Here is a 56,953-nt window from a genome sequence, read left to right as displayed (position 1 = left end):
GATGGTCGCGAGATACCCGGATCATCATCGAGCTTTCGCTAGCGGTGGGCTTGCTGATCGTGATCCTGCTGATCAAGCACGTCGAGTTTGTGCTGCTTTCGATCGCCTCACTGAGAGCATCCCGTTGGTTTGCTCGTTACGACGCCGGAAAACGTGCAGTGTCTGTCGACCACAACGATCAGGACGGTCCGTCGGGGCCAGTCGACAGAGCTACGGCGCTGCGGAACCTCCTGCGTGACCGTCACGGCCGGCGTTGGCGCTATCGCGAACGATGGGTGCTCGTCGCCGGCGACCTGCCGCTGGTGAAGCGCTTGGCACCGGGACTTGCCGACACGGGGTACGTAATCAACGGCAATACGATTCTGCTGTACGCCGGGCAAACCCGCGACACGCTCGAGACGGAATGGCTCGATCAGATCCGCCGCCTGCGCCGGTACCAGCCGATTGATGCGATCGTTGCGGTGACACGTAACCGCAGTTCGGCGGACGTACCGTTTGACGTCGATGGCGTTAGCCGGCAACTGGCGCTTCACGCGCGTGCCCTGCGCTGGGCGGCGCCCGCATATCTGCTCGACGCCACCGATTTCGGCAGCATGACGTCGAGCCCGGATGAAGCAATCGGCTTTACCTGGTCGAACGCGAGCCTGAACGCAGACGATATCGATTCGTCGTTGCAGGATCTCACCTACGACCTGGCAGGCACGGGGGTTGTACGCCTCACCAGAGACGCACGCGATCGCTATCCCCTCGAGCTGTCGCAGCATATTGGCAATCTGCGCGCTGCGTTGACGGGTCTCGTGCTGAAAGCTAACCAATCCCGTATCTGGAAACAAGGGGTTTACGGCCTACTGTTCGCGCCATTGTTCAAGGAGCGCGAACCGGGGCTGCCGTTATCAAGCGATACGAACGACGACGACTCGCCAACCGGTCCCCAACACCGAACGATCTGGCAAACCGTCGCCGATCACAGCCGCAAGGTTCATGGTCGCCGCGTCGGCTTTTCGTTGTCGACCACGGCGGCGTGGATGGCGACTGCCGTAACCGGCTGCTGGCTCGCCGGCACGATGCTGTCCGGCTTCGTCAACCGCGCGACGGTAGGAAGTGCGGCAGATACGGTCGTGAATCTCAACGAAGCCCGGGACCCGACACAGTCCCTGCAGACGCTTACCCATCTTGAACGACAGATCGACACACTTGAAATCCACCAGCGCAACCGGGCACCGCTGAGTGCCCGCTTCGGCCTGAATCGCGACCAAGCATTGCTCGATGCCCTCTGGCCGCACTATGCCGATGCGGCGAACCGCATTCTCGTCGGCCCGATTCGCGAGCAGCTCGAGGCCCGACTGCATCAACTGGCGTCGCTATCCGACGCAGAAATCGCCAGCGGCGGCGATGCGCAAGTACAGGCCGCATACGACACGCTCAAGACCTATCTGATGCTCGCGAAGCCGGAGCGCGCGGTGGCTGCATTCCTGACGCCTCAACTCGTCGCGACGTCCATGCCGGCGCGCCCCGTCAACGCTTCGTTGTCGCCAGGCGGGTGGGAGGACTTGCGGCAACAAGCGATCACATTCTTCACGAATCATCTGGGACACGGTACGAAAGCGACGGCGGCTGCGTGGGCAATCGCACCGGACAATACCTTGATCGCAGCAACCCGCCAGACGGTGATCGGTGTGCGGGGCATTCAGAATTCGAGGGACGCGGTCTACCAGCAGATCCTCGACGAAGCGACGCCGAAGTACCCGCCGGTGTCGCTCGTCACGCTGCTGGGTGACGCGGCATCCCAGGCTGGTGCAGGTAGCGCGACAAGCCGCGGCTTGTTCAACACGACCATGACCATATCGGGCGTATTCACGCGCGCGGCATGGGACGAACGGATCGCCAAGGCCATCGACGATGCCGGCGAGCAACACGACGTGTCGAGCGACTGGGTGCTTTCCGATACCAAGGCCGCCGGCCAGTCCTCGTCGACTCTGAAGGACGAGCTGCGCCAACGCTATTTCGACGACTATGCGCGTGCCTGGGCGCAGTTCCTCAACAGCGTGCGCTGGCAACCGGCGCCGACGCTTTCCGCCACGGCCGATCAACTGACCTTGCTGGGCGATCCGCAACGTTCTCCGCTCGTCGCGCTGATGAATGCGATCGTCTATCAGGCGGGCACGGGCGCCACCGCGCAGTCGCTGTCCGACACGCTGGTCAGCAAGGCGCAGCAGCTCGTCGGTGCGGACGAAAAGGATCCGTCGAAGCAGGTCAAGCCGCAGCTCGCGCCGCTGGCGGGCGCGTTCGGCCCGATCCTGCGTCTGACCGGCAGCGATCTCGTCTCCGGTGCACCGGTCAACGGTAAAACCTCCGCCGCGCAAATGGCCGCGACAGGCGACCTGAGCCTCGCCCGATATCTGGAGCGCATCACGGCCATGCGCCTGAAGACGTCGCAGATTGTCTCCAGCGCCGATCCGGATGCGGTTGCGCGGCTGGCCGCCCAGTCGGTGTTGCAGGGCAAGACATCCGACATCGCCGATAGCCGCGACTATGCGAGCCGGGTCGCCGCGAGCCTCGGCGAGCAATGGTCCGGCTTCGGCGCACTGTTCCGCGCGCCGTTCGACCAGGCATGGCAGGTCGTCGTGCAGCCGGCCGCGTCGAGCCTGAACGAGATCTGGCGCGCGGCGATCGTGGCCGACTGGAACAAGTCGTTCGGCGGCCGCTACCCGTTCGCGGATTCGGACAACGACGCGTCGCTGCCCGAAATGGCGCGCTTCATGCGGCCCGATGGCGGTGTGATCGCGCAATTCGTGACGACGCAGCTCGCCGGTGTCATCGAGCGGCACGGCGACCGCTGGGTGCCCGCACAGGGCACCGATTCCGGTGCGCTGACGATCGATCCCGGCTTCCTGAACGGATTGAACAAACTCACGCGTATTTCCACGGTGCTGTTCCCGTCCGGCGATGCGCGCGTGCGCTACGAGTTGCAGGCGGTGCCGACGCCGGGCGTCACCGACATGCGATTCGTGTTGTCCGGCCGTGAATTGCACTACTTCAACCAGAAGCAGGAATGGACGCCGTTCGAATGGCCCGGCCAGTCGCTCGAAAACCTGTCGCATATCGAATGGCAGACCGAGCAGGGCGGCTTGCGGACGGCGCTCGATTCGCAGGGGCGATTCGGACTGATTCGCCTGTTCGAGCGCGCGAAGGTCACGCAACAGGACAACGCACGCTACCTGCTGACCTGGACCCCGGACACCAGCCAGGGCATCCCGCTGAAGGTGCAACTGCGCAGCGACGCGGGCGCGGGCCCGCTCGACGTTCTCCAGTTGCGCAACTTCGTGCTGCCTGCACGGATTTTCATGACCGGGGCGGCGAGCGCCGGGCCGAAGGTGTCGACGGCCAGTCCGCCGCCGTTGCCGGCCGCGGCGATTGACGCGGCCAGGCACGCCGCCGTGCCAGTGCCGCCAGGGCTGCCGGGCGCGATGACGTGGCCGGATGAAGCGATGCCGGTGGAGGCCGAAAAGGTATCCCGTCAGACGACCGCGATAGCGGAGGCGCGACCGAGCGCAACCGGCGAGAAACCACCAAAGAGCGATCCGCGGATGGCGCTGTCTTTGCTGGCGACGGCTTCGGCATCTTCCGACGCCTCCATCAAACCGTTCGGACACGCCCTCCGTTTGCTGGGTGACGCATTTGCATTCCGGGACCTGCCATGACGCTTGCCAATTTCGTCAAGACACTCGTCGGCGGTCCTCGCGTCGATTCGCTGCAGGCGTCCCGACGGGCTACCTGGGCCGCATGGCTGGTCCCGATACCCGGGGAGCAAGCATGCGGCCGCGATCCCGGTTACGAGGATGCGTTCTTCGAACTGAAGGACGAGGCAAACAAGCTGTCGGGAATCGACGACGCGCGGATCGTCCGCACCTGCGAGCAGTTGCTCAAGGAAACCGGGAAGGATCTGCGTCTGGTCGGCTACTACGCGTTTGCGAGATTGCGGCAGGACGGTCCGGCTGGCTTTAGCGACGGACTCGAGCTGGCTGCTGCGCTCGTCGACCGGTTCGGCGAGGCCGTGCTGCCCGCGCGGGCCGAGGCGAAGCGGGCGGCGCTGGAAATGCTGGCGACTTCGCGCATGATCGAGACGCTGGACAGCCGCGGCGACTTCGCGCCGGCCGATCTCGAACGTGCGCTTGCTGCACTCGACGTGCTCGTCGAACGAACGGGAAACTGGCCGGAAGCCGCGCGCCCGAATCTGCAGCCGCTGGTTGCCCGTTTCGAGCGCAAGGAGGAACCGGCTCGCGGCGCGAATCCGGGCGCGATCCCGCCGCAAAGGACTGCGCCGGTTCCTGCGTCGAACGGGGCGATCGCGTCGACGCGCGACCTGCTCGATCAGGCACGTTCGATGGCGGCGTGGTTGCGGGAGCGGGAAAACGGCTACTTGCCGTCGGTGCGCGTCGTGCGCAGCGTTCGCTGGGACACGTTGCATGACGTGCCGCCGTCGGATGCCGCGTTGCATACGCGTCTGGCGCCGCCGCGCGCCGAATTGCGCCAGCAGATGAAGCGTCTCGTGCTGCAGAAGCATTGGCACGAATTGCTCGAGCGGGTCGAAGGTGCGTTCATGGAAGGCGTGAATCACCTGTGGTTCGACCTGCAGTACTTCCAGCACGTCGCGCTCGATCATGTCGGCACGCCGTACAGCGCGTGGCGCGAACTGCTGCGCGCCGACTTTGCGCTGTTTCTCGAACGACTGCCGGGCATCGAGCGGCTGGCATTCAGCGACGGCACGCCGTTTTCCGACGACACGACGCTCGAATGGATTGCCCGGCACGCGGTCGTGCGCGACCTGGAGGCAGGCGAGACGGTTACGGCGTTGCCGGTTTCCGCCGATAGCGAAAGCGATGCCGCCGGCGACTGGCCGGAGATCGAAACCCAGGCTCGCGAACTGGCCGCGCGCGATGGCATCGAGACGGCCTTCGCATGGCTCGAAACGCTTCCGGGCATGAAGACCGACCGCCATCGCTACTTGCAGCGGTTCGTGATGGCTCGTCTGGCCGATCATGCCGGCCGGCCCGATACGTCGCTCGCGCTGCTGGCCGAACTTGACGCGTCTGCCCGGTCGCTGCCGCTGATGCGCTGGGAGCCGGCGCTGACGTTCGATGTCAAGCAGCAACTGATGAAAGCACTGAAGGCGATGAGCAACCGGAAGGATGCCGACAAGCCGGCGCTCGCGCGGCGCATCGCCGAACTGCAGGCGGAGCTGACCGTGCTCGATCCCGCCCGCGCATTGACCCTGTCATAACGGATTCCCATGGACAACGACGATCCCATCCTGCGCTACTACGAAGCGGAAATGCGCTATTTGCGCGAGTCCGGCAAGGAATTCGCGAAGGCGCATCCCGACCGTGCACGCTTGCTCAATCTCGACCGCGTCGGCGATCGCGATCCATACGTCGAACGGCTGTTCGAAGGTTTCGCGTTCCTGACCGGCAGGCTCAGGCAAAAGCTCGACGACGAATTGCCCGAACTCACCGAAGGGCTCGTCAGCCTGTTGTGGCCGCACTATCTGCGGATGATCCCTTCGCTGTCGATCGTCGAGCTGACGCCATTCGCCGAGAAACTGCAGAAAACGGTAACCGTGCCGGCCGGCGTGCCGGTGCGTTCGGCGCCGATCAACGTGCCATCTCCGGGCGGCACGGAAGGCGTGGCGCCGCGGACGGTGCAATGTCTGTATCGGACGACGCAGGCCGTTGCACTGCAGCCGGTCTCGATTACGCATGCAGGGCCGGCCGTGCGTCACGACGGCCGCTCGGTGATCCGTGTCGGCTTCGCGTTGCACGGATCGGCGCTGCGCAAGGAGACGGATCTGTCGCGGCTGCGGCTGCACCTGAACGCCGATCTGCCGACCGCGTTCGCGATGCATCTCGCGTTGACGCGTCAGGTCGATTCGATTCATTGGCGCGTTCCGGAAATACGCGGTGGCGAAGCCGTACCGCTCCCCGGCGTCACGATCCAGCCGGCGGGATTTTCGACGGAAGAGCGGCTGTGGCCCAAAGCCGATGCGGCGTTTTCCGGATATCAGCTGCTGCTCGAATACTTCACGTTCCGCGAGAAATTCCTGTTCGTCGATTTGTGCGGACTGGAGGTCACGACGCTGCCCGAAAAATCGACCCGCTTCGAACTGGAGATCGTGCTGAAGGAGGCTTATCCGTCGGATCAGCGGTTCAACGCAGATAACGTGCGACTGTTCTGTTCGCCGGTGATCAACCTGTTCGAACTGGATGCCGAGCCGATCGAGATCGACCATCACGAAACGGAATATCGCGTCGTGCCGGCCGGTCATCAGGGCGAGCATGTCGAAACGTATTCGGTCGACGCGGTCGCGACGTTCGACCACGATACGGCCGAGCGATACGAATACGTGCCGTTCGCGACGTTCCGGCATCGCGGCGGCATGTTGCGTCACGAGGCGCCGGAACGCTATTTCCATACCCGTGTGCGTTCTGGTGTATCGGGGCTGCACGAAATGTGGGTGATTCTTGGCGGCCACGCGTGGGAAACGATGGACGCCCTGCCGGAGGAGAGCCTGTCGCTGCGTGTGACGGGCACGAACGGGTTGCTGCCGCGCAAGGGGTTGCGCGAGGCGAGCCTCGATGAGTTGGCGGCCAGCACGCCGAACGTCGCGGGCGTGCGCAATCTGGTGTCGCCGACGTTGCCGCTGTATCCGCCGACGGAAGATCGCTTCCAGTGGCGCGTACTGTCGCATCTCGCGCCGAACTTTCTGTCGATGATGAATGCGGAAGTGCTGCGCGGCGCGTTGGCGCTGTACGACTGGACGAACGAAGAACTGAACCGGCGGCGGCTCGCCGGCATCCTGCACGTGTCGCAGCACATGATCGAGGAGGTGTCGGGCGGCGCGGTCGAGCGCGGCGTGCTGATCGAGGTCACGCTCGATTCGCATGCGTTCTCCGGCGACGGCGACGTGATGCTGTTCGGCGAGCTGCTGCACCGGTTCTTCGGCGCGTATGCGGAGATCAATCTGTTCACGAAGCTGGCAATCGTCAGCCTGCCGTCGCGATCCCGGACGGAATGGCCGCGCAGCAAGGCGCAGCGGGCGCCGCTATGACGGGCTCGAGCAATCGGATGGCGGCCGAAGCTGCCGCATCGAAGGGGCCGCCGGTGTTGACCGGGGCGCTGTTCCAGCGGGCGCAGCAGATGACTTTCATGCAGTTCTGTCGTCTGCTGGAGGCATGTGTGCCCGAACGTCCCGGATTCGGTACGCGCGACACGCCGGAACATGAGCCGGTACGATTCCGGCCGCGTCCGCGGTTGGGGTTTCCGGCGGGCGAGGTGGCCGCTGTCGAATTCGACGACGCGCACCCCGATGCGCCGCCGACCGTACGCACGACGTTCATGGGGCTTTACGGCGTCGATGCGGCCATGCCGTCGCACATGATCGACGAGATCGTGCTGCGGGAGGAAGGGCACGAGGCGGTCGAGGCATTTCTCGATCCGTTCAATCATCGCGTGGCGACACTGCTGTATCGCGCATGGAAGAAGTATCGCTATCCGGAGCGTTTTCGGGCCGGCGGTGTCGACGATTATTCGCAGAGCCTGCTGTGTCTGGCCGGATTCGGATGGGGCGACAAGCCTTTGCGGGCGGGCTTACCGAATTCGCGGGTGCTTGGGTTGCTGGGCTTGCTGACCCAGCGCACGCGTACGTCGGAAGGGCTGGCCGGGGTGGTGGCGCTCGCGGCGCCCGGGGTCGATGTCCGTGTCGACGAGTTCTGGGCGGTGACGACGAGTACCGGGCGACCGACGCCGTTGACGTCGGCGAAGCCGGATGCGGCAGTGCGGGCGGAAGGGAAGCGCAGCGGGCTCGGCGGCGGTTACGTGCTCGGCAGGCGCCTCACGTATCGCAGCCGGGCGGTGCGCGTGACATTGCGGCCGGTCGACGAGCGGCAGGCGCAGGACCTGTTGCCCGGTGCGAGGCTGCATCGGGAGGTGATGGCATTCATCCAGCTGTATGTCGGCGTCAAGGCCGATGTGCATTTGCGGATGGAAGTGTCGTCGCGGTTCGTTCCGCACCCGACCGTCGGCGTCGAACGCGCGGGCCCGGCGCCGCGTCTGGGCTGGACGACGGTGCTGCCGTCGGTCGATGAACGCATGATCGACATTGCGCTCGGCGTGTACGACGCGTTTCCGTTACCGCAACCCAACCCGCATCTCGTGCCGCACACGATCTGATCCAGGAGGTTCCATGTTCCATCGAATGAGTGCGGCCGCCGCTGCCGCCGTATTGTTGCTGTCAGGTTGCGGTGCCTGGCAGTCCGTGTCGGACGCGTCGTCGAATGCGTATCGCGCCGTATTTTTCAAGCAGGTGAAGGTGCTCGACGTGGATCTTTCCGCGCGCGCCGCACTGAACCCGGACGACGCAGGGCGGCCGACATCGGTGGCCGTTCGCGTCTATCAGTTGAAGGACCGCAAGCTGTTCGACGGGGCGTCGTACGACGATCTGTTGAAGAGCGACCGGACGGTGCTTGCTCAAGATTTGCAGGCGGATATGTCGGCTGTCGTGAATCCCGGCGCTTCGTCGAGTTTGTCTCAGCCGATGCAACGCGAGACGGCGTATGTGGCGATCGTTGCGTTGTATCGCGTCCCCGGAGCCGCCGGAGACTGGAGACGAGTTATCGAGAAAAAGAAGCTTGATCCGGATAAGCCTTTACGCCTCGATCTGACGTCGAGCAGATTACAGATGACGGGGGACATGCCTAAGTGAAAGTCGCGCAATCTATTCTGAGTGGGAGCAAGCCCTTCGGGTTCTCTAAACAGCTAGGACTGGCAATTTGGCTTGGCGCCATCGTGTCCGTTCGCGTGGCGGCTCAAGATGTACCGTCCCCACTCATCGTGCCGCTCGCTGGAAAGGCCGAAGACTTTGTTCCAAAGGGCTGGAAGCTCGAATTTCAGACGAAGGGCGATCTGAACGGCGATGGCCGCGACGATCTGGCGCTGGTTCTGCGTGACAATGATCCCGCGAACGTGATATCTGATGACGGCATGTGCGAGAGTCCGTTCGACGCGAATCCGCGCATCCTTGTCGTCGCCTTTGCACAGCCAGATGGGCAGTACGCTCTCGCGCTGCGAAACGAAACGCTGATACCGACCCGGGAATCACCGTGTCTGGCGGATGCCCTGGAAGAGGGGAACGTGAGCATCGACCGGGGTACGTTGCAGGTCAGGCTGGGTCGCTTTGCCAGCGCTGGGAGTTGGGAAATGGGATCGACCACCTATACGTTTCGGTGGCAGGATCGGAATTTCATGCTGATCGGCTATGACAACTTCTCGGTGATGCGTAATACGGGCGCCGTGCGTACGCTCAGTGTGAACTACTCGACGGGCAAGGCCAAAATGTCGATCGGGCGTGTATCCGACGACCGCGAACGCACTCGATGGGTAAAGCTGCACGCGCCGCGTCGCTGGACGCTCGATCAAGTCGGCGATGGGTTCGAATTAGCCCAGTCGTTGCCGACAGTCGAATAGTCGTTCATGCAGGTTTGCGTAGCGTCACCGCGACGCCATGTCTCGCGACCCATGCCGCCGGTTACCCGGCAGCATGGGCCGCTGCCGGAATTACCGATCGTCTTCCCGCACCGAAGACGGATGCCGGCACAGCGCCCGCACTTCCATCTCCATATACGGAAACAGCGGCAACTGGCTGAGCACGTCATGCAGCTGCTGCACACTTTCGACGTCGAAGATGCTGACATTTGCATACTGTCCGGCGATCCGCCACAGATGCCGCCAGACCCCTTCGTTCATCAGCCGCTGGCACATCGCCTTTTCTTCCGCCTTCAGCGTGGCCGCCTTGACCGGATCCATGTCCGTCGGCAGACGAACGGTCATTTCCACATGAAACAGCATGCTGCACTCCTTGCGTTGTCGATTCGTCGAACGGGAAGGCTGCTCAGGCCTGCGCGCGGGCCCGCTCGACTTCGCTCGCCGGCACGTCCTGCTTTTCCTTGAGCAGCGAGAAATCGAAGTCGATCAGCGCGAACTGCCCGTCGACGCCATACGGCTTGCCTTCCGCGCCTTCGGCCTGCTTCACCGGCGGGATCAACCCGTCGCGCGTCGCGAAGGCGAAGTCGTCCCACAGATGCGGATCGCCATCGATATTGATCTGCGTCGTCAGCTTACGATAACCGTCCGCCGAAACGAAGAAGTGAATGTGCGCCGGGCGATGGCCGTGGCGGCCGAGCTGGTCGAGCAGCTGCTCGGTCTTGCTGCCCGGCGGCACGCTGTAGCCGACCGGCAGCACGCTGCGGAAGCTGTAGCGGCCTTCGGCATCGGTGCGGATCGAGCGGCGCAGGTTGAACGCCGGCTGCGACTGATCGAAGTACGAGTAGTTGCCGAGATGGTTCGCGTGCCACACCTCGACCAGTGCGTTCGCGATCGGCGCGCCATCCTGGCCGAGCACCTGGCCGCGCATGATCAGCGTCTGGCCCGGATCGGTGCCGTCGTCGAGACGCGCATGGCCGACCGATTCCGGCGCACCGGCGACATACAGCGGCCCTTCGATCGTGCGCGGCGTGCCGCCCTGGATGCCGGCCTTTTCCTCGGCTTCGTCCATCCGCACGTCGAGGAAGCGCTCGAGGCCGAGGCCCGCTGCGATCAGCCCGAATTCGCGGCCGGCTTCGTTCAGGTAGTTCAGCGCCGTCCAGAATTCGCTCGGCTGCACGTCGAAGTCCTCGATCGTGTAGCAGATGTCCTTCACGATCCGGTTGACGATCGCGCGCACGCGCGGGTTGCCCGGCTTCTCGGCGGCGTCGTCGAAGGTCTTCAGCAGTGCATCGATGGCTTGCTTGTTCATCTGTGTCTCCGGTTTCGGTTGTCGTGTGGGGTCAGCGGGCGTCGCGTCGCATCCGCTCGATGCGGGCCCAGTCGAAGGTGATGCCGAGGCCGGGCGTCGCCGGCAGGTGCAGCTTGAAATCCTCGTAGCGCAGCGGCTCGACGAGGATCTCCTCGGTGAGCAGCAACGGGCCGAACAGCTCGGTGCCCCATTTCAGCGAGTCGAACGTGCTGAACAGTTGCGCGGACGCCATCGTGCCGGCCGCGCCCTCGAGCATCGTGCCGCCGTACAGTTCGATGCCGGCCGCCGCCGCGATCGACGCGACGCTCGCCGCACCCTGCAGGCCGCCCGATTGCGCGATCTTCACCGCGAACACGTCGGCCGCGCGATCCTGCGCGAGCGCGAATGCATCGACGGGGCCGTGCAGCGCCTCGTCGGCCATGATCGGCACTTGCGCCAGTTGCGTGAGGCGTTTCAGCCCCGCGCGGTTGGTCGCGGCGATCGGCTGCTCGACGAGGCTCACGCCGGCTTCCGCAAGCCGTGCGCCGGCCCAGATCGCGTCGGTTTCGCTCCATGCCTGGTTCACGTCGACGCGCACGTCGCCGCGCTCGCCGAGCGCGCGCTTGATCGCGATCACGTGCGCGACGTCGTCGGCCACCGCATTCGAGCCGATCTTCAGCTTGAACGCACGGTGGCGACGCGCGTCGAGCATCGCTTCGGCTTCCGCGATGTCGCGCTGCGTGTCGCCGCTCGCGAGCGTCCATGCGACGTCGACCGCATCGGTCCGGCGGCCGCCGAACAGCTCGGACAGCGGCACGCCGAGGCGGCGCGCCTGCGCGTCGAACAGCGCGGTCTCGATCGCGCACTTCGCGAAGCGGTTGCCCTGGAACAGCTTGCGGGCGCGCGCCAGCGCAGCGCCCGGGCGGGTCGCGTCCAGGCCCTGCAGCAGCGGCGCGAAGTAGGTGTCGATGTTGACCTTGATGCTTTCGGGGCTCTCCTCGCCGTACGCGAGGCCGCCGATGGTCGTCGCCTCGCCGACGCCTTCGATACCGTCCGTGCATCGAACACGCACCAGCACGAGGGTCTGGCAATTCATCGTGGCGACCGACAATTTGTGGGGCCTGATCGTCGGCACGTCGACGAGCAGCGTCTCGATGCGTTCGATGGTGGCGGCAGTTGCTATCATGCGATTCCTCCTGTTGGTGCACATGGTAGGAATTCCCACCCGGCGTCGTCCAACACTCTTTCCGACTACTTCCATACCTTTGAGGCATGAAATGGAATTGCGTCAGCTCCGTTACTTCATCGCCGTCGCCGAGGAAATGAACATCACGCGGGCGGCCGAGCGGCTGCACATGACGCAGCCGCCGCTCAGCCGCCAGCTCCAGGCGATCGAGGACGAGATCGGATTGCCGCTGTTCGAGCGCGGCGCACGGCCGCTGAAACTGACGGATGCGGGGCGCGTGTTCTATGCGCAGGCGAAGCGCCTCGTCGACCAGGCCGACGAGCTCGGCCCGCTGACGCGGCGGCTCGCGCAATTGTCGGAGCGGATCGTGATCGGCTTCGTGCCGTCGACGTTGTACGGCGCGCTGCCGGACGTGATCCGCGCGTTTCGCGAGGCGCAGCCGGACGTCGAACTGTCGCTGATCGAAATGTTCACGCTGGAGCAGCTCGGCGCGCTGAAGGGCGGGCGGATCGACGTGGGCTTCGGCCGCCTGCGTTTCGACGACGACCAACTGGTGCGCGAGGCGTTGATCGAGGAAAAGCTGATCGCGGCGCTGCCGGTCGGGCATCCGCTTGCCGATCCGGCCCGGCCGCTCGCGCTCGCGGATATCGCGAACGAGACGCTGATCGTCTATCCGAGCACGCCGCGGCCGAGCTTCGCGGACCAGCAGCTATCCGCATTGCGCGATGGCGGGCTGGTGCCGGCGGCCGTCCATGAGGTGCGCGAATTGCAGACGGCGCTCGGGCTCGTCGCCGCGAAAGTCGGCGTGTCGCTGGTGCCGGAGAGCGTGGAGGGCGTGCGCGTGAGGGGCGTCGTCTACCGGCGCCTGCCGGAGCCGGCCGCGACGTCGCCGATCATCATGAGCCGCCGGCTGCACGGCGAAAGCGCCGCGACGGCCGCGTTCTGCGCGATTGCGCGGGAGATGTTCGCGCCGGCCGCGTAAGGGCACGCCGATTGGGCATGGCTGCAACTAACGGTCGCGTTAGGCGTATCCGGTCAAATGCACAAAAGGGCGGCACGAGGCGATGTCGTTCGGCACGGGCGGAACGGCGCGCCCTCTGGTGTCGGCCGGGCAGGGCTGCAAGCCGGAAGCCGGCAAACCGTCGGTCGCGCCCCCGGCCCTTGATCCAGCTGGCCTGCGATTCACCGAGCCGGGCCAGCGCCCGCCTACTGCTGCCCGCCGAGCGTCTCCGACGGCGATTCCCCGAATTTCTCCCGATAAGCGATCGCGAACCGCCCGAGGTGCGTGAACCCGCAATCGAGCGCGATATCGGCAATCCGCCGGTCTGACGCCGCGCCGCGCAGCAGCTCACGCGCATGGTCGAGCCGCGTCGCGCGCAGGTATTGCATCGGGCTCGTCCCGCGGAACTGCAGGAACGCGTCGCGCAGCGTCCGCTCCGGCACGTTGGCGGCGCGGACGATATCGGCGAGCTGCAGTGGCTGCGCGTAGTGCGCGTTCACGAACTCCTGCGCACGCCGCACGAAGCCGGGCGCCGGGTCGCGATGCGACGCGTGCAGCACGGACGGCGGGTGGCCTTCGATCAGCAGGTCGATCAGCAGGTGCTCGAGCTGCGACGCGACGCGCGGGTTCGCGTTCGCGCGTTCGAGCAGTTCGGGCGAACGCGCGACGAGCATCAGTTGCTGGCGCCATGCGGCGAGCGCGGCGTCGCTGATATGCAGCACGGGGTCGAGCATCGCGCGCGGGTCGCCGGTCAGCGAGCCGACGGTCGCCGCATCGATGCGCAGCACGAATTGCTCGCAATCGGCGGACAGCACCGCGTCGAAGCGCTCGCCGGGCGCGCACAGTACGCCGGTCTGGCCGTCGACGCCGAGCTGCCGCCCCATCGCACGCACCTCGGCTTGGCCGGACAGGCAGAACATCAGCAGGTAATAGCCGTCGACCGCGTCGACCTGCACGCGCATCGCGTCGCCGAACGCGATCGTGCCGATCCCGAGCCCGCCGAGCTTGACGAAATCCATGTGCGACGCCCCGTGCACGCGGCCGTTCGGCAGCAGCGCGTGCGGCTGCATCACGCGCGAGATCCGCTCGCGCGTCTCGTCGAGATCGCGGGATTCGAACAGCCGATGCGCGCGCAGCGCGAGCGGCTCGAACGATGTTGGGGACATGGGCATCAGCCTGATTGTGGACGGCGCGCTTCGATCCGACGAATGGGTCTCGATCAAATGCCGCATCGTGCGTGCCGCCATGCTAGCTCAGAAATCCGCCGAAAGTGGATATTGCACCGCCGCAATCGCACTTTCCGGATAGACGGCGAATATTAGCCTTTCAAAAATGGACCCCATCTTATTAATGCAACGGATCAACAAGGAGTCCGACATGGAGCAGACAGAATCGCCCGTCGTGTTCGCCGCGCGCGGCGACGCGTCCGACGTGAGCTTTCCGCACGACGACGGCTCGCGCGTGCCGTACAAAGTGTTCAGCTCGCAGGCCGTTTACGAACGCGAGCAGGAACGCATCTTCCGCGGGCCGACGTGGAACTTCGTCGCGCTGGAAGCGGAAATCCCGAACGCCGGCGATTTCAAGAGCACGTTCGTCGGCGACACGCCGGTGGTCGTCACGCGCGCCGAGGACGGCACGCTCGCCGCGTGGGTGAACCGTTGCGCACACCGCGGCGCGCAGGTGTGCCGCAAGTCGCGCGGCAACGCGAGCTCGCACACGTGCGTGTATCACCAGTGGAGCTTCGACAACACGGGCAACCTGCTCGGCGTGCCGTTCCGGCGCGGTCAGAAGGGGATGACCGGGATGCCGGCGGATTTCGATCCGAAGCAGCACGGGCTGCGCAAGCTGCGCGTCGACAGTTATCGCGGGTTGGTGTTCGCCACCTTCAGCGACGACGTGATGCCGCTGCCCGACTACCTCGGCGAGCAGATGCGCCCGTGGATCGACCGGATCTTCCACAAGCCGATCGAGTATCTCGGCTGCACGCGCCAGTATTCGAAGTCGAACTGGAAGCTGTACATGGAGAACGTGAAGGACCCGTATCACGCGAGCATGCTGCACCTGTTCCATACGACCTTCAACATCTTCCGCGTCGGGATGAAGGCGCGTTCGATTCCGGACGCGAACCACGGGCTGCACAGCATCATCACGGTGACGAAGACGAACGACGACACGTCGGCCGCGTACAAGCAGCAGAACATCCGTTCGTTCGACGAGGGGTTTCACCTCGAAGACGAATCGATCCTGGATCTCGTGTCGGAATACGACGAGGACTGCACGAACCATATCCAGCCGATCTTCCCGCAGCTCGTGATCCAGCAGATCCACAACACGCTGGTCGCACGCCAGGTCCTGCCGAAGGGCCCCGACAACTTCGAGCTGATCTTCCACTTCTTCGGCTATGCGGACGACACGCCCGAGCTGCGCGCGCTGCGCATCAAGCAGGCGAACCTCGTCGGGCCGGCCGGCTATATCTCGATGGAAGACACGGAGGCGACCGAGCTCGTGCAGCGCGGCACGGTGCGCGACGCGGATGCGACGTCGGTGATCGAGATGTCGCGCGGCAATCCGGACCAGCAGGACACGGTGATCACCGAAAGCCTGATCCGCAAGTTCTGGGTCGGCTACCAGAAGCTGATGGGCTATTGAAGCGGGAGCGAGAAATGACGGAAGACATGAAGACGTGGTTCGAGATTTACATGCTCCAGAACCGCTATATCGGGCACCTCGACAACGACCGGCTCGAAGCATGGCCGACGATGTTTACCGAGGACTGCACGTACGAAATCGTGCCGAAGGAAAACGCCGATCTCGGGCTGCCGGTCGGGATCGTCCACTGCACGAACCAGCGGATGCTGCGCGACCGCGTGGTGTCGCTGCGGCACGCGAACATCTACGAAGAGCACACGTACCGGCACATGACGTCGGGCCTGACGATCGTCGCCGAACGCGACGGCGAGATCGACACCGAGAGCAACTACGTGGTCGTGCAGACGCGCAGCAACGGCGAGTCGAACGTGTACCAGGCCGGCAAGTACTACGACACGGTCGTGCGCACGCCGGACGGTCTGCGCTACAAGACCAAGCGCGTGATCTACGACACGTCGCGCGTGCAGACGCTGCTCGCCACCCCGATCTGACGAAGCAAGGAACCGACATGACCGAAGCAACGCTCGCCGAGTGGCATCCGCTCGGCGCTTACGACGAATTCACCGAAGACGAACCGGCGGCGCGTGTCGCCGGCCAGAAGCCGATCGCCGTGTTCCGGATCGGCGACGAGCTGTTCGCAATGCACGACCTCTGCACGCACGGCCATGCGCGACTGTCCGAAGGCTATGTGGAGGACGGTTGCGTCGAATGCCCGCTGCACCAGGGGCTGATCGACATCCGCACCGGTGCGCCGAAATGCGCGCCGATCGCGGAGCCGGTGAAGACCTATCCGATCCGGATCGTCGACGGGCAGGTGGAAGTCAATGTCGGCTGATCCGTTCGTGATCGTCGGCGCGGGCCACGCGGCCCGGCGCACGGCCGAAGCGCTGCGCGAGCGCGACGCCGCCGCGCGCATCGTGATGATCGGCGCGGAGCGCGAGCTGCCGTACGACCGGCCCGCGCTGTCGAAGGATGCGCTGATGAGCGACGGCGGCGAGCAGCGCGCGTTCGTGCGCGACGCGGCGTGGTACGACGCGCAGCGCGTCGAGCTGCGGCTCGGCACGCGCGTCGATGCGATCGAGCGTGACGCGCGGCGCGTGCGGCTCGACGACGGCACGACGCTGCCGTACGCGCGGCTCGTGCTCGCGACGGGTTCGCGGGTGCGCACGTTCGGCGGTGCGATCGACGCAGGCGTCGAGCCGCATTACGTTCGCACGGTCGACGATGCGCGTGCGTTGCGCGCGCAACTTGCGCCGGGCCGCCATGTCGCGGTGCTCGGCGGCGGTTTCATCGGCCTCGAGGTCGCGGCCGCGGCGCGCCAGCTCGGCTGCGACGTGACGGTGATCGATCCGGCGCCCCGGTTGCTGCAGCGTGCGTTGCCGGAAGTCGTCGGTGCGTATGCGCATCAGTTGCACGACGCGCGCGGCGTGGTGTTTCAGATGGCGACGCTGCCGCGTGCGATTCGTCGTGCGCCGGCCGGCGGTGCGATCGTCGAGACCGATCGCGGCGACGTGCAGGCCGATATCGTCGTGGTCGGCATCGGTGTCGTGCCCAACGTCGAACTTGCGCAGGCGGCCGGGCTCGACGTCGACAACGGGATACGCGTCGACGCGGGCTGTCGTACGACCGATCCCGCGATCTTCGCGGCGGGCGAGGTGACGATGCACTTCAATCCGCTGCTCGGGCGTCACGTGCGGATCGAATCGTGGCAGGTCGCCGAGAACCAGCCGGCCGTCGCGGCCGCGAACCTGCTCGGCGCCGACGAAACCTATGCCGAGCTGCCGTGGTTATGGTCCGATCAGTACGACTGCAACCTGCAGATGCTCGGGCTGTTCGGCAGCGAACGCACGACCGTCGTGCGCGGCGATCCGGCGAACGGGCCGTTCTCGGTGTTCGGGCTGGGCGACGATGGCAAGATCGTCGCGGTGGCCGCGGCGAACCTGGGGCGCGACATCGGCGCGTCGCGCCGGCTGATCGCGGCGGGGGCGGTGCCCGATCCTGTGAAGCTCGCCGATCCGGCGGTGAACCTGAAGACGTTCCTGTAGCAGCCGCACGGTCGTCCGGCCCGGCATGCGGTGACGATGCCGGCCGGCGCCGTGCGCGATCCGCCGGTTCGATCCGGTGGAGTGCCGCCCGCCCGATGGGCGTCGCAATGTTTGTCGGCGGCACCGCAACCGGTGCATATTAGCGGCATCGTTCGCCCGACCGGTTGCCCATGACGCCAGACAAAGCCCTCGAACTGAAACACAGCAAGCGCCGCGCGCTGTGGCTGCTGCTGGCCGCGGTCGCGGTGTTCGTCGCGACGATCCTGCTGCCGCGCGGCCCGTGGGTCGACGGCTTCAAGGCCGTGGCCGAAGCCGCGATGGTGGGCGCGCTGGCCGACTGGTTCGCGGTCGTCGCGCTGTTCCGCCGCGTGCCGATCCCGTTCGTGTCGCGCCATACCGAGATCATTCCGAAGAACAAGGACAAGATCGCCGACAACCTCGCGGTGTTCGTGCGCGAGAAGTTCCTCGGCCCCGATGCGCTTGCCGCGCAGATTCGCCAGCACGACCCCGCGCAGAAACTCGGTGCGTGGCTCGGCGAGCCGGCGAACACCGATGCGCTCGGCGGCTATGTGACGAAGCTGATGAGTTTCGCGCTCGACATGACCGACGACGCACGGATCCAGTCGTTCGTCCATGACGCGTTTCGCGCGGTGCTCGACCGGGTCGACCTGTCGCAATCGGCCGGCGCGATCCTCGACACGCTGACGAAGGACGGCCGCCACCAGGTGCTGCTCGACGATGCGATCGAACAGGTGGTCGACGTGCTCGACAAGGAGGAGAACCGCGAGGTGATCGCGGGCTTCATCGTCGAGTGGCTGAAGACACAGTACCCGAAGGTCGAGAAGATCATGCCGACGCAGTGGTTCGGCGAGAACGGCGCGCGGATGCTCGCGAGCGCGGTGAGCCGCGTGCTGGAAGGCGTCGCGGCGGATCCCGAGCACGAGTTGCGGCAGCGCTTCGACCGGACGGTCGTGCGCTTGACCGAGCGGTTGAAGTACGATCCCGCGTTCATCGAGAAGGGCGAGGAGATCAAGCGCTATATCCGCGACGGTGCCGCGTTCAACGAATATGCGCGCGATCTGTGGGACCAGTTGCGCGCATGGCTGAAGGCCGATCTCGCGCGCCCCGATTCGGCGCTGCACCGGCAGGCCGCGATGCTCGGCGGTTGGCTCGGTGCGCGGCTGGCGGAAAGCCCGGCATTGCGTGCGTCGCTGAACGAGCACGTCGAGAAGGCCGTGCACGAGATGGCGCCGGATTTCGCGGATTTCCTGATGCGTCACATCCGCGACACGGTGCGCAACTGGGATGCGCGCGAGATGTCGCGGCAGATCGAGCTGAACATCGGCAAGGATCTGCAGTACATCCGCATCAACGGCACGCTGGTCGGCGGACTGATCGGGCTCGGGTTGTATCTGGTGTCGCTGGCGCCGCGCTGGGCGGCCGGCTGGCTGCATTGATGCGGCCGCGGCCATCGCGCAGACGGCGCGATGGCGCGCGCCCACGCATCACGCGTGCGCTTTCGAGCCGTGCAGTTGCAGGCCGAGCGCCTTGATGACCTTCAGGATCGTGCCGAAGCTCGGGTTGCCGTCGTGCGACAGCGCCTTGTACAGCCCTTCGCGCGACAGGCCCGCATCGCGCGCGACCTGCGACATGCCGCGGGCGCGTGCGATCACGCCGAGCGCGTGCGCGATGAAGGCCGGATCGTCGCCGGCTTCCTGCAGGCAGGCTTCGAAGTAGTCGGCCATGTCGTCTTCGGTTTTCAGATGGTCGGCCGAATCCCACGGCCGGGTGGGGATCTTGTCCATCGATCACTCCATGTCGAGATGCGCAAGCATCGCGTGCGCGGCGCGGATGTCGGCCTGTTGCGTCGATTTATCGCCGCCGCAGAGCAGGATGACCCAGATCGTCCCGCGCCGGACGTAGTAGACGCGGTAGCCGGGACCATGGTCGATACGCATTTCGACGACCGGCGAGCCGACGGATTTCCAGTCGCCCGGATTGCCCATCGACAGGCGGTCGATGCGTGCCTGGATGCGGCGCTTCGCGACGCGATCCGGCAGGCCGGCAAACCATGCGTCGAAGATGTCGGTGGTCCGGATGCTGAACGTAGGCGCACTGTAGGGCATGGATTGCAGTATGTCAACCATGGTTCACAGATGTATCGGGCTATTCCGTAGTCGCTACATTAGGGCCGCCCGCTTCGTTTGCGCGCCAAATGGCCGTTTGGCCGAAGTCGAAGTTTTCCGAATCCGTCTACAATCAATCCCGTCTTTGCCGCCCGTGCGCGCTCGCCGCGCACGGGCGGGTCCGTTCGTCCTCCGGTATCCGGGGGCGCCGCCGCGCATCGCGCATCGCGCGCATGACGTGGCGGGAAGTGCCGTGGTTTGTGTCCAGTAGGTAAAGCGTCCGCGTGCCGTAGGCCGGCGCGCGTTCTGAACGCCGCGCGTCCGTAGGCCGGGCAGGCGGCATCAACCGAGAGTCCCCCATGAAAGCATCGGATCTGTTCGTGAAGGCGCTGGAAGCCGAAGGCGTCGAGTACGTGTTCGGTATTCCCGGCGAGGAAAACCTCGATCTGCTCGAATCGCTGCGGCGATCGAAAATCAAGCTCGTGCTGACCCGGCACGAGCAGGCGGCCGGCTTCATGGCCGCCACCTATGGCCGCCTGACGGGCCGCACCGGCGTGTGCCTCGCGACGCTCGGGCCAGGCGCGACGAACTTCGTGACGGCCGCCGCGTATGCGCAGCTCGGCGGCATGCCGATGCTGATGATCACCGGGCAGAAGCCGATCAAGTCCAGCAAGCAGGGCCACTTCCAGATCGTCGACGTGGTCGACATGATGCAGCCGCTCACGAAGTTCACGCGGCAGATCGTGTCGATCGGCAACATCCCGTCGGCCGTGCGCGAGGCGTTTCGCCGTGCGGAGGAAGAGCGCCCGGGCGCCGCGCACCTCGAACTGCCGGAAGACATCGCGCACGAGGAGGGCGACGGCAAGCCGATCCCGCGCAGCTACAGCCGGCGGCCGGTGGCCGAGGAGAAGGCGGTCGCGCATGCGGTCGACGCGATCCAGGCCGCGCGCCATCCGCTGCTGATGATCGGCGCGGGCGGCAACCGCAAGACCACCTGCAAGATGCTGCTCGAATTCGTCGACAAGACGGGCATCCCGTTCTTCACGACGCAGATGGGCAAGGGCGTGATCGACGAGACGCACCCGCTGTGGCTCGGTAACGCGACGCTGTCCGACGGCGATTTCGTGCACCGCGCGATCGAGCATGCAGACTGCATCATCAACGTCGGCCACGACGTGATCGAGAAGCCGCCGTTCTTCATGCGTACCGACGACAAGACCGTGATCCACGTGAACTTCCTCGGTGCGCAGGTCGACCCCGTCTACTTCCCGCAGATCGAGGTGGTCGGCGACATCGCGAATGCGGTGTGGCAGATGAAGGAGGCGCTCGCGCCGCAGCCGCACTGGGATTTCGAGCGCTTCGCGATGATCAAGGCGCATTTCGACGCCCATCTGGAGAAGGGCCAGCACGATGCACGCTTCCCGATGTACCCGGTGCGAATCGTCAACGATCTTTACAACGCAATGCCGGTCGACGGCATCGTCTGTCTCGACAACGGGATGTACAAGATCTGGTTCGCGCGTTACTGGCGCGCGCACGAGCCGAATTCGCTGCTGCTCGACAACGCGCTCGCGTCGATGGGCGCGGGGCTGCCGTCGGCGATCGCGACGAAGATCGTGCATCCGCAGCGCAAGGTGATCGCCGTGTGCGGTGACGGCGGCTTCATGATGAATTCGCAGGAGCTCGAAACGGCCGTGCGGCTGAAGCTCGACCTCGTCGTGATGATCCTGCGCGACGACGCGTTCGGCATGATCCGCTGGAAGCAGGAGAACATGAACTTCCCCGATTTCGCGATGACGCTGCAGAACCCCGATTTCGTCGCGTATGCGCAAAGCTATGGCGCGCACGGGCATCGCGTCGAATCGGCCGACGATCTCGAGCCGCTGCTGCGCGAGTGTTTCTCGTCGCCGGGCGTGCACGTGATCGACGTGCCGATCGACTACTCGGATAACGAGCGCGTGCTGAACCGCGAGATCAAGCGCCTGTCGGCGCAACTCTGAATGTCCCGTTCACAGGAAGGAGCCGTTCCATGTTGAAGGAAACCTATCCGTACTATCTCGCCAACGAAGCCGTCTACGCGAACACCGATCTGGAAGTGACGGACAAGTTCAGCGGCGAGGTCGCGACGCGCGTCGCGCTGGCCGACGCGAAGGCGATCGATGCGGCGATCGGCGCGGCGGTCGCCGCCGCGAAGCCGATGCGCGAGCTGCCGGCCTACAAGCGGCAGGCGGTGCTCGACCATTGCGTCGCGCGCTTTCGCGAGCGCTTCGACGAGCTGGCCGAGGCGCTGTGCATCGAGGCCGGCAAGCCGATCAACGATTCAAAGGGCGAAGTCACGCGGCTGATCGACACGTTCCGCGTGGCGTCCGAGGAATCGGTGCGTATCGACGGCGAAATCATCAACCTCGAGATCTCCGCGCGTGCGCAGGGCTATACGGGCTACACGAAGCGCGTGCCGGTCGGCCCGTGCTCGTTCATCTCGCCGTTCAACTTCCCGCTGAACCTCGCCGCGCACAAGGTCGCGCCCGCGCTTGCGGCCGGCTGCCCGTTCGTGCTGAAGCCCGCGAGCCGCACGCCGATCGGCGCGCTGATCATCGGCGAGGTGCTCGCGGAAACCGATTTGCCGAAGGGCGCGTTCTCGGTGCTGCCCGCGCATCGCGACGGCGCCGATCTCTTCACGACCGACGAGCGTTTCAAGCTGCTGTCGTTTACGGGCTCGCCGGCCGTCGGCTGGGCGCTGAAGGAGAAGGCCGGCAAGAAGAAAGTCGTGCTGGAGCTCGGCGGCAACGCGGCCGCGATCGTCGATGCGGACCAGTGCGACCGGCTCGACTACGTGGTCGAGCGTCTTGCGTTCGGCGCGTACTACCAGTCGGGCCAGAGCTGCATCGGCGTGCAGCGGATCCTCGTGCATGCCGACCTGTACGACGCGTTGCGCGAAAAGCTGATCGCGAAGACCCGTTCGCTGAAGATGGGCGATCCGAAGGATCCGGCGACGTTCGTTGGCCCGATGATCTCCGAATCCGAATCGCGCCGGCTGTCGGGCTGGATGGATGCGGCCGTCGCGGCGGGCGCGAAGATCGTCGCGGGCGGCAAGGTCGATGGCGCGATGTTCGAGGCGACGCTGCTGGAAAACGTCGGGCGCGAGCAGGACCTGTACCGGAAGGAGGCCTTCGGCCCCGTCGCGATCCTCGAGAAGTTCGACCGCTTCGACGACGCGCTCGCGCGCGTGAACGACAGCGACTTCGGGCTGCAGGCCGGCGTGTTTACCGATTCGCTCGCACATGCGCAACGCGCGTGGGACGAACTGGAGGTCGGCGGCGTGGTGATCAACGACGTGCCGTCGTTCCGCGTCGACAACATGCCGTACGGCGGCGTGAAGGATTCGGGCCTCGGCCGCGAAGGGATCCGCTACGCGATCGAGGACATGACCGAGCCGCGGCTGATGGTCGTGCGGCGCCGGTAGCGCGCGGGCAGGCAGCGCGGTGCCGCAACGGCACGCAGGCGGGCGATCGGGCCGGCCCGCGTGCCGTTTTTCATGGCGTCGTGCCCGCCGGGCCGGCGCCGGCTCGCACGGTGCCCGCGGCGGGCTGCCCGAACGCGCTCGACTGCGGGCCTCGCCTCGTGATGTAATCGCGCGAAACTGCCGACCGGGGTACGACGCCGGAAAGCGCGAATTCATTCTTCATGAGGTCGATTCATGTCTCCCGTCTCGGCATTCAAGCTGGTTCTGTTGTCATTCCTCGCGATCGTCGCGCTCGAATGCATCGCCAAGCGGCTGCGGCTGCCGCCCGCGGCCGCGCTGCTGATCGGCGGCATCGGCATCGCGTTCATCCCCGGCCTGCCGCCGATCGATCTCGACCCCGAACTGGTGCTGCTGGTGTTCCTGCCGCCGCTGCTGATGGACGGCGCGTACTCCTCGGTGTGGGAGGAGTTCAAGCGCAACGTCGGCGGCATCCTGCTGCTCGCGATCGGCGCGGTCGTGTTCACGACGTTCGCGGTCGGATTCGCCGTGCACTGGGTGGCGCCGTCGCTGCCGTGGGCCGCGTGCTTCGCGCTCGGCGCGATCGTGTCGCCGCCCGACGCCGTTGCAGCGAAGGCCGTGCTCGAGCGCGTCGCGCTGCCGCGCCGGCTGATGGTGCTGCTCGAAGGCGAGAGCCTGTTGAACGATGCGGCAGGCCTCGTGCTGTTCCGCTTCGCGGTCGCTGCCGCGCTGACCGGCGCGTTCAGCCTCGAGCACGCGGTCGTGCGCTTCGCGGGGCTGGGGCTCGGTGGCGTGGCGATCGGCTTTGCGGTCGGCACGCTCGTCGTGTGGTTCCTGAAGCTGCTCGACGACGACTATCTCGTGATCACCGTTGCGGTGATCGCCGGCTGGATCGCGTACATCGCGGGGGAAATGGTCGACGTGTCCGGCGTGATCGCCACCGTCACGGCCGGCATGATCATCGGCTGGCATCAGCACGAGGTGTTCTCGGCGGCCGTGCGCACGCGCGGCACCGCGTTCTGGCAGGTCATCGTGTTCCTGCTCGAAGCGATGGTGTTCGTGCTGATCGGGCTGTCGCTGCGCGGCGCGATGCACCGGCTCGGCGGCTTCGAACAGGTGCTCGGCACGATGGTGGAACCCGTGCTCGCGGTGCTGGCGGCGGTGATCGTGTCGCGCTTCGTGTGGATCTACGCGGTCGAGGCGCTGAAGTGGCCGGTGCGCGGGATCGCGCGGCGCGGCGACGCGCCCGACTGGAAGGCCGCGACGATCATGAGCTGGGCCGGGATGCGCGGCGTCGTCACGCTGGCGATCGCGTTGTCGCTGCCCGAGACGATGCCCGGCCGCGACGTGATCCTGGTCGCGTCGTTCGCGGTGATCCTCGTCACCGTGCTGCTGCAGGGCACGACGATCGGGCCGCTGATCCGGCTGTTGCGCCTGCCGCAGCGCGAAGAACGCGCGGCGCACCACCTGACCGAGCCGCAGACGTGGGCGTACGTCGAGGCGGCGCAGCTCGCGGCGATCCAGCCGCTCGTGCGCGACGAGAACGGGGTCGTGATCCATCCGCGCCTGCTCGAGCAGTACACATACCGCGCGGAATTGACCGAGCGGGCGAAGAACGAGCCCGCGTATCCGGCGGAAGTGCGCGCCGCACACTACGACGTCGTGCTGGCCGCGATCAAGGCCGGGCGCGCGGAACTGTTGCGCCTGCACCGTTCTGGCCGCATCCACGACGAGATGCTGCACGCACTCGAACGCGACCTCGACCTGCAGGAAGTGTCCGCGCAGCACGCGCGGGGGTAAGGCCGCACGCCTCCGTCATCCTGCCATCGAGCGGCCGGCGCCTGCCGGCTCGAAGCGCGTCCGGGCCGATCGCTGTCCGGCGCGCTTTTTTCTTTCGCGCGCCCGCCGATTTTGAGGGGCTTTCATCCGGCCCTTAAATGTGACGGGCAACCAGCCTTGCGGCGCATGCAAACCTTATCGCACCGGTCTCGCAAACGTTATCGTCTTTCGAATCCGGAAATGATCTGATTTAACTCTTTCCGTCTCTTTCTGCATATTTGGCAAAACTAAACCGGAAGGAGATAGATGCTGTGTTCTAATTTCATTTAGAATCAGCCGGTTATGTTTATTGAGAGAAAGGATGCGGAGGTAATGCGGCCGCTCACGGGGGGGAATCGGCGTCCGGATCCCTGCAAGGCCGTGCCGACAGGCCAAATCGGCGGAATCAGGCGGGGTTTTCAACCGCCAAAATAAGATAGCGTCCAAGTCTGATAAGCAACTCCTATGAAAGAATCGATTGGAGAATCGGCGTTTGAAACTGTATTTATGAAAGAATCGAGCGGTGATAATGCCTCGGATTGTCTTGAATCGGGGTTATCGGTCCTTCTCGTCGACGATCAACCGTTCGTCGGTGAGGTGATCCGCCGCGCGCTGCGCAGCGAACACGACATCGACCTGCACGTGTGCACCGACGCGCACCGGGCGATGGCGGTTGCGCGCGACGTGAAGCCGACTGTCATCCTGCAGGATCTCGTGATGCCGGAGATCGACGGCCTCGATCTGGTCCGCGCGTGGCGCGCGGACGCCGCCACGGCTCGCGTGCCGATCATCGTGCTGTCCGCGAAGGAGGAGCCGATCGTCAAGCGCGAGGCATTCATCGCCGGCGCGAACGACTATCTGGTGAAGCTCCCCGATGCGATGGAACTGGCCGCCCGCATCCGCTATCACTCGAATTCTTACCTGATGTCCCGGCAGCGCGACGAGGCGCTCGATTTCCTGTCGCACGACATGCGTTCACCGCAGACGTCGATCCTCGCGCTGCTCGACGTCTACCGGACCGAGCACGGCGAGATGCCGGCGATCATGGAGCGCATTGCCGGCCATGCGCGGCGCGCGCTCGCGCTTGCCGACGGCTTCATCCACCTGACCCGCGCGCAGTCCGAGCGCCGCGCGCACGAGGTGGTGAGTCTCAACGAGATCGTGCTCGATGCCGTCGACCAGCTGTGGGAAAAGGCGGCCGGGCTTGGCAGCCGGGTCGCCGCGCACGTGCCCGATACCGAATGCGTGACGATGGGCGACCGCATGATGCTGACGCGCGCGGTCGCGAACCTGATCGACAACGGGCTGAAGTACGGCCCGGCCGGCACGGACGTGCACTGCACGCTGAGCAGCGAGGACGGCGCTTGGCTGATCGGTGTCGAGGATACCGGCGCCGGGATCGCGCCGGAGCAGCGCACGGCCGCGACCGAGTCGTTCGTGCAGCTCGAATCCGCGCATGGCGCGGCGCGCGGCGGCTTCGGCCTCGGGCTCGCGTTCGTCCGCGCGACGGCCGCGCGGCATCGCGGCCAGATCCTGATGCGCAATACGGCGCGCGGCTTCATGGTCGCGCTTCGGCTGCCGGCGCAAGCGGAGCGGTGATTTCACGGCGCGGCCTGCCGGCGCCGCGCCGCCCGCAGACCCCGATGCGCTCGTGGCGCGCCGTCCGGCGCGCAGGCGGGCGCGGTTTTTTTCAACGCTGATTTATAAAGCCCATAACGAACATGGCCACCGTGACGCCCCGCGCGACCAATGAAAGCCTGCATCCGACGATCGGCGCTACCCGGCTGACGCTCGGCAATCGCATCCTGCTCAGCTTCGGCGTGCTGTTCGTGCTGATGCTGGTGACGGCCGGCGTGTCCTACGAGCGACTGCGCGCGATCAACAGCGAAGCCGTCAGCATCGAGCGCGACTCGCTGCCCGGCGTCTACCTCGCTTCGTCGCTGCGCGGTGCGGTTAACGAATCGTTCATGCTGCTGCAGCAGGCGACCTTCGTCGACACCGAGCCCGCAACCGCGCAGCGCGATCTCGCGAAGATCACCGACGCGCTGAAGGACGTCGAATCGCTGTCGGCCGATTACCAGAACGCGACGTTCCGCGACGACGACCGGCAGCGCTTCGCGGCGTTCCGCGGCGCGTACGAGCGCTACGTGCCGCTGCTGAACGAAGCCGTGCAGAAGAACCGCGTGTCGCGCGAGGAGGCTGTCGCCGCGTACGCGAAAACGCTGCCGGCGTGGACCGAGGTCGTGCGCAACGCGAACGTGCTGGTGCAGGAAAACCGCAAGTTCGCCGAGCAATCCGCGAAGCTGATCCGCGACTCCGTGCAGGACACCGAAGTCGTGCTCGCGGTTGCGGTGGCGTTCGTGCTGCTGTCCGCGGCCGGGCTCGGCTACGTGCTGTATCGATCGGTCACCGTACCGATGGCGCGGCTCGTCGAGGTGCACGACGTGATGCGCACCGGCAACCTGACGCACCGCCTCGACCTGCGCCGCCGCGACGAATTCGGCACGCTCGAGACGGGCTTCAACCGGATGGCCGACGAGCTGACCGAGCTCGTCGCACGCGCGCAGCAGTCGTCGCTGCAGGTGACGACGTCGGTCGCGGAAATCGCCGCGACGTCGCGCGAACAGCAGGCGACCGCGAACGAAACCGCGGCGACGACGACCGAGATCGGCGCGACTTCGCGCGAGATCTTCGCGACGTCGCGCGACCTGCTGCGCACGATGAACGAAGTGGCCGGCGTGGCCGAGCAGTCGGCGACGCTCGCGGGCGTGAGCCAGAGCGGGCTCACGCGGATGGGCGAGACGATGCGCAGCGTGATGGACGCGGCCGGGTCGGTGAACGCGAAGCTCGCGATCCTCAACGAGAAGGCGCTGAACATCAACCAGGTGGTCGCGACGATCACCAAGGTGGCCGACCAGACCAACCTGCTGTCGCTGAACGCGGCGATCGAGGCCGAGAAGGCCGGCGAGTACGGCCGCGGCTTCGCGGTCGTCGCGACCGAGATCCGCCGTCTTGCCGACCAGACGGCGGTGGCGACCTACGACATCGAGCAGACGGTGAAGGAAATCCAGTCGGCCGTGTCGGCGGGCGTGATGGGAATGGACAAGTTCTCCGAGGAAGTGCGCCGCGGAATGCTCGACGTGCAGCAGGTCGGCGGGCAGCTGTCGCAGATCATCGCCGAGGTGCAGACGCTCGCGCCGCGTTTCCAGATGGTCAACGAAGGCATGCAGACGCAGGCGAACGGCGCCGAGCAGATCACGCAGGCGCTGTCGCAGCTGTCGGAGGCCGCGCAGCAGACGGCCGAGTCGCTGCGCCAGTCGTCGCAGGCGATCGACGACCTGACGCTCGTCGCGAACCAGTTGCGCACCAGCGTGTCGCGCTTCAAGGTCGACGCGTGACGCGCGCCGATACGCAGAACGGCGCCCACGCGCTGTTCCTGATGTTCGCGCTCGACGGCGAGCGCTATGCGCTCGACGCGGCCGGCATCGACGAGGTGCTGCCGCTTGCGGTCACGAAGGCCGTGCCCGGCGCACCCGAATGGATCGCCGGGCTGCTGATGCGCGCCGGCCAGCCGGTGCCGGTGATCGACGTGCCGATGCTGGCGCTCGGGCGCCGCGCGCAGGTGTTGCGCTCGACGCGGCTCGTGATGGTCCGCTATCGCGCGGACGAAGCGGGCGGCGAGCGCACGATCGGGCTGATCGTCGAGCGTGCGACGCAGACGATGCGGATCGACCGCGCGGCGTTTCGGTCGAGCGGCATCTCGACCGCGCGCGCGCGCTGGCTCGGGCCCGTCGCGAATACGCCCGATGGCGTCGTGCAGCAGGTATCGGTGTCCGGCCTGATCGACGACATAGCGCGCCTGTATCTGTTCGACGGCCTGCCGGGCCACGGGGGAGAGTCCGCATGAAAGAGTCCGAATCGCGATTTCGCGGCTGGCTGCTGCGCGAGACCGGCATCGACCCCGATTCGCTCGGTAACGATTTCCTGACCCGCGCGTTGACGGAACGCGTGAATGCGCTGCAGGCGGACGGCGAGCGCCTGCCGTCGGCGGCGCGGCCGCCCGTGACGCAGGACGCGCTCGACGCCTACTGGCAGCAGCTCAACGCGTCGGCCGACGAGCGGCGTGCGCTGATCGAGCTGTTCGTCGTGCCCGAGACCTGGTTCTTCCGCGACCGCGAGGCCTTCGCGACGCTCGCGCGGCTCGCGGCCGAACGGCTCGCCGCGCTGCCCGGCCGGGTGATCCGCGTGCTGAGCGCACCGTGCTCGACGGGCGAGGAGCCGTATTCCGCGGCGATGGCGCTGTTCGACGCGGGGCTCGACCCGGCCAGCTTCACGATCGACGCGATCGACCTCAGCGCGCGCGCGATCGAGCAGGCTCGGCTCGGCTGCTACGGGCGCAATGCGTTCCGCGGCACCGCGACGGAGTTTCGCGCGCGGCACTTCACGCCGACCCGCGACGGCTGGCTGCTCGACGAGCGCGTGCGCGCGTGCGTGCAGTTCAGTCAGGCGAACCTCGTCGAACCGGCCACGGATACGGGCATTCGCTACGATTTCGTGTTCTGCCGCAACGTGCTGATCTACTTCGATCGCGACGCGCAGGATCGCGTGATCCGCTCGCTCGACGAGCGCCTGGCCGACGACGGCATGCTGTTCGTCGGGCCGGCCGAAACGGGTGTCGCGATGCGGCACGGGATGCGCTCGGCGCGCGTGCCGCTGGCCTTCGCGTTTCATCGCGAGCCCGCGGGCGCGGCGCCCGACGTATTCGCGGCCCGGCCGGCGGCGCCGCTGTCGGCGCCAGCGCCGTATCGGCGCGCGGAGCGCTTCACGGTGGCTCCGCTCGCGGCGACGCGCTCGGTGCTGGCGGTCGCACCGCCGGCCTGGCCCGGCGACACGCGTCAGCCGGTCGCGGCGCCGTCGGCCATGCGCGCGGCCGCGTTCGACGCACGGGGCGGCCTGCCGGTGACGGCGGCCGAACCGGCCGCGTCGCTCGCCCCGGCTGCCGAAAGCGCCGCGCCGACGCTGGAAGATGCGCAGGCGCTGGCGAATGCCGGCGCGTTCGACGAGGCCGAGCGCGTGCTCGCGCAGTTCTCGGCGCGCGTCGGGCCGCATGCCGATGCGTTCTACCTGAACGGGCTGATCGCGGATGCGCGCGGACGCGCCGCGGAAGCCGGCGACTTCTACCGGAAGGCGCTGTACCTGAGGCCCACGCACCACGAAGCGCTGACCCATCTCGCGACGCTGCTCGACGTCGGCGGCGATCGCGCGGGCGCGCAATGGCTGCTCGAGCGCGCACGGCGCTCGGCCGGCTGACAAGACTACGGGTTGGGGACCGACACCGCGATGACCAGAGGAATTCATGAACCGCGCCGCCGCTGCCATTGACGAGACGACGATCGACATCGACGATTGCTGGAACCGGATCGGCACGCGCGGCGACCGCACCTGCGAGCGGCTGAACGACTGCCTGCGCTGCCTGAACTGCCCGGTGTACGCGTATCACGCGGCGAAGCTGCTCGAGCGTCCGCTCGACGGGGCCGAGATGGCCGACACCACGCGCCGGATGAGCGCACCCGGCGCGCCGCACGTGCACGACGCCGATGCCGATACGCATCACGCGGCGCTGGCATTCCGCGTGGCCGACGAATGGCTCGCGCTGCCGATCGGCGTGCTGCGCGAGATCGCCGGCACGCGGCCGATCCATTCGCTGCCGCATCGCCGCAATTCGGCCGTGCGCGGCGTGGTCAACATCCGCGGCACGCTGCGCATCGCGATCTCGATCGGCGCGCTGCTCGGCCTCGGCGCCGGCAAGGGCGGCAGCGGCGGTGACGATGGCCGCTTCACGCGGTTGCTGGTGGCTGCACACCAGGGCGAGCCGGTCGTGTTTCCGGTCGACGAAGTCGAGGGCGTGCTGCGCTTCGGCGCCTCCGACTGGGTGCCCGTTCCGGCGACGGTCGGGCGCGCGAGCGCCGGCCTGTCGCGCGGCGTGCTGTCGTGGCGCGGCAAGTCGGTGGGCCTGCTCGACGACGACCGCCTGTTCGACGCAGTCACACGGAGCATGCGATGAGCGGCGATGACGATCTGAGCCACCTGTCGCTGCTCGAGCTGTATCGCGAGGAGACGCGCACGCAGACCCAGGCGCTGTCGGAGCGGCTGCTCGCGCTCGAATCGGGCGAACCCGATTCCGTCGCGCTCGAGGCATGCATGCGCGCCGCGCATTCGCTGAAGGGCGCCGCGCGCATCGTCGGCGTGCCGCTCGGCGTCGAGATCGCGGGGCGGATGGAAGAGTGCTTCGTCGCCGCGCAGGCCGGCACGATCGCACTGACGGCCACGCACGTCGACGTGCTGCTGGCGGGCGTCGATCTGCTGGTGCGCGTCGGCGATCCGCAGGGGCAACCCGTGACGCAGACGGAGATCGACGTGTTCGCGGCGGCGCTGACCGGCGCCGATGGCGCGCAGACGATGCAGGCGCCGTCCGCCGTCCCGCCGCCGGTGCCGCCGTCGGTCGTGCCGTATCGCGAGCACGACGGCGCCGCGAACGAGCCCGTCGGGGCCAGCGCCGCGGTGCCGCCGCTCGCCGTGTCGGCCCCGGTGCCCGATCCGGCCCAGGCCGGCCGCGTGGCCGGCGCCGGCGCGATGCGCCGCGTGCGTGCGGATACGCTGAACCGGCTGCTGAGCCTGTCGGGCGAGTCGCTGGTCGAATCGCGCTGGCTCAAGCCGTTCGCCGAATCGATGCTGCGCGTGAAGCGTGCACAGCGCGACGCGGCCCGGTCGCTCGATTTGATGTACGAACAATTCGCCGACGATCTCGACGCGGGCATGCTCGCGTCGATGAACGAAGTGCGGCACATGCTCAACGACCTGCAGCGTTCGCTCGCCGAGCGCATGGACGAATTCGACCGCTTCGAGCGGCGCAGCACGCATATCGCCGAGCAGCTTTACGACGAAGCGTTGCAGTGCCGGATGCGGCCGTTCGGCGACGCGACGCGCGCGTACCCGCGCATCGTCCGCGATCTTGCGCGCTCGCTCGGCAAGCAGGTGCGTTTCTCGATCGTCGGCGAGGGCACGCAGGTCGACCGCGACATCCTCGATCTGCTCGACGCGCCGCTCGGCCACCTGCTGCGCAACGCGATCGATCACGGCGTCGATTCGCCGGACGCACGGCGTGCGCGCGGCAAGCCGGCCGAGGCGAGCGTGACGCTGGAGGCGCGTCACAGCGCCGGCTCGCTGCTCGTCAGCGTGATCGACGACGGTCCGGGCGTCGACATGGACGCGCTGCGCGCGGCCGTCGTGCGCCAGCGCTTGACCGACGACGAGACGGCCGCGCGGCTGTCCGATCCGGAGTTGCTCGAATTCCTGCTGCTGCCGGGTTTCTCGATGCGCGATGCGGTGACCGACGTGTCGGGCCGCGGCGTCGGCCTCGACGCGGTGCAGGAGATGGTGCGCGGCGTGCGCGGCGCGGTGCGGATCTTCAACGAGCCGGGCGCGGGCATGCGCTTCGTGCTGCAGTTGCCGCTCACGCTGTCGGTGATCCGCAGCCTGCTCGTCGAAGTGGGCGGCGAACCGTATGCGTTCCCGCTCGCGCACGTGCGCCGCACGCTCGAACTCGCGCACGACGATATCGACGTGCTCGAAGGGCAGCCGCATTTCCCGTTCGACGGCCGGCGCGCGGGCCTCGTCGCTGCGCACCAGTTGCTCGACGCGGGCGAGCCCGACGTCGCGCGCACGAGCACGGCGGTCGTGGTGGTCGGCGGGGAGCCCGAGTTGTACGGCGTCGCGGTCGACCGCTTCCTCGGCGAGCGGATGCTCGTCGTGCAGCCGCTCGACAGCCGCCTGCACAAGATCCAGAACATCGCGGCCGGCGCGCTGCTCGAGAACGGCGACCCGGTGCTGATCGTCGACGTCGAGGACCTGATCCGCTCGGTCGACAAGCTCGTGCGCGGCGGGCAGCTCGCGCGGCTCACGCGTGATCCGCAACTCGCGCTCGCCGACCGGCGCCGCCGCGTGCTCGTCGTCGACGATTCGCTGACGGTGCGCGAACTCGAACGCAAGCTGCTGGAAAAGCGCGGCTACGACGTGACGGTGGCGGTCGACGGGATGGAAGGCTGGAACGCGGTGCGCAGCGAAGGGTTCGATCTGGTCGTCACGGACGTCGACATGCCGCGCATGGACGGCATCGAGCTCGTCACGTTGATCAAGAGCGATCCGATGCTCAAGCGCTTGCCGGTGATGATCGTGTCGTACAAGGATCGCGACGAGGATCGCCGTCGCGGCCTCGATGCGGGCGCCGACTACTACCTCGCGAAGAGCAGCTTCCACGACGAGGCGTTGCTCGACGCCGTGCACGACCTGATCGGGGACGCGCGCGGATGAACATCGGCATCGTCAACGACTTGCCGCTCGCCGTGGAGGCGCTGCGCCGCGTGCTCGCGCTGCGCGCGGACCATCGCGTGCTGTGGGTCGCAACCGACGGCGACGAGGCGGTGGATTTCTGCGTCGCGCATCCGCCCGATCTCGTGTTGATGGACCTCGTGATGCCGAAGGTCGACGGCGTGGCCGCGACACGCCGGATCATGGCGCGCTCGCCGTGCGCGATCCTGATCGTGACGGCGAGCGTCAGCGCGAACACGTCGTCGGTGTACGAAGCGATGGGCGCCGGCGCGCTCGATGCGGTCGACACGCCGACGCTCGCGCTCGGGCTGTCGACCGATGCGTCGCCGCAGGCGCTGCTCGCGAAGATCGACCAGATCGGCCGCCTGCTCGAAAGCCGGACCGCGGCGCTCGTGCCGCCGGGGCCGGCGCCCGAGCGTGGCCAGCCGACGCTCGTCGCGATCGGCGCGTCGGCGGGCGGGCCGACCGCGCTGACCGCATTGCTGCGTGCGCTGCCGGCCGACTTTCCGGCGGCAATCGTGATCGTCCAGCATGTCGACCAGGCGTTCGCGCTCGGGATGGCCGAGTGGCTCGACGGGTATACGCGGTTGCCGGTGCGCGTCGCGCGGCAGGGCAGCGTGCCGCAGGCCGGCGAGGTGCTGCTCGCGGCGACCAACGATCACCTGTACCTGTCGCCGCGCGGCGTGCTCGGCTATACGCGGCATCCGGTCGAGACGCCGTACCGGCCGTCGATCGATGTGTTCTTCAACAGCGTCGCGGATGGCTGGCAGGGCGAAGCGTTCGGCGTGCTGCTGACGGGCATGGGGCGCGACGGCGCGCTCGGCCTGAAGGCGATGCGCGCGAAGGGCTGCTACACGATCGCGCAGGACGAGGCGACCAGCGCCGTCTACGGGATGCCGAAGGCGGCCGCGGCGATCGGCGCGGCGTCGGCAATCCTGCCGCTCGAGCGGATCGCGCCTCAGCTGGTCTCGCGCATCACGCGGCCGCTGCGCGACTGACGGCGCCCGAGGGGCGCTGCGATGCCGCGTCGTTCCGGGGCGCCGGCGGCCGCATTGCGGGCGGCGCGGGGCGTCGCGTACAATGGCGGCCAGCGGAGATGGCATGCCTCCCTGCGGTCGTATTCGGCGCGTTGCGCACGGTGCGGCCCTCAACCGCCGGTTAGCCCGGCTGATGATGCCTGCGTGTTCCTGGGTCGTCAGGAGGTCGCAGGCCGTCCATGCGGTATTCTGCCGCCCAGGTTTTGATGTTCCGTCGAATCTGGAAATCATGTTTTTCACGACTTCTGCCGATCTTCTCGCGACCGCGCGCTACGTGTGCCGCTGGCTCGCGCTCTCGGCCCTGCTTGGCACGCTGGCCGGCACGGCTTCCGCCCTGTTCCTGATCGCGCTCGACTGGGCGACCGGCACGCGCGTGGCGCACCCGTGGCTGCTGTGGGGGCTGCCGGCCGCCGGTTTTGCGACCGGCTGGATCTACCATCGCTTCGGCCAGTCCGTCGCGCGCGGCAACAACCTGCTGATCGACGAGATTCACGACCCGAAGGCGCTCGTGCCGAAGCGGATGGCGCCGCTCGTGCTCGTCGCGACCGTCGTCACGCACCTGTTCGGCGGCTCGGCCGGCCGCGAGGGCACCGCCGTGCAGATGGGCGGCGCGCTCGCCGATCGCGTCACGCACGTGTTTCGTCTCGATCGCGACCATCGCCGCGTGCTGCTGATGGGGGGCATCGCGGCCGGCTTCGCATCGGTGTTCGGCACGCCGCTCGCCGGCGCCGTGTTCGGGCTCGAAGTGCTCGCGATCGGGCGCGTGCGCTACGACGCGCTGCTGACCTGCGTCGCATCGGCGATCGTCGCGGACGTCGTATGTCGCGCGTGGGGCGTGCATCACACGGCCTATGCGATTCCGTTCGTGCCGGCCGTGTCGGCGACGGGGCTGGCCGTGACGGTCGTCGCGGGCATGGCGTTCGGCGTGGTCGGGCGGCTGTTCGCGTTTGCGACGCATGCGCTGACCGCGTGGTTCAGGCGCGTCGTCCGCTATGCGCCGCTGCAGCCGGTGCTCGGCGGCCTGCTGGTCGCCGCGGCCGCCACCGCGTGGAACGTGCCGCAATATCTCGGCCTCGGCATCCCGACGATCGAGGCCGCGTTTCATGGCCCGCTGCCGCTCTACGATTTCGCGGGCAAGTTCGCGTTCACCGTGGTCACCCTCGCGTCGGGGTTCAAGGGCGGTGAAGTGACGCCGCTGTTCTACATCGGCGCGACGCTCGGCAACGCACTCGGCCAGGTGCTGGCGCTGCCGATGCCCGTGCTGGCGGGGCTCGGCTTCGTCGCGGTGTTCGCCGGCGCGGCCAACACGCCGATCGCGTCGACGATCATGGCGATCGAACTGTTCGGCGCGGATATCGGCGTGTATGCGATCGTCGCGTGTGTCGTCGCGTATCTGTTCTCGGGGCACGCGGGCATTTATCGCGCGCAGCGCGTGGCGGTGGGGAAGGGCGCGCAGGCGGAAGCGGAGTGAGGCGGGCGCGGAAGCCGGATTCGTCGCGGCGCCTCCGGGAACGCGATGCATGCGATGTCGAAGGGGGGGCGTGTTGTTGCCGGTACATCTGATCGGGCCGGGCGGTGCCGGCAAGACCACAGTGGGGGCGATTGTCGCGGCACATCTGAACTGGCGGTTCGTCGACGTGGATCAATGCTTCCTGGCCGCGCATGGGAACATCGCCGATTTCATCCGGCGCCGCGGCTATGCCGAGTACGCGTCGCACAACGTCCGGCTGTACGAGCGGCTCAAGCACGACATGTCGGCGCACACGATCTGCGCGGTTTCGTCCGGTTTCATGCTGTATCCGGCCGATGTCGCGCCGGCCTATCCGGCGCTTCGCCGCGGCATCGAGGAGGACGGATTCACCGCGCTCCTGTTGCCGTCGTTCGATCTCGAACGCTGCGCGAAACTCGTCGTGGGCCGGCAAATGTCCCGGCCGTATCTGAATGCGAATGAAGCCGACGAGATGCGCAAGATCCGCGCTCGGTTCCCCGCGTTCATGCGCCTGAACTGCAAACGGTTTGCGAGCGACGGACCGCCCGAACACGTGGCGGCCGACATCGAACGTTTTATCGTGGCGTCGATGCCATCGAGTGAACGCGGTCCGTATCCGGCGGCGGGCGATCGCCCGACGCATCCATGCGGTACCCAAGGCGACGGAAGCCGGGAGAACCTCCGATGACGCTGGAAGACTTTCTGATCGAAGCGCGGCGCCTTGCCAGGCCATGCCATCAATACCGCTTCGCGCAAGACGGCGAACCCGTCACCGGCTACTGGCATGGCGTCGAGGCAGGCGCGTTGTGCCTTTCCGTCGAGCGCGACGGCACATGGCTGAACGTGTATCTCGACGAGGACGGGATATCAGGCCGCGTGGAAACCGCCGTGCGGCCGGCCCAGTCCGAACACCCGCTGTACCGATCCGAAGCAACGTCGCTTCCGCCGATCGACGCTGTGTTCCGCTTCGGTTCCGCCGCGATCGAAGCGTATCTCGGCGCGCATGGCTGGCAACGGGACTGGGGATTCAACAGCAACTTCAAGGGCGTCGCGGCGCACGACTATGCGCGCGCATGGATGGCGCAATGTCCGCTCTACACGGGTGGGGTGGTCGCCGTCGCGGGCGGGTGGAACATGCCCTGGCCCGACGACGACGAGCCGATCGACCTTGACCTTGTCCTCTGGACGTTCGAGGAGGCGGAGCCGTGGGTCGAGGTGTTTTTTGACGGCAGCCGGTACGCGGTGATCCAGCGGATCACCTAGCGCGCCGGTATCCGTTACTGCTTCGGCAGCCGCGCGACGTGCCGCGCCAGCAGTTCCTCGATGTCGATGCCTTTTTCCGCCAGCAATGCGGTGACGACGCCGTTCATTTCGCCGAGCGTTTCCTTGACCGATTCCCGGATCGTGTCGACGACCACCTGCGTGCTGCGCTCGATCTCGATGTTGACCGTGTCGTTGACGCCCTTCGCATCGAAAGTCGTCGCGCGTCGCGTTTCGGGAATCAGCCAGACATCGAACCAGCCCTCGTCGCGGTTGACGTCGGACACCGTCAGGCTGCAGCCGTTGATCGCGATATACCCCTTCGCGAACACATACCGCTTGAATGCGTCCGGCACGCCGATGCGCACCATCCGGTTATGTTCGGACGACGCGATGTGCCGGATCGTCCCCGTGAAGTCGACATGGCCCGACAGCGGATGCCCGCCGATCTCCGCGCCGTCCTTCGCGGCCCGCTCCACGTTGACGCGGCCGCCCGTCGCGAGATCGGCCAGCGTGGTGATCCGCAGGCTCGGCAGCATCACGTCGAAGTCGATCAGCGCCGGCGAATGGATGGTCGTCACCGTCAGGCAGACGCCGTCGACCGAGACGCTGGCGCCGATCTCGATGTCGTCGGTAAACCGCTCCGGGAATTCGATGCTGAAGGTTCTCAGTTCCCCGTGATCGGCGATGGCCTTGATGGTGGCAACGCCCTGGACAATTCCTGTAAACATGGTCGATCCCTAGTCGCACATTTCCTGGTCGACATGATAAGGGATCCCGGAAGCGGCGGCCTTGCGGCGCGTGGCGTCGGGGTAGCCGGCCCGATTCGCGGGCGCAAAAAAAGGCCGTGCACCTGGCACGGCCTCGATCCGGATCCGATTGTCGACGTGCGCCGGCGGTGATGACCGCACCGCCGGCGCACGTTGCGACACGCTGGCGTCACGCCTCGGCCGGCTCGCCGAGCGGCCCGGCGGCGTCTTCCGCCGTGCGTCGCGGCGAATCGGCGAGCCCCTTCGCAAGCTCCAGCGCCTGCCGCTCGAACAGCCGGCGGTAGATGCCGCCGTCGATGCGGATCAGCGCGTCGTGGCTGCCTTCCTCGATCACCTTGCCGCGATCGAGCACCAGCAGCCGGTCGAGCGCACGCACGGTCGACAGCCGGTGCGCGACCACGAGCGTCGTGCGGCCGACCATCAGCCGCTCCATCGCCTGCTGGATCAGCAGCTCGCTTTCGCTGTCGAGGCTCGACGTGGCTTCGTCGAGGATCAGGATCGGCGCATCGGCGAGAAACGCGCGTGCGATCGCGACCCGCTGGCGTTCACCGCCCGACAGCTTGATCCCGCGTTCGCCAACGAGCGTGTCATAGCCGTCCGGCAGCGTGGCGATGAAGTCGTGCGCGCTGGCCAGCCGCGCGGCGCGCTCGATGTCGGCCCGGCTCGCGTCGGGGCGCGCATACGCGATGTTCTCCGCGAGCGTGCGGTGGAACAGCACGGGCTCCTGCTGGACGATCGCGATCTGGCTGCGCAGCGAATCCTGCCGCACCCGCGCGATGTCCTGGCCGTCGATCGTGATGCGGCCGCCCGACACGTCGTACAGGCGCTGGATCAGCTTGATGAACGACGTCTTGCCCGACCCCGAATGGCCGACGAGGCCGACGCGCTCGCCCGGCGCGATCCGCATCGAGAAATCGTCGTACAGCGGCACCGGATGGTTGTCGTAGCGGAACGTCACGTGCTCGAAGCGGATCTCGCCTTGCCCGATCCGGATCGCCGGCGCGCCGGGACGATCGTCGATGCCGAGCGGCTGGCGTTCGAGCGCGACGAGTTCTTCCATGTCGTTCACCGAGCGTTGCAGGTTGCGGATGTGCATGCCGACGTCGCGCAGGTAGCCCTGCAGCATGAAGAACATCGTCAGCGCGAACGCGATGTCGCCGACGCTCGCCTCGTCGTTCGCCCACAGCCGCAGCGCGACGCCGATCATCGCGGCCTGCATCGCAACGAGCATCGCGCCCTGCAACCCGCCGTTGAGCGTGCCGCGCACCCACGTGCGGCGCGTGCGTTGCCGCCACTTGCCGATCACGCGCGCGAGCCGCGCTTCCTCGCGCGTTTCCGCGCCGAACGCCTTGACGACCGCGTTGCAGCTCACGGCGTCGGCGAGCACGCCGCCCATGCGCGTATCCCACAGGTTGCCGAGCCGCGCGGCCGGCGCGACGATGCCGAGCGACACCGCCACCGTCACCGTGATGTACAGCAGCGAACCCGCGCCGACGACGAGCCCCATCACGGGCCAGTGCGTGCCGAGCAGCACGGTGGCGCCGACGAGCATCGTGACCGACGGAAGCAGCGCGATCAGCACGGTGTCGTTCAGCAGGTCGAGCGCCCAGATCCCGCGCGTGATCTTGCGCACGGTCGAGCCCGCGAAGCTGTTCGCGTGCCAGTCGGTCGAGAAGCGCTGCACGCGATGGAACGACGCGGCCGCGATCTCGCTCATCATCTTCAGGGTGAGCGTGATGATGTTCAGGTAGACGCCTTGCCGCAGCACCGTCGCGCCGAGGCCGAGCGCGGCGAGCGTGCCGAACGCGACGAGGGCCGCATGCCATGCGGCGGCGCGGTCGGTCAGGCCGGTCGACAGCGCGTCGACGAGACGGCCGGCGAACAGCGGCGTGAGCACGTCGGCGAGCGCGGCGAGCAGCGCGAGGCTCGCGACCGTGGCGGTGCGGGCCGGCTGCTTGCGCCAGTAACGGAAGGTGAAGCCGAAGACGGCCTGGAATGCCTGGCCGCCCAGATGGGAGGTTTTTCTGGTCATTGTTCGTTGCCCGGCGCATCGCGCGACGGGACTTTCCGGTTCGGAGAACATCGAAAACGCAACAGCCGGGCCGCGCGGAAACCGTGCGGCGAAACGAAACGGGCTGTCGGGAAACGGCGCGGCTGACGGGTTAGCGGAAAACTCGGGAGCCGGCGCGGACGGCGGGCTGGATCAGCTGCGCCGTGGTGGGACCGCGTTCGGGAAGGTTGCTGGCATTCGGAACATCTGCACCTCCCCTGAAGTGAACGGTTGAAAGGACGCCGAAAAGACGTAGGAAGATTCTAGCAGCAGTGCCGTGCGCGCCGCAACGTCCGATGAATGCGGCGTTGCAGCGTCGATACGGTTAGTATTCGGCTTTTGGGCCCTTCTTTTGCGGGCCTTCCACAGTGCGGCAGCGCAAGGGCCGGCACGCGCATCGATTACACTTCAGCGTCTGCGGCGCAAGACGCCGCGGCCCTCGCAGATTCACCACGATACATTCCTGAGGAAACGATGAGCGACGTTCAGCAAGGCATCCTGACCCCGATCGATACGGCGGCCCGATACCTCACTTTCACGATTTCGAATGACGGCAATGTGGCGGCGGCGCTGGCCGCGCTGCGCGAGATCGTCGACGGACGCGACACGGTGGTCGGGTTCGGGCATGCGCTGGCGGCGCATCTCGGGCACCCGGTGCCGGGCCTGACCGAATTCCCGGCGTTCACGGTGAAGGACCGCACGCTGCCGGCGACGCCGGCCGACGTGTGGGTCTGGCTGCGCGGCGACGACCGCGGCGAGATCGTGCTGCGCACGCGGGCGATCGAACGCGCGCTGGCGCCGGCGTTTGCGTTGCAGGATGCGGTCGACGGTTTCCGCTATTCGAACGATCGCGACCTGTCCGGCTACGAGGACGGCACCGAGAACCCGGAAGGCGACGACGCGGTGGCCGCGGCGATCGTGACGGGGCAGGGCGCGGGGCTCGACGGTGCGAGCTTCGTCGCGGTCCAGCAATGGCTGCACGACTTCGACCAGATGGAGCGCATTCCGTCGGGCGACATGGACAACATCATCGGGCGCCGCCGCTCGGACAACGAAGAACTCGACGATGCACCCGAGTTCGCGCACGTGAAGCGCACCGCGCAGGAAAGCTTCGAGCCCGAGGCGTTCATGCTGCGCCGTTCGTCGCCGTGGTCGGACGCGCGTCGCGCGGGCCTCTACTTCGTGGCGTTCGGCTGCTCGTTCCGCGCGTTCGACGTACAGATGCGCCGGATGAGCGGCGCGGATGACGGGATCGTCGACGGCCTGTTCCGCTTCACGCGACCGCTGACGGGCGCGTATTTCTGGTGCCCGCCGATGAAGGGCGGCAAGCTCGACCTGTCCGCGCTCGGACTGTAAGCGCCTGACGGTATCGACGCAACGGGGGCCGCGCATCGTGCGCGGCCCCCGTTTCTTTTGGCGCGGCGGTCGTGCGCTGCGTGCGTCGTGTGTCAGTTCAACGTCGTGTCGATCCGTGTGCCACGTTTGATGAACTGCGTGACCGGCGTTTTCTCGCAGATTTCGGCGAGGCGCCGGCGTTGCGCTTCATCGAGCGGACCGTCGAGCGTCACGACGCGGCGCACGTACTGCGTGCCGTCGCGATCGGCATGAAGCTCGGCGCGCACGTCGATGCGCGTGGCCGGCCACGTCTTGCGCTGCATATACATGCGCAGCGTCGCGGCCGTGCATTGCGCGAGGCCGGCCAGCACGAACGCGTACGGCGCCGGCCCGCGATCCTGGCCGCCTTCGCGTGGCGCTTCGTCGCCGGTCAATGCGTGCGTGCCGGCCTGCAGCCGGACGACGTAGTCGGGCGCATCGGCGTCGAGGACGGCGGCGGCATGGATCAGCGACATGGCAAGTCTCCGGTCGGCGGGAAGCGGGAAGCGAGCGCCGCCTGGCGGCGCGCAGCCGCCAGCATACCGCCCCGATCGCGACGGCGTGCGCCGCGCGGCTATGCGTCGGTCACGCCGGCGCTGCTGCGCACGAGCGCGGCGATACGTTCGCGCACCCACTGGTGCGCCCGATCGGCGTCGCGCGATTCGTGCCAGTACGCGAGGAGCGGGAACGGCTTGAGCCGCAACGGCAGCGGCCGCACGACGATCGGCAGCATCGCGGCCATCCGCAACGCATAGGTGTGCGGCAGCGTGACCAGCAGGTTGCCGGTCGCGGCGATCTGGCAGGCGGCGAAATAGTGCTGGCAGGTGAGCCGGATATCGCGGAAACGGCCGTCGTTGCCGAGCAGCACGTCGAGCGATTGCGGCTCGCCGAGCGACGACACCGCGACATGCTGCGCCGCGAAATAGTCGCCGCGCCGCAGCGGGTCGCGCGCGAGCGGATGATCGCCGCGCAGCGCGACGACGAGCGAATCGTCGAGCAGGTGCTCGGTGGCGATGCGCGGGCCGGTCGGCACGCGGCGATCGACGGCGAGATCGAGATTGCCCGATGCGAGTTCGCGCTCGATGTCGGCCACCGCGATGCGGCGGCTCACGAGCCGCAGGCCCGGCGCTTCGTCGGCGAACGCGGCGACGATCCGCGGCAGCGCGATCGATTCGAGCACGTCGCGAATGCCTACCGCGATGCTCAGGTCGAGCGTCGCGGGATCGAATGCGGACGATGCGCGCGCGGTGCCTTGCAGGCCCTTCAGGTGCAACTGCACGTCCGCGATGATCGAACGCGTGCGCTCGGTCGCCACGACGCGGTTGCCCTGCCGCACGAACAGCGGATCGTCGAAATGCGCGCGCAGCCGGTTGAGCGCATGCGTGACGGCTGGCTGCGTGAGATGCAGCGCGCGGGCGGCTGCGCCGATGCCGCCATGCACGTAGACGGCGTCGAGCACGCGAAACAGGTTCAGGTCGAGACGGTGATCGGCGGGCACGGGGCGCGGGCGGCGTAGTGAATGGTGGACCGATTCTAAGGGATGCGCAGGCAACGGCTACGCGGGCTTCTACGTGGGCGTTCCTGCGTGGCGATCGATGGCACCGAATACGAGTGGATATCGTTTGCGTCGATATTGGGTTGTGTATTTATCCGGATACCTGACGCAATAAGTCGTAATGAAATGCACGAATTGCGACGCACGCAATCGCAATAATTGGCGATATCGGCCCGGGCAATGCAGCGCAGGCCCGCCAGTAACCCCTGGCAGCCTGTAGTAATCCGCCATCATGCTGTCCGCGTCGGCCATTTCGTGCCAAAGGCGCGACCCGTTCGGCTAAGATGCCGTCGCTTCATATTTCGGGATAGCCGTCCTGTCGCACGCATTTAAACCAAATATAAGCCTGACAGTTCGACGGTATTAGAAGAAGTCGAACAAGTCGGGGGCTTGGCCAGTGAATGCAGCAGATCAGAGATGGGTCGTTATTTATTTGAGTACGGGATTTTCGTTGGCCCAGGCCGCGCGTCTTGGCGAGGCTTTCAACCTGGCGAATCGCCTGAACGCACACAGTGCTGACTACCAGCTGAAGTACGTATCCGAAAGCGGGGGGCTGTTGCAGTCGTCCTCCGGCGTGAGCATCGCGGCCGATCCGCTCGGTGACGAGCACGGCCGCCGCGCACTCGCGTTCTTTCATCTTCACGGTGACCGCGCGGCCGTCAACTGGGACGACGCATTGCAGCGTCGCCTCACCGACATTCGCCGTCATGCGCGCTGGATCGTCGACGGGATGGATCTGCCCACGCTCGCGGCGATGCGGCGTCCGTCGGCGGCGATCGAAGGGCGGCCCGGCCGGGGCGGGCGACGGGTCGCCGCGACGGTCGAGTTGGAGGCCGGCGAAACGGACGTGTTTGCCGCCGTGCTCGACATGTTCCGCGCCGACCTTGGCGACGGCGCCGCGCAAGAGATCGCCAGCAACATGCTGCGGCCGGTCGAGCAACGCTATCCGCAGTCGATGTGGGCCTTTCGCGAGCTGAGCGCGAGCCCGTCGATCCGGATGTCGGCGCAGCGGCTGCGCGCGCAGAGCGTGAACCGCATCTCGATCGCGAATGCCGCCCAGGCTGCCGCGATGAGCGAGCGCAACTTCCTGCGGCGCTTCAAGAAGGAAATCGGCGTGACGCCGACCGAGTTCGTCCAGCACGTGCGGCTCGAGCGCGCCTGCCACATGCTGGTCCACACGACGCTGCCGGCCGACAAAGTCGCGCGTCGTACCGGGTTCGGCAGCGGCGAGCGGCTCGCGAAGCTGTTTCGCCAGCGCATGCTGATGTCGCCGACCGAGTTTCGCGTCGCCGAGCGCGAAAGGATCCTCACCCGCGGCGCGACGCCGGCCGATGCGGGCGGGGGGCGCTGCGATGGCGCCGGGGGGCGTTGCGCCGCGTGCGAGGCCGCGCGGGAGAAAACCGGGCGGATACCCGTAGAATCGTCCTGTCGCGATCTCGATCCCCGGTTTCCATGTCCGTCCTCCCCACTACCGCCACCGCCCCTTTCTGCCCGTCGGAAGTAAAGGGCAGCATCACGATCGATGCCGGCGCGCCGCGCTGGCAGAAGCTCAAGCGCTTCTTCGGCCCCGGCCTGCTGGTCGCGATCGGGTACATGGATCCCGGCAACTGGGCGACCGACATCCAGGCCGGCTCGCAGTTCGGCTATTCGCTGCTGTGGGTGGTCGCGTTCTCGAGCCTCGCGGCGATCTTCCTGCAGATGCTCGCGGCGCGGCTCGGCCTCGTCGCCGGCAGGGATCTCGCGCAGGCCAGCTACGACCGCTACGGCCGGTTCGGCCGCATCGTGCAGTGGGTGACCGCCGAAGTGTCGATCATCGCGTGCGACATCGCGGAAGTCCTCGGCTGCGCGCTCGCGTTCAAGCTGCTGCTCGGCGTGCCGCTCGCATGGGGGATCGTGCTGACCGCGCTCGACACGGTGATCGTGCTCGGCCTGCAGGGCAAGGGGTTCCGGCAGATCGAGGCGATCGTGCTCGCGCTGATCGCGACGATGGCGTTCTGCTTCGTCGCGCAGGTCGCGATTACGCCGCCCGACTGGCACGCGGTGGCCGGCGGGCTGGTGCCGGGCGATCCGGGCCACGACCGCAAGGACGCGATCGTGCTCGCGCTGGGCATCGTCGGCGCGACGATCATGCCGCACAACCTGTACCTGCATTCGTCGGTCGTGCAGACGCGGCGCGTGGTCGGCGGCGCGCGCGGGATGATCCGCGACACGCTCGCGCTGGTGCGGATCGATACCTGCGTGTCGCTGTTCGTCGCGATGCTCGTCAACGCGGCGATCCTGGTCGTCGCGGGCGCGGCATTCCATGCGACGGGTCAGCACAACGTGACCGACATCGAGCAGGCCTACAAGCTGATTACGCCGATCGCGGGCGGCGCTGCCGCGCTGCTGTTCGGCATTGCGCTGCTCGCGTCGGGGCAGAGCTCGACGCTGACCGGCACGATCGCCGGCCAGGTGATCATGGACGGCTTCCTGCATGCGAAGATTCCGTGCTACCAGCGCCGGCTGATCACGCGCGGGCTCGCCCTCGTGCCGGCGCTGATCGGCGTGCTGTGGCTCGGCGACGGCTCGGTCGGGCAGTTGCTGGTGTGGAGCCAGGTGCTGCTGAGCCTGCAGCTCCCGTTCGCGATGTGGCCGCTGATCCGCTCGGTCAGCGATCGCAATACGATGGGCGAGCATACGATCGGGCGCGGGATGCAAGTTGCCGCGTGGGCGCTGTTCGCCGTCATCACCGGCACGAACCTGTTGCTGATTACCGGTGTCGCGGGCTGATACAGCCTGTCACAGGCTGACACAGTCACGCGGCGCGCATGCGGTAAACTGCGGCCTTTCGATCGTTGTCCGAAGTCCGTTATGTGGAGTGAAATCAGCAACATCGGCGATGCCGCGCTGACCTTGCCGATCGCACTGACGTGCGCGGCGTGGCTCGCGCTGACCGACTGGCGCCTCGCCGTCCGCTGGGGCGTGCTGCTCGCCGCCGGCATGGGCCTCGTCGGCGCCACCAAGATCCTCTATGCCGGGTGCGGCATCGAGCTGCCGCAATTCGATTTCCGCGTGATCAGCGGCCATACGATGCTGTCGACGTCCGTGTGGACCGTCGCGCTGTCGATGCTGTGGCAGGCGTTCCGGCCGGGCAAGGCGCCCGGCATCGCGGCCGGGTTGGCCGTGGGCGCGGTCACGGCCGTCGCGCGCGTGTTCGATCATTCGCACACCGTGCCGGAAGTGATCGTCGGCTGGATGCTCGGCGCGGTGGTCGCGCTGGTGTTCCTGCGCGGCTACGACGGCGCGCGGCAGCGTGCATTCTCGCCGCGCGTCGCGGCCGTTTGCCTGCTGCTCGTGTCCGGCATCGCGTACGGGCACCGTGCGCCGTTCCAGCAGATGATCGATACCCACTCGCCGCAACTCTGCGCGTTCGTGCGCGCGCCGTCGGGCGACGGCTTCTGACGGCAGCCGGTCACGGCGCCCCGGCGCCGCTTTCTTGCCGCCGGCATTCGCCCGACGGTTGCGCGATTCCACACGGTTCGTCTTCCCGATTGCGTCCGCGTCCGCGTCTGCGCGGAACGCGGCGCTCCGTCATTCCCTGAATCGACGAACCGGCCGGTCGGCATGACGGGCGAGTGCCGGCGGCCCGAGCAGGCGCGCCGGCACACGAAGGTCATGAACCGCATCTATGACCGGGCATAACGATTATTCATTTCATCGATTGGCGGCATTCGCGTACGCTGGCTGTCGTTCAACCGGGGCAGGCTGCCCGGCCCGTCCGGCACGCCGATATACTCGCGTAAACCGTGCGACGCCTCGTGATGTCGAGGCACGGTCAACCGGCCCGTGTCGGCCGGAACAGGCACGGCAAACCCGTCGCGGCAGCGTTCCGCGACGACGATTCACGACAGGAGCAGGTCACATGACAGCCGTTTCTTCGCGCCTTGCCGGCAAGTGCGCATATATCACGGGCGCCGCGGGCGGCCTCGGCCGTGCGATCGCGAGCCGGATGGTCGAGCAGGGCGCGCGCGTGTTCGTGACCGACATCGCCGACGCGGCGGTGCTCGACGCGTTCGCGCAGGAACTCAACGCGGGCCACGCGACGCCGGTCGCGTTCGCCGCGACGCAGGACGTGCGCGACGAAGCGCGCTGGCAGGCGCTGCTCGCGCAGGCGGTCGATGCGATGGGCGGCCTGTCGGTGCTCGTCAACAACGCCGGTGTCGGCTCGATCGGCTCACCCGCGCAGATCGAGCTGGACGAATGGCGGCGCGTGATGGCGATCAACGTCGAGAGCATCGTGCTCGGCTGCAAGCATGCGCTGTCGTATCTGGCCGAGAGCCATCCCGCATCGATCATCAACATCTCGTCGGTGGCCGCGTTCAAGGTCGAGCCGGATTTCACCGCGTACAACGCGTCGAAGGCGGCGGTCGCATCGCTGACGAAGTCGGTCGCGATCGACTGCGCACGTCGCGAGATCGACGTGCGCTGCAACTCGATTCACCCGGCGTTCATTCGCACGGGGATCGTCGAGCCGCTGTTCCAGTCGCTCGGCGAACGCGACGCGACGCGCAAGCTCGCGCGCGGCATTCCGCTGCGCCGGCTCGGCGAGCCGGACGACGTCGCGCATGCGGCCGTGTATCTCGCGTCCGACGAGAGCCGCTTCGTGACGGCCGCCGAACTTGTCGTCGACGGCGGCATGTGCGCGGTCTGATACGTATCCCGAACAACAACGACCGGAGGAGAACATCGTGTCCACACTCGTGAACCGCCAACTGCTGCTGAAGACGCGCCCGGAAGGGCGGGTCGGCCGCGAACACTTTTCGCTCGTCGCGACGCCGGTGCCGGCGCTCGCGGAGGGCGAGGTACTCGTGCGCGTGCTGTATCTGTCGATGGACCCGACCAACCGCGTGTGGATGAGCGACGTGCCGCAGTACCTGCCGCCCGTCGCGATCGGCGAGGTGATGCGCGCGCTCGGCATCGGGCGCGTGGTGGCGTCGCGCCATGCGGGGTTCGCGGAAGGCGATCTCGTGCAGGGGCTCGTCGGCTGGCAGGACTACGCGGTCGTGCCGGCCGACCAGGCCGCGCAGCTCGTGAAGCTGCCCGCGGAGACGGGCCTGCCGTTGCCGACGCTGCTCGGCGCGTGCGGGATGAGCGGGCTGACCGCGTACTACGGGCTGACGGACATCGCGCCGGTGCAGCCGGGCGAGACGCTCGTGGTATCGGCGGCGGCCGGCTCGGTCGGCTCGATCGCCGGGCAGATCGGCAAGATCCACGGCGCGCGCGTGGTCGGCATCGCGGGCGGCGCGGACAAGTGCCGCTACCTGACCGAGACGCTCGGCTTCGACGCGGCCGTCGACTACAAGGCCGACGATTTCCGTCAGCAGCTGAAAGCGGCGACGCCGGACGGCGTGCACGTGAACTTCGAAAATGTAGGCGGCGAGGTGATGCGCGCGGTGCTGTCGCGGATGGTGATCGGCGGGCGCGTCGCGCTGTGCGGCGTGATCTCGAATTACAACAGCGGGCGCGCGGCGGACGACGTCGGCGTGTTGATCTCGAAGCGGCTGACGATGCGCGGCTTCCTGATCCTCGACTATCGCAAGAGCCGCGAGGCCGTGCAGACGCTCGCGGGCTGGCTGCGCGACGGCCGGCTCAAGGCCGAGGAGACGGTGGCGGACGGTCTCGAGAATGCGCCCGACGTGCTGAATCGCCTGTTCGACGGCGACCATCGCGGCAAGCTCGTGCTGCGCGTCGATCCCGACGCGTGACCGGCCCGCCGCGCAGCGTGCGATGCCGTTCGTACGTTCGCGCGGCGAGCCGGTGTCGAACGCGGTGCGTTCGAACAACCGGGCCTTAGTTTCGGACTTGTCCCATATATTGTCCGGACGTCTCTCCCTAAAGTGATTGCCAGCAGACAGGCGGTGTGACCGACGCGTCACGCCGCCTTTTTTCTGGTTACGCCAAGGGAGAAGAAACATGCGAAACGACGCGAAGCGGGCGGCATCGGTGGCGATGCGCAATCGAACGGTGCGGTGCGCCAGTGCCGTGCGGAGGATGGCGATCGGGCTTGGCGTGGCGTTCGCGATGTCGAATGCCGGGGCGGCCGGGCACGCTGAGTCGGGCGGTGACGTGCGCTTCACGGGCGCGCTCGTCGATCTCTACGACGTGACGCTCGACGCGCGGTCGGGCGTGGGGGTCGAAGGACGCGAGGTGGCGAACGGCGAGGCGGCGGCCACGCTGCGGTTCGATGCGCACGGCCGGCGTTTGCCGGGTGCCCATGTGGCGCTGGTCGGGCCCGACGGTGCGCCGTTCGCACCGGATATCGCTTCGCGCGTGCGTGCAACGTGGCGCGATGCGCACGACGATCGAAGCGTGCCGCTGGTGTCGGGCCGCTCGTATCGCGTGGGTCCGTATGGCGGCCTGATGATCCTGGCGGCGGACGAGGAAACGGGCGCCGTGGCGCCCGTCGTGATTCGCATTCGTCATCCGTGACGGCGCGTGCTGGCAGGTGCGCGGCACATGGCCGCGCGAGGCGTCATTCGCCCTGTTCGGACCGTGCGTAGATGTCCCAGCTCGCCATGAACAGCGCGGCGACGAGCGGCCCGATCACGAAGCCGGTGATGCCGAACAGCGCCATCCCGCCGAGCGTCGAGATCAGCACGACCCAGTCGGGCATCTTCGTGTCCTTGCCGACGAGGATCGGGCGCAGCAGGTTGTCGACGAGGCCGATCACGCCCACGCAGAACGCGACGAGGATCGCGCATTTCCAGAACGCGCCGATCATCAGGAAGTAGAGCGCCGCGGGCACCCAGACGAGGCTCGCGCCGATCGCGGGCAGCAGCGACAGGAACGCCATCAGCGCGCCCCACAGCACGACGCCTTCGATCCCGAGGATCCAGAAGATCAGGCCGCCGAGCGCGCCCTGCACGAGCGCGACCGCGATGTTGCCCTTCACCGTCGCGCGCACGACCGTCGTGAATTTCGCCAGCAGCAGGTTCTTGTGCTCTTCGTCGAGCGGCAGCGCGCGGCGCACGCGGCGGCCGATCTCGCCGCCGTCGCGCAACAGGAAGAACACCATGTACAGCATCACGCCGAAGCTCACGACGAACTGGAACGTGTTCTGGCCGATGCTGAGTGCCTGCGTTGCCGCAAGCTGGCTGATCTGCGCAGCGCCATCGGTCAGCTTCTTCTGGATGCCCGGGAGGTTGCCCAACCCGTATTTCTGCAGCAGGTGCTGGATCGACGACGGCAGCGCGTGGATGATGTCCTGGAAGTATTGCGAATAGTTCGGCTGCGCGGTCTTGATTTCCTGGTACACGTACGCGATTTCCTGCACGAGTGTCGCGGCGACGAACACGAGCGGCAGGATCACGATCAGCACGATCAGCGACAGCGTCACGAGCGCGGCCAGGTTGCGCCGCTTGCCGAAGCGTGCGGCGAGCCAGCGCTGCACGGGCTGGAACAGGATCGCGAGAATGGTGCCCCAGAACACGGCGCCGGAAAACGGCGCGAGGATCCAGCAGAGTCCGACGGTGACCGCGGCCAGCAGGAAATAGAAGAATTTTTGGTGGTCGTGTCCGCTTTCCATGGATGACATTCGCGCAGATTGATGCGTGGTTTGATTGAATCTCGTTGCCCCGCGCTCGATCGGTTCGCGATCGTCACGGGTTCGCGGCGAAATGCGCCGCGCGCGGCCCGAAGCGGAGTATGCCCGCAAAGGTGCCGCCATCATAGCCGCTGCGGGCGGCACATGCGAAAACGCCGCGGGCGGGGCCGCGGCGCTGCCGGGAAGCAAACGCGGCGCGACGCCGCGTGCCGCACGTCAGATATTGAGCTTCGTGACCTTGGTGCCGTTCACCGACAGGTCGCCCATCAGGCCCGCGTTGGTCAGGATCAGCACCTCGACCGGGGCGGTGGCCGTGGTCGTATCGACCGCGCCGTTCGCGCCGACCTTCACGACTGCGACCGATGCGTCGGCGCCGGCGGCCCAGCCTTCGGACCTGCGGAACGAGTCGAGCGCATCCTGCGTCATGAACAGGAACACGATCGCCTTCGACTGCGCGCCGGCCTGCAGGCCGACCGACAGCGACGACGTGTTGTAGTAGCCGACCGTGCTGCCGCCGACGCGCAGCGCGCCGTTGCCGGACTGGCCGCCGACGATGAAGCCGGCCTGCAGCACGCTCGGGAACACGAGCACGCCGCGCGATTTCGCGACGAGCTCACGCGAACCCGGCACCGTCGAATAGAGACGCGACAGCGTCGCGTTGACGCTGGCGTCGATCGACTGTCGCTTCGACGCGCTGGCCGCGGCGCTTTCCGGTTTGTCCGGAGTGGTCGTGCAGCCGGCGAGCGCGAGGCCGCCGAGCAGGACGGCGGCAGCGGCTTTCATGGCAAGGGTCTTGTGCATGGCGTTTCTCCTTCGTTGTCTGATTGAGGACGGTCGGGGCGGGCAGCGGAGCGGCCGGCTCCGTTCAACGGCGGGCGAGGAGCAGGCCCGCAACGAACGCGAGGCCGGCGACGACGCCGGCGGTTTGCCACGGGTTGTCCTGTACGACCTGCGACACGCGTTCGGCCGATTCGCGCAGCCGGGCGGCCGCGCTGCCCGACGCATGGTCGAGCGCGCTGCGCGCTTCATCGAGCCTGGATTGCACGCGCTTGCGCAGCGCGGCGATATCGCCGTCGCCATCGTTTTTCAGCAGATCTTCCAGTTCGTCGACCAGCCCGCGCAGATCGTCGGTGACGTCGGCATGCAGGTCGCGGGCGGCCGAGCGCGTCGTGCGTCCCACGCGCCGGCCCGTGCGACGAATGTCGGACAGGCCGCGGTCCAGCTTGTGTTCGATCGAGTCGGTGAGCGCCATGGTGTTGATCCTCCTTCGATTCAATGTAAATTTGAAGATAAGATGAATCCCAGCAACGGGTGTGATTCACTTGGCCCGATTTTGTTTCGAGACAAATTTTCAATTCGTCGGCAGGATTGCCGCGAAGCCCCGCCGCACGGGGCCGCGCGGCGATTGAAAAAAATTCTCTTTCCGGGCGAAGCGGCGTATCGGGTTGCGGTACGCGGTGAAGGTGCGGTAAATATCGCGTCGCCGGGGCCATCAGGTAAATAGTGCCGTTGCAGGCCTTGTGCTGATGCAAATGCACTAGTCGGCGCCTGATTGACGAGCACGGTTCGTGCCCGGGGCGGCGAACGTGCCGCCGTCGCCAAGCGCGACGTCGATCACGACGGGATCGTGATCCGACGACCGGTACGCGTCGGGTGCGTAATAAGTGGATCGTTGCGCGGACGTTTTGTAATCGGGCACGGGTTGCAGGGCCACCGGTTCGTCGGCGTTGATGTGCCAGACGTGCACGGCCTTCACGCGCGCGGCGAGCGCCGGCGTGGCGAGCGCGTGGTCGAGGCTGCCCGCTTCGCCGCGAAATACGTAGCTGTACGCAGCATCGCCGACGAAGCGGGGCACCAGGTTCGTGTAGCCGCGCGATTCGAGCGCGCGCAGCGGATCTTCCTTCGCGTAGCTGTTCAGGTCGCCGATCAGTAGCACGCCTTCGGCCGCGGTGCCGGTCGGCGACGTGGCGAGCCAATCGGCGACGCGCGCGGCGGCTCGCGTGCGCGCCGCATTCCAGCAGCCCTGGCCGTCCGACTGGTCGCGATCGACGCCGGTCGCGTTCGGGCAGTTCTTCGATTTCAGGTGATTGACCGCGACCGTGAAGGTGCGCGTGCCGCCGATGCGCCGGAATGTCTGCGCGAGCGGCGGGCGGTGCCGGCCGCCGAGTGCGACGGTCGCGGCGCGCCCGGCCGGCTCGACCGTGCGGCTGTCGTACAGCAGTGCGACCGCGATCGCGTCGCGGCCGAGCCGCGCGGTGCCGGGATCGACGGCGCGCCAGCCGTCGCCGAGTTGCGCGGCGAGACGCCGCACGGCGCTCGCGTCGCCGTAGCCGTTGTTCGCGATTTCCATCAGCCCGATCACGTCGGCACGCAGCGCGCGCAATGCCGCGACGATCTTCGCCTCCTGCCGCGCGAACGCGGCGGGCGCTTTCGCACCGCGATTGGCCGGGGCATCGAATCCGCCACCGTTCCCGTCGCCGTTGAAATAGTTGAATACGTTGAACGACACGATGCGCACGTCGGCATCGGGATGCCGGGCTGGCGCATCGGTGCGCGGGTTCGCGGCGGCATCGAACACCGGCGCCGCGCCGGCAACCGGTTGCAGTCGCCACGTGCCGTAACGCAGTTCGATCACGCCTTCGATGCCGCGTACCGTGTAGCCCGCGCGCAGTGTGTTGGCGGCACTCAGCGCGGGCGGCGGATAGCGCACGGTCGCGGGATCGCGGCGGTTCGAGCCGTCGTCGAGCACGATGCGGTTGCGTGCGTTCGCATGCGCGATCGCGGCGGCCTCGGCCGGCGGCGCGACGTGGGTCGGGATGCGTAGCCGGCCGTTGCTGAGGACGACGCTGCCGTAGCGGCCGAGTTCGTGGGTATCGCTGACCGTCAGGGTTTGCGGCAGGCGCACCCGCATGCCTTCAAGCGCGCTCAGCACGGATGGCGTGGCGACCGGCAGCGTGAGCGTTGCAGGCGTGACTGTCTGCCCGCGTGCGCAGACGGTCACGCCGCCCGACAGCGTGAATTGCGTCCGGCCGTATTGCTCGTCGACCCGGCCCGTGAGATGCACGAGATCGCCGGCTTTCGCGCGCGCGTTCGGCGCGTACACGAACACGCCTTCCGGGATGCCCGGCCGGTGCCGCCGCTGGGCGTCGGCCTGCTGGACGAAGAAGCCGCCGAGGCCGTCGGCTCCGCCGAACGCCGCCGTGACGACCGCTTCGATCGAGGTGGTTTGACCGGCCAGCGGCGACGGGCCGCCGGCGCTGCGGAGTTCGGCAATCGGCGTGGTTGCGCCGCCGCAGCCGGCGCTGACCGGCGGCGCGGCCGCGGCCGGCCGGGCAGCGAGGGCGGCGAGGGTAGCCAGGGCGATGAACGGTGCAGCGGCAAACGGGCCAAGCAGGGGTGACATGGGGCGGTCCACAGGAAGAAAATCCGACGGTTCGGGAGGACATCTTGCCGGCAAAATGTCAGGAAGCGGCCGAATTGGCCGTCCGGCCAGTGCCGATTGGCCGACGATGCAAGCCGCACGGCGGCTGCTACGCTTTTGCATCGGTCGGCGCATCCCGATCGCGCAGCGAACGCTGCCGCGCCCCGTTCCCACAGGAGAAGCCCATGTCTTACATGCTGTTGATCGTCGAGCCGACCGACCAGCGCGCCGAACGCACACTCGACGAAGGCCAGGCGCTGTACGCGCGGATGGTCGATTTCGCCGAGACGCTCAAGGCGCGCGGCGTGCTGCGCGGCGTCGAGTCGCTGGAACGTTCCGAACGCGGTACGCACGTGCAGGTGCGCAACGGCGAGACGCGCCTGCTCGACGGCCCGTTCGCGGAGGCGAAGGAGATGGTCGGCGGCTTCTTCATCGTCGACGTCGACACGCGCGAGGAGGCGATCGAGATCGCGCGCCAGTGTCCGGCCGCGCAATGGTGCACGGTCGAGGTGCGCGCGGTCGGCCCGTGCTTTCTGTGAAGGCCGCGGCTCGGTATTTACCCTGATGTGTCGCGGAATATGTCGATCCGGCTGCCTTCCAGCCGTCGTCCCGATAAGGCGCCGATGAACGGCGCTGCCTTTCGACGACGACAAGGAGTGAACGATGCGATTCATGATCATGATCCGGGCGAACGCCGTCAGCGAGTCCGACGCGTTGCCGGACAACCGGCTGGTCGAGGCCATGACCGTCTATCACGAGGAGCTGGCCAGGGCCGGCGTGCTGCTCGACGCGAACGGGCTGCGGCCGAGCGCGAGCGGCTGGCGCGTGCGCTACACGAACGGCAAGGGCACCGTGATCGACGGCCCGTTCGCGGAAACGAAGGAGCTGATTGCCGGCTATACGCTGATCCAGGTGCGTTCGCGCGACGAAGCGCTCGAATGGACGCGCCGGTTCCCCGCGCCGTTCGGCGCCGAGATGGATTGCGAGATCGAGGTGCGGCCGCTGTTCGAGCTTGACGACCTCACGCCGAGCGACGCGGTCGAGCGCTTCCGCGAGCTCCACGTCGGCCGTGCCGGCGCCTGATTGATTGCCCACCTGAATCCAACTTCACGGGGAGCACCCGACATGCACAAGATGGTCTTCATCAACCTGCCCGTGGCCGACCTGCCGCGCTCGAAGGCGTTCTACCAGGCGCTCGGCTTCGAAGTCGTGCCGGCCTATACCAACGACCAGGCCGCCTGTATCAAGATCAGCGACACGATCTTCGCGATGCTGCTCGTGCGCCCGTTTTTCCAGACGTTCACCGGTAAAACCATCATCGATCCGGCAACGCAGGTGCAGGTCCTGTCGTGCCTGTCGTGCGAAAGCCGCGCCGAAGTCGACGCGATCGTCGCAAAGGCGCTGGCGGCCGGCGGATCCGCGCCGCAAGCGCCGCGCGAGTACCCGAACATGTACGGCCACGGGTTCGACGATCCGGACGGCCATGCCTGGGAGCTGATGGCCATGCCGCTGGACGCATCCGACGAGGGGCAGGCGTCGTGACGCGTGACGCGACTCACCGTGCGATTGAAGCGGTCTGGCGGATCGAGGCGCCCAAGATCATCGCGCGCGCCGCGCGCGTGGTGCGCGACGTCGGCGTGGCCGAGGAACTGGCGCAGGACACGCTCGTCGCGGCGCTCGAGCACTGGCCCGTCGACGGCGTGCCCGACAACCCGGCCGCTTGGCTGATGACGGCCGTGAAGCGTCGCGCACTCGATCGTGTCCGTCAGGAGTCGCTCCACGCGGCGAAGCGCGACCAGCTCGGCCACGAGATGGACGCGCTCGAAGCGCATGTCGTCCCCGACATCGCGGAGGCGTTCGCCGACGCGAGCGACGACATCGGCGACGATCTGCTGCGGCTGATCTTCACGTCATGCCACCCGGTGCTGTCGACGGATGCGCGCGTCGCGCTCACGCTGCGGCTGCTTGGCGGGCTGACGACAGGCGAGATCGCGCGCGCGTTCCTGACGCCCGAGCCGACGATCGCGCAGCGGATCGTGCGCGCCAAGCGCACGCTCGCGGCGGCGCACGTGCCGTTCGAGGTGCCGGCTGCCGATGCGCGGCCCGCGCGGCTCGCGTCGGTGCTCGAAGTGATCTATCTCGTGTTCAACGAAGGCCATGCGGCGACCTCGGGTGACGACTGGACGCGCCCGGCGCTGTGCGACGAGGCGTTGCGGCTCGGCCGCGTGCTGGCCGGGCTCGCGCCGGACGAGAGCGAGGTGCTCGGGCTCGTCGCGCTGATGGAGCTGCAGGCGTCGCGCATGCATGCGCGCACCGACGCGCAGGGCCGGCCCGTGCTGCTGCTCGACCAGGATCGCAGCCGCTGGGATCCGCTGCTGATCCGGCGCGGCCTCGCGACGCTCGACCGCGCGACGAAGCTCGGCGGCGTACGCGGGCCGTATGCGCTGCAGGCCGCGCTGGCGGCCTGCCACGCGCGCGCGCGGCAGGCGTCGGATACGGACTGGGCGCAGATCGTCGCGCTGTATGACGCGCTTGCCGAAGTCGCACCGTCGCCCGTCGTCGAGCTGAATCGCGCGGTGGCCGTGGGGATGGCGTTCGGGCCCGCTGCGGCGCTCGAACTCGTCGACGCGCTGCGCGACGATCCCGCGCTCGCGCGCTATCACTGGCTGCCGAGCGTGCGCGGGGACCTGCTGGCGAAGCTGGGCCGCGCCGATGAGGCGAAGGCCGAATTCCGCCGCGCGGCGGAACTGACGCGCAACGAGCGCGAGCGTGAATTGCTGCTCAGGCGCGCGACGGACGCGTGACCCACGCAGCACGCGTGAACGCCGCACTCCGCACTCCGCACCCCGCACCCCGCACCCCGCACCCCGCACCCCGCACCCCGCACCCCGCACCCC

General features: G+C 67.4%; 52 protein-coding genes and 1 riboswitch (1 of these 53 cut by a window edge). Of the genes, 38 read left to right on the top strand and 14 right to left on the bottom strand.

Features of this window, described 5'->3' with window-relative positions; translation table 11 throughout:
• The 6 genes in view from HWX36_RS30665 to HWX36_RS30640 are tightly spaced (at most 17 nt apart) and all read left to right on the top strand, a layout consistent with a single transcriptional unit that may run on beyond the window.
• A protein-coding gene (locus HWX36_RS30665) for an ImcF-related family protein (protein ID WP_175957596.1) crosses the window boundary here: on the top strand, nt 1-3,701 show its 3' portion. 118 nt of this gene lie to the left of the window's left edge; only the last 3,701 of its 3,819 coding nucleotides appear in the window; the start codon falls outside the window, past its left edge; the stop codon is at nt 3,699-3,701.
• Entirely contained in the window at nt 3,698-5,281 is a 1,584-nt protein-coding gene (tssA, locus tag HWX36_RS30660) for a type VI secretion system protein TssA (protein ID WP_175957595.1), read from the top strand. Before HWX36_RS30665 ends, tssA begins: the two co-directional genes overlap by 4 nt.
• 9 nt (nt 5,282-5,290) lie before the next feature.
• Nucleotides 5,291-7,105 (top strand): type VI secretion system baseplate subunit TssF, encoded by a 1,815-nt coding sequence (tssF, locus tag HWX36_RS30655; RefSeq protein WP_175957594.1) that lies wholly within the window; start codon nt 5,291-5,293, stop codon nt 7,103-7,105.
• Between the two features lie 17 nt (nt 7,106-7,122).
• Nucleotides 7,123-8,226, top strand: a complete 1,104-nt coding sequence (gene tssG, locus HWX36_RS30650) for a type VI secretion system baseplate subunit TssG (RefSeq protein WP_244136570.1) — start codon at nt 7,123-7,125, stop codon at nt 8,224-8,226.
• A 13-nt stretch (nt 8,227-8,239) separates the two neighbouring features.
• The gene (gene tssJ / locus HWX36_RS30645; RefSeq protein WP_175957592.1) at nt 8,240-8,758 is read left to right on the top strand and encodes a type VI secretion system lipoprotein TssJ; all 519 of its coding nucleotides are present in this window, start codon (nt 8,240-8,242) and stop codon (nt 8,756-8,758) included.
• Nucleotides 8,755-9,519, top strand: a complete 765-nt coding sequence (locus tag HWX36_RS30640) for a hypothetical protein (protein ID WP_175957591.1) — start codon at nt 8,755-8,757, stop codon at nt 9,517-9,519. The genes tssJ and HWX36_RS30640 overlap by 4 nt, the downstream gene beginning before the upstream one ends.
• Nucleotides 9,520-9,609: 90 nt before the next feature.
• Here HWX36_RS30640 and catC read toward each other — a convergent pair whose 3' ends face one another.
• From catC to HWX36_RS30625, 3 genes are read right to left on the bottom strand one after another with little or no spacing between them, the layout of a single operon-like run.
• A complete protein-coding gene (gene catC / locus HWX36_RS30635; RefSeq protein ID WP_175746162.1) occupies nt 9,610-9,900 on the bottom strand; it encodes a muconolactone Delta-isomerase in 291 nt (96 codons plus the stop codon).
• Nucleotides 9,901-9,943: 43 nt separating this feature from the next.
• Nucleotides 9,944-10,846, bottom strand: coding sequence for a catechol 1,2-dioxygenase (catA, locus tag HWX36_RS30630; RefSeq protein ID WP_175957590.1), 903 nt, complete (start codon nt 10,844-10,846; stop codon nt 9,944-9,946).
• 31 nt (nt 10,847-10,877) lie between these two features.
• Nucleotides 10,878-12,011 carry a muconate/chloromuconate family cycloisomerase gene (locus HWX36_RS30625; protein ID WP_175957589.1) on the bottom strand — a complete coding sequence of 378 codons (1,134 nt, stop codon included), beginning with the start codon at nt 12,009-12,011 and terminating at the stop codon, nt 10,878-10,880.
• A gap of 91 nt (nt 12,012-12,102) precedes the next feature.
• Between HWX36_RS30625 and HWX36_RS30620 the strand changes: the two genes are divergently transcribed.
• Complete coding sequence (locus HWX36_RS30620) at nt 12,103-12,993, top strand: LysR family transcriptional regulator (RefSeq protein WP_175957588.1); 891 nt, start codon at nt 12,103-12,105, stop codon at nt 12,991-12,993.
• Nucleotides 12,994-13,217: 224 nt separating this feature from the next.
• Here HWX36_RS30620 and andR read toward each other — a convergent pair whose 3' ends face one another.
• Nucleotides 13,218-14,177, bottom strand: a complete 960-nt coding sequence (gene andR / locus HWX36_RS30615; RefSeq protein WP_175957587.1) for an anthranilate 1,2-dioxygenase regulatory protein AndR — start codon at nt 14,175-14,177, stop codon at nt 13,218-13,220.
• On the opposite strand from andR, the gene HWX36_RS30610 reads away from it, so the two are divergent.
• The 6 genes from HWX36_RS30610 (at nt 14,176) to HWX36_RS30585 (ending at nt 19,162) form a co-directional block, all read left to right on the top strand.
• The gene (locus HWX36_RS30610; RefSeq protein WP_175957586.1) at nt 14,176-14,319 is read left to right on the top strand and encodes a hypothetical protein; all 144 of its coding nucleotides are present in this window, start codon (nt 14,176-14,178) and stop codon (nt 14,317-14,319) included. The genes andR and HWX36_RS30610 overlap by 2 nt on opposite strands.
• A 69-nt stretch (nt 14,320-14,388) precedes the next feature.
• Complete coding sequence (gene andAc / locus HWX36_RS30605; RefSeq protein ID WP_175957585.1) at nt 14,389-15,660, top strand: anthranilate 1,2-dioxygenase large subunit AndAc; 1,272 nt, start codon at nt 14,389-14,391, stop codon at nt 15,658-15,660.
• Nucleotides 15,661-15,674: 14 nt separating this feature from the next.
• Nucleotides 15,675-16,151, top strand: a complete 477-nt coding sequence (gene andAd / locus HWX36_RS30600; RefSeq protein ID WP_175957583.1) for an anthranilate 1,2-dioxygenase small subunit AndAd — start codon at nt 15,675-15,677, stop codon at nt 16,149-16,151.
• Between the two features lie 17 nt (nt 16,152-16,168).
• Complete coding sequence (gene andAb, locus HWX36_RS30595; RefSeq protein WP_175957581.1) at nt 16,169-16,495, top strand: anthranilate 1,2-dioxygenase ferredoxin subunit AndAb; 327 nt, start codon at nt 16,169-16,171, stop codon at nt 16,493-16,495.
• Nucleotides 16,485-17,705 carry an anthranilate 1,2-dioxygenase system ferredoxin--NAD(+) reductase gene (gene andAa, locus HWX36_RS30590; protein WP_175957579.1) on the top strand — a complete coding sequence of 407 codons (1,221 nt, stop codon included), beginning with the start codon at nt 16,485-16,487 and terminating at the stop codon, nt 17,703-17,705. Before andAb ends, andAa begins: the two co-directional genes overlap by 11 nt.
• 170 nt (nt 17,706-17,875) lie before the next feature.
• A complete protein-coding gene (locus HWX36_RS30585) occupies nt 17,876-19,162 on the top strand; it encodes a DUF445 domain-containing protein (RefSeq protein WP_175957578.1) in 1,287 nt (428 codons plus the stop codon).
• Nucleotides 19,163-19,210: 48 nt separating this feature from the next.
• Here HWX36_RS30585 and HWX36_RS30580 read toward each other — a convergent pair whose 3' ends face one another.
• The gene (locus HWX36_RS30580; RefSeq protein ID WP_175957576.1) at nt 19,211-19,510 is read right to left on the bottom strand and encodes an addiction module antidote protein; all 300 of its coding nucleotides are present in this window, start codon (nt 19,508-19,510) and stop codon (nt 19,211-19,213) included.
• A 3-nt stretch (nt 19,511-19,513) separates the two neighbouring features.
• A complete protein-coding gene (locus HWX36_RS30575) occupies nt 19,514-19,831 on the bottom strand; it encodes a type II toxin-antitoxin system RelE/ParE family toxin (RefSeq protein ID WP_347879237.1) in 318 nt (105 codons plus the stop codon).
• Between the two features lie 359 nt (nt 19,832-20,190).
• Between HWX36_RS30575 and HWX36_RS30570 the strand changes: the two genes are divergently transcribed.
• The 13 genes from HWX36_RS30570 (at nt 20,191) to HWX36_RS30510 (ending at nt 37,307) form a co-directional block, all read left to right on the top strand.
• Nucleotides 20,191-21,831 (top strand): acetolactate synthase large subunit, encoded by a 1,641-nt coding sequence (locus HWX36_RS30570; RefSeq protein WP_175957572.1) that lies wholly within the window; start codon nt 20,191-20,193, stop codon nt 21,829-21,831.
• 29 nt (nt 21,832-21,860) lie between these two features.
• Entirely contained in the window at nt 21,861-23,294 is a 1,434-nt protein-coding gene (locus tag HWX36_RS30565; protein WP_175957570.1) for an aldehyde dehydrogenase family protein, read from the top strand.
• Nucleotides 23,295-23,528: 234 nt separating this feature from the next.
• Entirely contained in the window at nt 23,529-25,112 is a 1,584-nt protein-coding gene (locus HWX36_RS30560) for a Na+/H+ antiporter (RefSeq protein ID WP_175957568.1), read from the top strand.
• 483 nt (nt 25,113-25,595) lie between these two features.
• Nucleotides 25,596-26,729, top strand: a complete 1,134-nt coding sequence (locus tag HWX36_RS30555) for a hybrid sensor histidine kinase/response regulator (protein WP_175957566.1) — start codon at nt 25,596-25,598, stop codon at nt 26,727-26,729.
• 122 nt (nt 26,730-26,851) lie between these two features.
• The gene (locus HWX36_RS30550; protein ID WP_175957564.1) at nt 26,852-28,528 is read left to right on the top strand and encodes a methyl-accepting chemotaxis protein; all 1,677 of its coding nucleotides are present in this window, start codon (nt 26,852-26,854) and stop codon (nt 28,526-28,528) included.
• Nucleotides 28,525-29,037 (top strand): chemotaxis protein CheW, encoded by a 513-nt coding sequence (locus HWX36_RS30545; protein WP_175957562.1) that lies wholly within the window; start codon nt 28,525-28,527, stop codon nt 29,035-29,037. Before HWX36_RS30550 ends, HWX36_RS30545 begins: the two co-directional genes overlap by 4 nt.
• Nucleotides 29,034-30,440 (top strand): CheR family methyltransferase, encoded by a 1,407-nt coding sequence (locus HWX36_RS30540; protein ID WP_175957560.1) that lies wholly within the window; start codon nt 29,034-29,036, stop codon nt 30,438-30,440. The genes HWX36_RS30545 and HWX36_RS30540 overlap by 4 nt, the downstream gene beginning before the upstream one ends.
• Before the next feature lie 46 nt (nt 30,441-30,486).
• On the top strand, nt 30,487-31,194 hold the full coding sequence (locus tag HWX36_RS30535) for a chemotaxis protein CheW (RefSeq protein WP_175957558.1): 708 nt from the start codon (nt 30,487-30,489) through the stop codon (nt 31,192-31,194).
• On the top strand, nt 31,191-33,500 hold the full coding sequence (locus HWX36_RS30530) for a hybrid sensor histidine kinase/response regulator (RefSeq protein ID WP_175957556.1): 2,310 nt from the start codon (nt 31,191-31,193) through the stop codon (nt 33,498-33,500). Before HWX36_RS30535 ends, HWX36_RS30530 begins: the two co-directional genes overlap by 4 nt.
• The gene (locus HWX36_RS30525) at nt 33,497-34,516 is read left to right on the top strand and encodes a chemotaxis response regulator protein-glutamate methylesterase (RefSeq protein ID WP_175957554.1); all 1,020 of its coding nucleotides are present in this window, start codon (nt 33,497-33,499) and stop codon (nt 34,514-34,516) included. The genes HWX36_RS30530 and HWX36_RS30525 overlap by 4 nt, the downstream gene beginning before the upstream one ends.
• An 85-nt stretch (nt 34,517-34,601) precedes the next feature.
• A riboswitch (Fluoride riboswitch) is annotated at nt 34,602-34,705 on the top strand.
• A 79-nt stretch (nt 34,706-34,784) separates the two neighbouring features.
• On the top strand, nt 34,785-36,026 hold the full coding sequence (locus HWX36_RS30520; protein ID WP_175957552.1) for a voltage-gated chloride channel family protein: 1,242 nt from the start codon (nt 34,785-34,787) through the stop codon (nt 36,024-36,026).
• 70 nt (nt 36,027-36,096) lie between these two features.
• Nucleotides 36,097-36,732 (top strand): shikimate kinase, encoded by a 636-nt coding sequence (locus HWX36_RS30515; protein ID WP_244136568.1) that lies wholly within the window; start codon nt 36,097-36,099, stop codon nt 36,730-36,732.
• On the top strand, nt 36,729-37,307 hold the full coding sequence (locus tag HWX36_RS30510) for a hypothetical protein (RefSeq protein WP_175957549.1): 579 nt from the start codon (nt 36,729-36,731) through the stop codon (nt 37,305-37,307). Before HWX36_RS30515 ends, HWX36_RS30510 begins: the two co-directional genes overlap by 4 nt.
• Nucleotides 37,308-37,321: 14 nt before the next feature.
• On the opposite strand, the gene HWX36_RS30505 is transcribed toward HWX36_RS30510, so the two are convergent.
• Both HWX36_RS30505 and HWX36_RS30500 read right to left on the bottom strand, forming a co-directional pair.
• Nucleotides 37,322-38,035 (bottom strand): riboflavin synthase subunit alpha, encoded by a 714-nt coding sequence (locus tag HWX36_RS30505; protein ID WP_175957548.1) that lies wholly within the window; start codon nt 38,033-38,035, stop codon nt 37,322-37,324.
• A 208-nt stretch (nt 38,036-38,243) separates the two neighbouring features.
• Nucleotides 38,244-40,106 (bottom strand): ABC transporter ATP-binding protein, encoded by a 1,863-nt coding sequence (locus tag HWX36_RS30500; protein ID WP_175957547.1) that lies wholly within the window; start codon nt 40,104-40,106, stop codon nt 38,244-38,246.
• 492 nt (nt 40,107-40,598) lie between these two features.
• Here HWX36_RS30500 and HWX36_RS30495 point away from each other — a divergent pair, with 492 nt between their 5' ends.
• Complete coding sequence (locus HWX36_RS30495; RefSeq protein ID WP_175957546.1) at nt 40,599-41,480, top strand: Dyp-type peroxidase; 882 nt, start codon at nt 40,599-40,601, stop codon at nt 41,478-41,480.
• A gap of 92 nt (nt 41,481-41,572) precedes the next feature.
• On the opposite strand, the gene HWX36_RS30490 is transcribed toward HWX36_RS30495, so the two are convergent.
• Entirely contained in the window at nt 41,573-41,974 is a 402-nt protein-coding gene (locus tag HWX36_RS30490) for an OsmC family protein (RefSeq protein WP_175957545.1), read from the bottom strand.
• A gap of 98 nt (nt 41,975-42,072) precedes the next feature.
• Nucleotides 42,073-42,996, bottom strand: a complete 924-nt coding sequence (locus tag HWX36_RS30485; RefSeq protein WP_175957544.1) for a LysR family transcriptional regulator — start codon at nt 42,994-42,996, stop codon at nt 42,073-42,075.
• Between the two features lie 508 nt (nt 42,997-43,504).
• Between HWX36_RS30485 and HWX36_RS30480 the strand changes: the two genes are divergently transcribed.
• The 6 genes from HWX36_RS30480 to HWX36_RS30455 all read left to right on the top strand — a co-directional run bounded on the left by HWX36_RS30480 (nt 43,505) and on the right by HWX36_RS30455 (nt 49,521).
• The gene (locus HWX36_RS30480) at nt 43,505-44,557 is read left to right on the top strand and encodes a helix-turn-helix domain-containing protein (RefSeq protein WP_175957543.1); all 1,053 of its coding nucleotides are present in this window, start codon (nt 43,505-43,507) and stop codon (nt 44,555-44,557) included.
• A complete protein-coding gene (locus HWX36_RS30475) occupies nt 44,506-45,822 on the top strand; it encodes an Nramp family divalent metal transporter (protein WP_175957542.1) in 1,317 nt (438 codons plus the stop codon). The genes HWX36_RS30480 and HWX36_RS30475 overlap by 52 nt, the downstream gene beginning before the upstream one ends.
• Nucleotides 45,823-45,903: 81 nt before the next feature.
• Nucleotides 45,904-46,494 carry a phosphatase PAP2 family protein gene (locus HWX36_RS30470; protein ID WP_175957540.1) on the top strand — a complete coding sequence of 197 codons (591 nt, stop codon included), beginning with the start codon at nt 45,904-45,906 and terminating at the stop codon, nt 46,492-46,494.
• 460 nt (nt 46,495-46,954) lie between these two features.
• Nucleotides 46,955-47,743 (top strand): SDR family oxidoreductase, encoded by a 789-nt coding sequence (locus tag HWX36_RS30465; protein WP_175957539.1) that lies wholly within the window; start codon nt 46,955-46,957, stop codon nt 47,741-47,743.
• Nucleotides 47,744-47,780: 37 nt separating this feature from the next.
• Complete coding sequence (locus tag HWX36_RS30460; RefSeq protein ID WP_175957537.1) at nt 47,781-48,797, top strand: NADP-dependent oxidoreductase; 1,017 nt, start codon at nt 47,781-47,783, stop codon at nt 48,795-48,797.
• 208 nt (nt 48,798-49,005) lie between these two features.
• The gene (locus tag HWX36_RS30455) at nt 49,006-49,521 is read left to right on the top strand and encodes a thioesterase (protein WP_175957534.1); all 516 of its coding nucleotides are present in this window, start codon (nt 49,006-49,008) and stop codon (nt 49,519-49,521) included.
• A 43-nt stretch (nt 49,522-49,564) separates the two neighbouring features.
• On the opposite strand, the gene HWX36_RS30450 is transcribed toward HWX36_RS30455, so the two are convergent.
• The 3 genes from HWX36_RS30450 to HWX36_RS30440 form a co-directional block, all read right to left on the bottom strand.
• Nucleotides 49,565-50,617 (bottom strand): AI-2E family transporter, encoded by a 1,053-nt coding sequence (locus HWX36_RS30450; protein ID WP_175957532.1) that lies wholly within the window; start codon nt 50,615-50,617, stop codon nt 49,565-49,567.
• A gap of 234 nt (nt 50,618-50,851) precedes the next feature.
• On the bottom strand, nt 50,852-51,436 hold the full coding sequence (locus tag HWX36_RS30445; protein WP_175957530.1) for a YSC84-related protein: 585 nt from the start codon (nt 51,434-51,436) through the stop codon (nt 50,852-50,854).
• A gap of 64 nt (nt 51,437-51,500) precedes the next feature.
• Nucleotides 51,501-51,887, bottom strand: coding sequence for a DUF883 family protein (locus HWX36_RS30440; protein WP_069251033.1), 387 nt, complete (start codon nt 51,885-51,887; stop codon nt 51,501-51,503).
• A 42-nt stretch (nt 51,888-51,929) separates the two neighbouring features.
• On the opposite strand from HWX36_RS30440, the gene HWX36_RS30435 reads away from it, so the two are divergent.
• Nucleotides 51,930-52,139 (top strand): hypothetical protein, encoded by a 210-nt coding sequence (locus HWX36_RS30435; protein ID WP_175957528.1) that lies wholly within the window; start codon nt 51,930-51,932, stop codon nt 52,137-52,139.
• A 33-nt stretch (nt 52,140-52,172) separates the two neighbouring features.
• Here HWX36_RS30435 and HWX36_RS30430 read toward each other — a convergent pair whose 3' ends face one another.
• Nucleotides 52,173-54,038 carry an ExeM/NucH family extracellular endonuclease gene (locus tag HWX36_RS30430; protein WP_175957526.1) on the bottom strand — a complete coding sequence of 622 codons (1,866 nt, stop codon included), beginning with the start codon at nt 54,036-54,038 and terminating at the stop codon, nt 52,173-52,175.
• 203 nt (nt 54,039-54,241) lie between these two features.
• On the opposite strand from HWX36_RS30430, the gene HWX36_RS30425 reads away from it, so the two are divergent.
• The 4 genes from HWX36_RS30425 to HWX36_RS30410 all read left to right on the top strand — a co-directional run bounded on the left by HWX36_RS30425 (nt 54,242) and on the right by HWX36_RS30410 (nt 56,860).
• Entirely contained in the window at nt 54,242-54,595 is a 354-nt protein-coding gene (locus HWX36_RS30425) for a YciI family protein (protein ID WP_175957524.1), read from the top strand.
• 124 nt (nt 54,596-54,719) lie between these two features.
• A complete protein-coding gene (locus HWX36_RS30420) occupies nt 54,720-55,139 on the top strand; it encodes a YciI family protein (protein ID WP_175957522.1) in 420 nt (139 codons plus the stop codon).
• A gap of 42 nt (nt 55,140-55,181) precedes the next feature.
• Entirely contained in the window at nt 55,182-55,598 is a 417-nt protein-coding gene (locus HWX36_RS30415; RefSeq protein ID WP_175957520.1) for a glyoxalase/bleomycin resistance/extradiol dioxygenase family protein, read from the top strand.
• A complete protein-coding gene (locus HWX36_RS30410) occupies nt 55,595-56,860 on the top strand; it encodes an RNA polymerase sigma factor (protein WP_175957518.1) in 1,266 nt (421 codons plus the stop codon). Before HWX36_RS30415 ends, HWX36_RS30410 begins: the two co-directional genes overlap by 4 nt.
• Nucleotides 56,861-56,953: the final 93 nt, after the last annotated feature.

The organism is Burkholderia sp. BCC0405 (assembly GCF_902833075.1).
Classification (GTDB): Bacteria; Pseudomonadota; Gammaproteobacteria; order Burkholderiales; family Burkholderiaceae; genus Burkholderia.
The sequence above is the reverse complement of the archived record's forward strand: the minus strand, read 5'-3'. Positions and strand labels throughout refer to the sequence as shown.

Bases quoted from the DNA above. Each gene is read 5' to 3' on its own strand.
- tssA (WP_175957595.1), top strand. From the start codon at position 3,698: ATGACGCTTGCCAATTTCGTCAAGACACTCGTCGGCGGTCCTCGCGTC.
- tssF (WP_175957594.1), top strand. From the start codon at position 5,291: ATGGACAACGACGATCCCATCCTGCGCTACTACGAAGCGGAAATGCGC.
- tssG (WP_244136570.1), top strand. From the start codon at position 7,123: ATGGCGGCCGAAGCTGCCGCATCGAAGGGGCCGCCGGTGTTGACCGGG.
- tssJ (WP_175957592.1), top strand. From the start codon at position 8,240: ATGTTCCATCGAATGAGTGCGGCCGCCGCTGCCGCCGTATTGTTGCTG.
- catC (WP_175746162.1), bottom strand. From the start codon at position 9,900: ATGCTGTTTCATGTGGAAATGACCGTTCGTCTGCCGACGGACATGGAT.
- catA (WP_175957590.1), bottom strand. From the start codon at position 10,846: ATGAACAAGCAAGCCATCGATGCACTGCTGAAGACCTTCGACGACGCC.
- HWX36_RS30625 (WP_175957589.1), bottom strand. From the start codon at position 12,011: ATGATAGCAACTGCCGCCACCATCGAACGCATCGAGACGCTGCTCGTC.
- HWX36_RS30620 (WP_175957588.1), top strand. From the start codon at position 12,103: ATGGAATTGCGTCAGCTCCGTTACTTCATCGCCGTCGCCGAGGAAATG.
- HWX36_RS30610 (WP_175957586.1), top strand. From the start codon at position 14,176: ATGGGCATCAGCCTGATTGTGGACGGCGCGCTTCGATCCGACGAATGG.
- andR (WP_175957587.1), bottom strand. From the start codon at position 14,177: ATGTCCCCAACATCGTTCGAGCCGCTCGCGCTGCGCGCGCATCGGCTG.
- andAc (WP_175957585.1), top strand. From the start codon at position 14,389: ATGGAGCAGACAGAATCGCCCGTCGTGTTCGCCGCGCGCGGCGACGCG.
- andAd (WP_175957583.1), top strand. From the start codon at position 15,675: ATGACGGAAGACATGAAGACGTGGTTCGAGATTTACATGCTCCAGAAC.
- andAb (WP_175957581.1), top strand. From the start codon at position 16,169: ATGACCGAAGCAACGCTCGCCGAGTGGCATCCGCTCGGCGCTTACGAC.
- andAa (WP_175957579.1), top strand. From the start codon at position 16,485: ATGTCGGCTGATCCGTTCGTGATCGTCGGCGCGGGCCACGCGGCCCGG.
- HWX36_RS30585 (WP_175957578.1), top strand. From the start codon at position 17,876: ATGACGCCAGACAAAGCCCTCGAACTGAAACACAGCAAGCGCCGCGCG.
- HWX36_RS30580 (WP_175957576.1), bottom strand. From the start codon at position 19,510: ATGGACAAGATCCCCACCCGGCCGTGGGATTCGGCCGACCATCTGAAA.
- HWX36_RS30575 (WP_347879237.1), bottom strand. From the start codon at position 19,831: ATGCCCTACAGTGCGCCTACGTTCAGCATCCGGACCACCGACATCTTC.
- HWX36_RS30570 (WP_175957572.1), top strand. From the start codon at position 20,191: ATGAAAGCATCGGATCTGTTCGTGAAGGCGCTGGAAGCCGAAGGCGTC.
- HWX36_RS30565 (WP_175957570.1), top strand. From the start codon at position 21,861: ATGTTGAAGGAAACCTATCCGTACTATCTCGCCAACGAAGCCGTCTAC.
- HWX36_RS30560 (WP_175957568.1), top strand. From the start codon at position 23,529: ATGTCTCCCGTCTCGGCATTCAAGCTGGTTCTGTTGTCATTCCTCGCG.
- HWX36_RS30555 (WP_175957566.1), top strand. From the start codon at position 25,596: ATGAAAGAATCGATTGGAGAATCGGCGTTTGAAACTGTATTTATGAAA.
- HWX36_RS30550 (WP_175957564.1), top strand. From the start codon at position 26,852: ATGGCCACCGTGACGCCCCGCGCGACCAATGAAAGCCTGCATCCGACG.
- HWX36_RS30540 (WP_175957560.1), top strand. From the start codon at position 29,034: ATGAAAGAGTCCGAATCGCGATTTCGCGGCTGGCTGCTGCGCGAGACC.
- HWX36_RS30535 (WP_175957558.1), top strand. From the start codon at position 30,487: ATGAACCGCGCCGCCGCTGCCATTGACGAGACGACGATCGACATCGAC.
- HWX36_RS30530 (WP_175957556.1), top strand. From the start codon at position 31,191: ATGAGCGGCGATGACGATCTGAGCCACCTGTCGCTGCTCGAGCTGTAT.
- HWX36_RS30525 (WP_175957554.1), top strand. From the start codon at position 33,497: ATGAACATCGGCATCGTCAACGACTTGCCGCTCGCCGTGGAGGCGCTG.
- HWX36_RS30520 (WP_175957552.1), top strand. From the start codon at position 34,785: ATGTTTTTCACGACTTCTGCCGATCTTCTCGCGACCGCGCGCTACGTG.
- HWX36_RS30510 (WP_175957549.1), top strand. From the start codon at position 36,729: ATGACGCTGGAAGACTTTCTGATCGAAGCGCGGCGCCTTGCCAGGCCA.
- HWX36_RS30505 (WP_175957548.1), bottom strand. From the start codon at position 38,035: ATGTTTACAGGAATTGTCCAGGGCGTTGCCACCATCAAGGCCATCGCC.
- HWX36_RS30500 (WP_175957547.1), bottom strand. From the start codon at position 40,106: ATGACCAGAAAAACCTCCCATCTGGGCGGCCAGGCATTCCAGGCCGTC.
- HWX36_RS30495 (WP_175957546.1), top strand. From the start codon at position 40,599: ATGAGCGACGTTCAGCAAGGCATCCTGACCCCGATCGATACGGCGGCC.
- HWX36_RS30490 (WP_175957545.1), bottom strand. From the start codon at position 41,974: ATGTCGCTGATCCATGCCGCCGCCGTCCTCGACGCCGATGCGCCCGAC.
- HWX36_RS30475 (WP_175957542.1), top strand. From the start codon at position 44,506: ATGTCCGTCCTCCCCACTACCGCCACCGCCCCTTTCTGCCCGTCGGAA.
- HWX36_RS30470 (WP_175957540.1), top strand. From the start codon at position 45,904: ATGTGGAGTGAAATCAGCAACATCGGCGATGCCGCGCTGACCTTGCCG.
- HWX36_RS30465 (WP_175957539.1), top strand. From the start codon at position 46,955: ATGACAGCCGTTTCTTCGCGCCTTGCCGGCAAGTGCGCATATATCACG.
- HWX36_RS30455 (WP_175957534.1), top strand. From the start codon at position 49,006: ATGCGAAACGACGCGAAGCGGGCGGCATCGGTGGCGATGCGCAATCGA.
- HWX36_RS30450 (WP_175957532.1), bottom strand. From the start codon at position 50,617: ATGGAAAGCGGACACGACCACCAAAAATTCTTCTATTTCCTGCTGGCC.
- HWX36_RS30445 (WP_175957530.1), bottom strand. From the start codon at position 51,436: ATGCACAAGACCCTTGCCATGAAAGCCGCTGCCGCCGTCCTGCTCGGC.
- HWX36_RS30440 (WP_069251033.1), bottom strand. From the start codon at position 51,887: ATGGCGCTCACCGACTCGATCGAACACAAGCTGGACCGCGGCCTGTCC.
- HWX36_RS30435 (WP_175957528.1), top strand. From the start codon at position 51,930: ATGAATCCCAGCAACGGGTGTGATTCACTTGGCCCGATTTTGTTTCGA.
- HWX36_RS30430 (WP_175957526.1), bottom strand. From the start codon at position 54,038: ATGTCACCCCTGCTTGGCCCGTTTGCCGCTGCACCGTTCATCGCCCTG.
- HWX36_RS30425 (WP_175957524.1), top strand. From the start codon at position 54,242: ATGTCTTACATGCTGTTGATCGTCGAGCCGACCGACCAGCGCGCCGAA.
- HWX36_RS30420 (WP_175957522.1), top strand. From the start codon at position 54,720: ATGCGATTCATGATCATGATCCGGGCGAACGCCGTCAGCGAGTCCGAC.
- HWX36_RS30415 (WP_175957520.1), top strand. From the start codon at position 55,182: ATGCACAAGATGGTCTTCATCAACCTGCCCGTGGCCGACCTGCCGCGC.